The sequence below is a fragment of the Aeromonas sp. R6-2 genome, from assembly GCF_040908155.1.
GTDB lineage: Bacteria > Pseudomonadota > Gammaproteobacteria > Enterobacterales > Aeromonadaceae > Aeromonas > Aeromonas schubertii.
On record NZ_JBFODE010000055.1, the window covers coordinates 110,643 to 166,706 of the forward strand.

Genomic DNA, 56,064 nt, shown 5'->3' on the forward strand with positions numbered 1-56,064 from the left:
AACCTGGTCACCGTCGATGCCTGCATCACCCGTCTGCGTCTGACCCTGAAGGATCGCAGCATCGTTGACGAGCGCAAGCTCAAGGCCCTCGGCGCCGCCGGTGTGGTCAAGCTGGGTGAGCAAAACCTGCAGGTGATTCTGGGCCCCCTGGCCGAGATCATCGCGGGCGAGATGAAAGCCCTGCGTTAAGCCTAAGTCCATTGTTGACATCAATAAGCGCCCCGCCTTCGGGCGGGGCCGCACAAAACAAAAATACGCCAAGAACAACCTTTACTTCCAAACCAAGAGCAGCAGCTATGAACCTGAAACTACCCCTCCTGGCAGTGGCTATGTCCGCCGCCCTGGCCGGTTGTGCCGGTCAAAACCAGCCCGCTTCCAACCAGGCCGTGGTCGATGCCCTGGCCGGTAACCTGGTCGTGAAATACGAAGTGGTCACCAACGACGGTCCCGGTGCCGGCGTCGATTGCCAGGCCCTGGGCTCCGAATGGGCGAGCTGTGGCATCGCCAAGCTGCACCTGACCAATCAGGGTGCCGCCGTCGACAGCAAAAACTGGGAACTCTACATCCACTCCATCCGCCGCCTGCAGCGGGTCGACAGCGATCAGTTCAAGCTGACCTTCGTCACCGGCGATCTCTACAAGCTCGAACCGACCGAGAAGTTCCAGGGCTTCCCGCAGGGTGAGACGGTGGAGGTGCCGCTGGTAGCCGAATACTGGATGCTGTTTGAATCTGATGTGATGCCCAACTGGTATGTGGCCGCCGAGGGGGCACAGCCCAAGGTGCTCGCCAGCATGAGCAACATCGACGATGCCAGTACCTATGAGAAGCCGATGCCGGCCGACGGCTGGAAGCGTACCAAGGATGACAAGAACATCCTGATGAACGCCCAGACCCGTTATGAGGCCAACCTCACCAGCACCCTGCTGCCGGCAGCCAAGGTCGACGACCGCATCGTACCGACCCCCCTCAAGCAGGTGGTGAAAGGCGGTCCGCAGGTCGATCTCTCCAGCATCAGGCTCAATGCCCTGGATCTGCCGACCGATCGTGCCGATGCCATCAAGGCCGAATTGACCCGCCTGGGTGTCACCCTCTCCGACTCCGGCTACCCGGTCACCATCAAGGTGGGCGGCAGCAAGGTCAACGAGGCCGAAGGCTACGACATGAATATCGGCAAGCAGGGCGCCGTGATCCACGGGCGTGATGTGAACGGTGCCTTCTGGGGTGCCCAGTCCCTCATCTCCCTGCTCGGGGTGAATGACAAGCTGGTGAGCCCGATGAGCGTCGAGGATGCCCCGCGCTTCGAGTATCGCGGCATGCAGACCGACGTGGCCCGTCACTTCAGAAGTCTCGAGACCATGAAGAAGCTGGTCGATCAGATGTCTGCCATGAAGCTCAACAAGCTGCATCTGGGTCTGACCAACGATGAGGGGTGGCGCATCGAGATCCCCGGCCTGCCCGAGCTGACCGATGTGGGTAGCAAGCGTTGCCACGATCTCTCCGAGACCCAGTGTCTGTTACCGCAGCTCGGCTCCGGCCCGACCAGCGACAACATGGGGTCGGGTTTTTACAGCAAGTCCGACTACATCGACCTGGTGCGCTATGCCAAGGCGCGCGGCGTGACCGTGATCCCCGAGATCAACATGCCGGCTCACGCCCGTGCCGCCGTGGTCTCCATGGAGGCTCGCTACAAGCGTCTGATGGCCGAGGGTAAAGAGGCCGAGGCGAACCAGTTCCGCCTGACCGACCCGCAAGATACTTCCAACGTCACCTCGGTGCAGTTCTACGACAAGATGTCCTTCATCAACCCTTGCCAGCCGGGCGCGGCCACCTTCGTGGCCAAGGTGATGGATGAGGTGGCCAAGATGCACCAGGCCGCCGGCCAGCCCCTGACCGCCTGGCACTATGGTGGTGACGAGGCCAAAAACATCATGCTGGGTGGCGGCTATCAAGACCCGGCCGTCACCAAGCCCGAGGAGCTGGTGGGCTGGCGCGGTAACACCGACTGGAGCAAGCAGGACAAGCCCTTTGGCAAGTCCCCCATGTGCCAGAAGATGATCGACGACGGTCAGATCAAGGAAGTGGGTGAGCTGCCGGTTTACTTCGCCAAGGAAGTGAGCGAGATGGTCAAGGGCCATGGCTTCTCCACCCTGCAGGCGTGGGAAGATGGCCTGAAGTACGCCAAGAATGCCGGTGAGTTTGCCACCGACAAGACTCGCGTCAACTTCTGGGAGACCCTCTACTGGGGTGGCTTCAACGAGGCGATGAGATGGGCTCACAACGGTTACGAAGTGGTGCTCTCCAACCCGGACTACCTCTACTTCGACTTCCCGAACGAGGTGCATCCGGCCGAGCGTGGCTACTACTGGGCGACCCGTTTCAACGATACCCGCAAGGTGTTCGCCTTCGCCCCGGAGAACTTGCCGCAAAACGCCGAGACCTCGGTTGACCGCGACGGCAATGCCTTCGTGGCCAAGGGTGAGCATGACCCGGTCAAGTTCAAGGGGATCTCCGGCCAGCAGTGGAGTGAAACGGTCCGTACCGATGCCCAGTACGAGTACATGGTCTATCCGCGACTCTTCTCCGTGGCCGAGCGCGCCTGGCACAAGGGGGGCTTCGAGCTCGACTATGTGAAGGGCCGCGAGTTCTCCGGTGAGACCCGCTTTGTCAACAAGGCCACCCTGAGCAAGGAGTGGAACCAGTTTGCCAACGTACTGGGTCAGCGAGTGCTGCCCAAGCTGGACCAGGCCGGTGTCGAGTATCGTCTCTCGGTACCGGGGGCCAAGGTGGTCAAGGGTGTATTGGAAGCCAACGTCGACCTGCCGGGTCTGCCCATCGAGTTCAGCACCGATGGCCAGAGCTGGAGCCGCTATGACGCCGGCAACAAGCCGATGGTCTCCGGCACCGTCTACCTGCGCACCGTCAGCTTCGATGGCAAGCGGGTGAGCCGTGTTACCGAGGTGAACGGTTAATCGCGTTCCCGGGAGGGCCTTGGGCCCTCCCTCCTTGACCAAGGGTTCACCCGAGCCCTTGGCAAAGGGGGATAGGGAGTTATCCACCGACCGTGTGTGTTGTGCTTGTAATTTCTCCATTGGGTTGCCCCGCCATGTAGCGGGGCTTTTTTTCGGGTCGACCCGCTCAATCAGATGCCAAATAGCGGTTGAGCGCGAGCCGTGAATGGTGGATCATTATCGGCTTGATGTCGGGTATGCAGCTGGCCGTCGGCCACCATCCCGCGATGTACGACTTTTGAGGTGAGCCCCATGACTTCGGCTAGCAGCCCAACCAACTTTATCCGCCAAATCATCGACGAGGATCTGGCCAGCGGTAAGCATGACAGCGTGCATACCCGCTTCCCGCCGGAGCCCAACGGTTATCTCCATATCGGTCACGCCAAGTCCATCTGCCTGAACTTCGGCATTGCCCGCGACTATCAGGGCAAGTGCAACCTGCGTTTCGACGACACCAACCCGGTGAAAGAAGATATCGAGTATGTCGAGTCCATCAAGCGCGACGTGCAGTGGCTGGGGTTCGAGTGGGATGGCGAGGTGTGCTACTCCTCTGACTACTTCGATCAGCTGCACGTCTATGCCGTTGAGCTGATCGAGAAGGGGCTGGCCTATGTGGACGAGCTGACCCCCGAGCAGATGCGCGAGTATCGCGGCACCCTGACCGAGGCGGGCAAGAACAGCCCGTTCCGCGAGCGCTCCGTGGAGGAGAACCTGGCCCTGTTCGCCAAGATGAAGGAGGGTGGTTTTGCCGAAGGGGCCGCCTGCCTGCGCGCCAAGATCGACATGGCCTCTCCCTTCATGGTGATGCGCGATCCGGTGATCTATCGCATCAAGTTTGCCCATCACCACCAGACCGGTGACAAGTGGTGCATCTATCCCATGTACGACTTCACCCACTGCATCTCGGATGCCCTGGAGGGGATCACCCACTCCATCTGTACCCTGGAGTTCCAGGACAACCGTCGCCTGTATGACTGGGTGCTGGACAACATCACCATCCCCTGCCACCCGCGTCAGTACGAGTTCTCCCGTCTGAACCTCGAATACACCGTCATGTCCAAGCGCAAGCTGAACCTGCTGGTGACCGAGCAGCACGTGGACGGGTGGGACGATCCGCGCATGCTGACCGTCTCCGGTCTGCGTCGCCGTGGCTATACCCCGGCTTCCATTCGCGAGTTTTGCAAGCGTATCGGCGTGACCAAGCAGGATAACATCGTCGAGATGAGCATGCTGGAAGCCTGCATCCGTGACGATCTCAACGAGAACGCGCCGCGCGCGATGGCCGTGCTCAACCCGGTCAAGGTGGTGATCGAGAATCTGGATCACGATGAGACCCTGACTGCCCCGAGCCACCCGAACAAGCCGGAGATGGGCTCCCGCGAGCTGCACTTTGGCCGCGAGATCTTCATCGATCAGGCCGACTTCCGCGAAGAGGCCAACAAGCAGTTCAAGCGTCTGGTGCTGGGCAAGGAAGTGCGTCTGCGCAACGCCTACGTCATCAAGGCCGAGCGGGTCGAGAAGGATGCCGAGGGGAACGTCACCTGCATCTATTGCACCTATGACGCCGATACCCTGGGCAAGGATCCGGCCGATGGCCGCAAGGTGAAGGGGGTGATCCACTGGGTCAGCGCCACCACCTCCCTGCCGGCGGAGATCCGTCTTTACGATCGCCTGTTCAAGGTGCCGAATCCGGGTGCCGAGGATGACTTCGAGGCGACCCTCAACCCGGACTCACTGATCATCATCAGCGGTGCCCGCGTCGAGGCCTCCCTCAAGGACGCCCAGCCGGAGCAGGCCTTCCAGTTCGAGCGCGAAGGCTACTTCTGTGCCGACAACAAGCTCTCCACTCCGGAGCGTCTGGTGTTTAACCGCACCGTGGCCCTGCGCGACTCCTGGGGCAAGGTCGAAGGTTAAGTCAGCCTGAGCACAAAAAAGGCGGGGTCACCCGCCTTTTTGCTGCCTGTCGTTTGCCCATGAAAAAGCCAGCCCAAGGGCTGGCTTTTTCATGCAAGCGGAGGGGATCACTCGTCGCCGTGACCGCAGGTGCCGTCGGCACAGTGACCGTACAGATAGAGGCTGTGGTTGGTCAGGCGGATGTTGTGCTTCTTGGCGATCTCGGTTTGACGCTGCTCGATGACGTCGTCGGAGAACTCGATGACTTTGCCGCAGTCGAGGCAGACCAGGTGATCGTGGTGCTCCTGGCTGGCCAGCTCGAACACCGACTTGCCCCCCTCGAAGTGGTGGCGGGTGACGATACCGGCATCATCAAACTGGTTGAGAACGCGATACACGGTGGCAAGGCCAATCTCTTCACCCTGATCGATCAGGCGCTTGTAGAGATCTTCGGCACTGGTATGGTGGCACTCCGGCTGTTGCAGGATTTCCAGGATCTTGACGCGGGGCAAGGTGATCTTGAGCCCGGCTTTCTTCAACGCTTGGTTATTGTCAGCCATAGTACTAGTTATTCGCATTCTCTGTGGTGGGGATATTCTGATGGAGTGCCACCGGAATGGCAACCTCGAACTGGCGAGTGAGGTCATTATAGGATCGGGGATTGGGGAAAATAAACCCGATAATTCAATGGTTTTTTCTCAGCATCGAGCGACTCGATAGGGGTGATTGGCCCTTGTGAGGCAAAAAGATGTTGATATGATGTAACATCCAATCTAGTCGGATGAGATCTCATGAAGTGGCTGTTTACCCGGGCCTGGTGCGTGCGTTGGGCCCTTAACCTCTGGCCCCCTTTCCGGGGTGCCGGCATCAAGATTGAGACCCTGAGCGAGGACTATCGCTACTGCCGGGTCCTGCTCAGGTCGCGCTGGTCAACCCTGAACGCCAACCGTACCCAGTTTGGGGGCAGCATGTTTGCGATGACCGATCCCATCTATCCCCTGATGCTGATGGGCCATTTCAGGAACCACTACTTCGTGTGGGACAAGTCCGGGGATATCGATTACATCAAGCCGGGCAAGGGTCCCCTGGTGGCGGAGTTCCACCTGACTGACAGCAAGCTAGGCGAGATAGTCCAGAAAACGGCCGGAGGGGAGAAGTATTTCCCCGAGTTCACCGTCTCTATCCAGGATGGCAAGGGGGAGGTGGTCGCCAGGGTACGGCGCACCCTTTATGTGCGCAAGCGCCCCGAACATCGATAAGCTCCGAGTAACGAGAAGCCCCGCGCTGCGGGGCTTCTCCTTGGTGGGTCAGACCAGGCTGCCCCACAGGTCATATTCGTCAGCGTGCTCGATCTTGACCCGGACTATGTCCCCGGCCTTGAGCCCGGTCTCACCGTTGAGGTAGACCATGCCATCGATCTCGGGGGCGTCGGCAAAGGAGCGACCGGTGGCGCCCTCCTCGTCCACCTCGTCGATGATGATGCTCATCTCCTGACCGACCTTGCGAGCCAGCTTGCGGATGGAAACCTGCTGCTGCAGCTCCATGAAGCGCTGGAAGCGCTCCTCTTTGACCTCTTCCGGCACGGGGTCGGCCAGCTCGTTGGCCTTGGCCCCTTCCACCGGGCTGTACTTGAAGCAGCCAACCCGATCCAGCTCTGCGGCGGCGATAAAGTCGAGCAGCATCTGGAAATCCTCTTCCGTCTCACCCGGAAATCCGACGATAAAGGTGGAGCGCAGGGTGATCTCGGGGCAGATCTCACGCCACTTCTGGATCCGCTCCAGGGTACGCTCGACGCTCCCCGGACGCTTCATCAGCTTGAGGATACGCGGGCTGGCATGCTGCAGCGGGATGTCCAGGTAGGGCAGCACCTTGCCATCGCGCATCAGGGGGATGACGTCATCCACGTGCGGGTAGGGGTAGACATAGTGCAGGCGTACCCACATGCCGAGCTTGGCCAGCTCCTCGCACAGGGCAACCATGCTGGTCTTGACCGGCATGCCGTCGTAGAAACCGGTGCGATGTTTGACATCGACCCCGTAGGCGGAGGTGTCCTGGGAGATGACCAGTATCTCCTTGACGCCGGCCTCTTTGAGGCGCTTGGCCTCGGCCAGCACCTCACCGATGGGACGACTCACCAGATCCCCGCGCAGGGAGGGAATGATGCAGAAGGTGCAGCGATGGTTGCAGCCTTCGGAGATCTTCAGATAGGCGTAGTGACGCGGAGTGAGCTTGACCCCGTGTGCCGGCACCAGGCTGGTGAAGGGGTTGTGCTCGGGCTTGGCCACATACTTGTGAACGTGGCCCAGCACCTCTTCATAGGCGTGGGGACCGGTGATCTCCAGCACCTTGGGGTGGATCTCGCGGATCTGGTTCTCTTTGGCGCCCAGGCAACCGGTGACGATCACCTTGCCATTCTCGGAGAGGGCTTCACCGATGGCCTCGAGGGATTCCTGTACGGCGCTGTCGATAAAGCCGCAGGTGTTGACCACCACCAGTTCGGCATCGTCATAGCTGGGGACCACGTCGTACCCTTCGGTACGCAACTGGGTCAGGATACGCTCAGAATCGACCAGGTTCTTCGGGCAGCCGAGGCTGACGAAACCGATCCGCGGGTTGGACATGCTCACTCCAAAACTTGAATATTGTTTGTACAGGTCGCCGGAAAATGGCGCGTAAGTCTATATCAAAAGCGAGACGTGATCGAGCGTCCCATGACCCTGCTCTCGGCAGGGATAATCGGTGGGGAGGGGCGTGCGGGCGTGGTGTTCGAGAGAGAGCAGAACTTGGCACCGTGATTGCATAAACGCATCCAGCGTCAATCATTTGTCTGGGGATCATCATGGATATCAATGCCACCAACCTGCTGCAGGAGATGCAGTCGCTCAGGGTCGAGGCCGGCAACGGTCTGGTGACCCCGCCCAGTCAGAATGTCTCTTCCGATTTTGGTGTCATGCTGCGCCAGGCCCTCAACAACGTCAACGAGCTACAGGGGCAGGCCAACGATCTGCGCACCCGGTTCGACAGCGGTGACCGCTCAATCGACCTCTCGCAGGTGATGATTGCGGCCCAGAAGTCCTCTATCGCCTTCGACGCGACCGTGCAGGTGCGCAACAAGGTGGTGGAGGCTTACAAGACCATCATGAATATGCCGGTGTAAGGATTTAGAACGTGGCTAGCGAACAAAACGGTGATCTGCTGCTGGAAGGGGACGCCGGCACCCTGGACGAGAATGAGCAGAAGAGCTCTCCCATCGGCAGCATCCTCTCCAACAGCGATATCCTGCGTCAGATCACCCTGATCCTGGCGCTGGCCATCTGCCTGGCCATCGCTGTCTTTATCCTGCTGTGGGGCAAGGAGCCCGACATGCGTCCCCTCGGCACCTTCACCACGGAGCAACTGGTCAAGACCCTGGATTATCTGGATCAGCAGAAGATTCCCTATGAGGTGGAGGGCAAGTCTGTCCTGGTCAACGCCGAGAAATACCCGGAAATCCGTCTTCAGCTGACCCGTGCCGGGCTCACTTCACCGGAAGAGCTGGGAGGACGCGGTGAGGATATTCTGCTCAACGACTCCAGCTTCGGGATCAGCCAGCGGATGGAGGGGGAGCGTCTCAAACTCAGCCGCGAGCGTCAGCTGGCCAGTGCCATCGAACAGTTTCAGAGTGTGGCCAAGGCCCAGGTGCTGCTGGCCATTCCCAAGGACAACGTCTTTGCCCGCAATGAGCGCAAACCCAGCGCGACCGTGGTGGTGAACCTCAAGGGCGCCGCCCTCGATCAGGGCACCGTCGATGCCATCGTCGACATGGTGGCCTCCGCGGTACACGGGCTCGAGCCGACCCGGGTCACAGTGACCGACCAGAACGGTCGTCTGCTCAACTCCGGCTCTCAAGACCCGGTGGCCGCCCAGACCCGGCGCGAGTTTGCCATGCAGCAGAAGCAGGAGCTCGAGTACAAGCAGAAGATCGACGCCATCCTGATCCCCGTGCTTGGCGCCGACAACTACACCGCCGAGGTGGATCTCGCCCTCGACTTCACCCAGCAGGAGCAGACCCGCAAGACCTTCAACCCGGATCTGCCGGCTGTGCGCTCCGAGATGACCATGGAGGAGAGCAGTGCCAACGGTCAGAGCATGGGGGTGCCGGGGGCGCTGACCAATCAGCCTCCCAGCAATGCCACCATTCCCGAGAAGGCGACCGGTGAGGGGGCGAGCAATAGCGCCTCGGGCCGCTCGCGCAAAGAGGCGACCCGCAACTATGAACTCGATACTACGGTGAGCCACACCCGTCGCCAGATGGGAGGGATCCGCCGCATGACCGTCTCGGTGGCGGTGGATTTCAAGACGGCGACAGCTGCCGACGGCAAGGTGACCCGCGAGCCGCGCAACCAGGCCGAGCTCGATACCCTGCGTCGGGTACTCGGGGCGGGCCTCGGTTTTGATGTGACCCGTGGCGATACCCTGGAGGTGGTGACCATCCCCTTCAACCGTCCGGAACTCGAGAGTGTGGCCGAGCCTCCTCTCTATGAGCAGCCCTGGTTCTGGCGCGCGGTGCGCATTGCGGCCTCAGTGCTTATCATCATCGTCCTCATCGTGACCATAGTGAGGCCCATGCTCAAGCGCCTGCTCTACCCGGATGCCAAGCCCGAGCATGAGCTGGACTTCGATAACCATGCGGTACTGGGTGGCGACGACGAGCTGAGCCTGCTTGCCGCCCAGGCCGAGAGCGAGCCGGTGTTTGGCCTGCGCGATGGCCAGCTCAAGCTGCCGGACCTGCATCGTGATGAAGATTTGCTCAAGGCCGTGCGTGCCTTGGTGGCTAACGAACCCGACCTGGCTGCCCAGGTCATCAAGGAGTGGGTAACCAAAGATGCCTGATAGTAATAACCAGGTGACCGGTAACGACATCACCGAGGCCCAGCGTCAGATCCTTGACAGCATGAGTGGCATGGAGATGGCCGCCGTGCTGATGCTGAGCCTCAACGAGGAGGATGCCGCCCAGATCTTCCGTCACCTCGAGCCCAAGCAGGTGCAGCGTCTGGGTATGTCGATGGCCTCCATGTCCGACTTCAGCCACGATCGGGTGGCGGCGGTGCATCGCCAGTTTATCGATGACATTCAGAAGTACACCAACATCGGCATCGGCAGCGAAGACTTCGTGCGCAAGGCCTTGGTGGCGGCCCTGGGCGAGGACAAGGCGAGCAACCTGGTGGACCAGATCATTCTTGGCTCCGGTGCCCGCGGCCTCGACTCGCTCAAGTGGATGGATGCCCGCCAGGTGGCCAGCATCATCCAAAACGAGCACCCGCAGATCCAGACTATCGTGCTCTCCTACCTCGAGCCCGAGCAGTCGGCCGAGATCTTAAGCCAGTTCCCCGAGCAGGTGCGCCTCGATCTGGTGATGCGTATCGCCAACCTCGAGGAGGTACAACCGGCGGCACTGCAAGAGCTTAACGACATCATGGAGAAACAGTTCGCCGGAGCCGCCGGTGCTCAGGCGGCCAAGATGGGCGGCCTGAAGGCGGCGGCCAATATCATGAACTACCTCGACACCAACGTCGAAGGGCAGCTGATGGACTCCATCCGCGAGGCGGACGAGGAGATGAGTCAGCAGATCCAGGATCTGATGTTCGTGTTCGAGAACCTCATCGATGTGGACGATCGCGGCATTCAGACCCTGCTGCGGGAAGTGCCCGGCGATCTGCTGCAGCGCGCCCTCAAGGGGTCCGACGACCAGCTGCGCGACAAGATCTTCAAGAACATGTCCAAACGGGCGGCCGAGATGCTGGCCGATGATCTGGAGGCGATGGGGCCGATCCGCGTCTCCGAAGTCGAGACGGCGCAAAAAGAGATCCTCTCTATCGCCCGTCGTCTGGCCGATGCAGGCGAGCTGATGCTGGGCTCGGGTGGCGGCGACGAGTTCCTCTAATCCATGAGCGATCGCAAATTAAGGGGCTACCTGCGCCCGGAGCAGGATCCCGTCGAGATACAGGATTGGGGATGGCCCGAGATGGAGGTGGAGCACGCCGTCTCGAGCAATGCCCTGGGGTTGCCTCCCGACTGGTACCAGCAAGCGGAGCCGGAGCCTGATGTGGCTCCGGAGCCTGAGCCTGCCCCCACCCTCACCGCCGAGGAGCTCGAGGCGATCCGCCAGGCGGCCTGGGAGGAGGGGATGAGCGAGGGGCGCGAGGCCGGCTTTGCCCAGGGGCTGGAAGAGGGCAAGCTGGAGGGATTGCAAAAGGGACACGAGGCCGGCTTTGCCCAGGGGCGCGAAGAGGGGCTGGCCATGGGACGCGAGGTGATCGAGCAGGCCATTGCCCACTGGCAGCAGCTCGCCACACGCCTGGCCACCCCCCTCGCCGAGATGGACGAGAGGGTCGAAGAGCAGTTGGTGAGCCTGGCCATGCAACTGGCCAGGGCGCTTATCAAGCACGAGGCCGAGACCTCGCCGCGACTGCTGCTGGCCGCCCTCAAGGAGGGATTGGCCCACTTGCCGGCGGCCGAGAGCGGGGTCACCTTGCAGCTGCATCCGGATGACGTGACCCGTGTGCAGGAGGCCTTTGGCGCCGAGGAGTGCGACAAGCGCGGCTGGCGGCTGGCGGCGGATCCCACCCTCTCTCCCGGGGACGTACAACTGGCGACGACCTTGTCGAGCATCGACATGCAACTTGAGTCCCGTATCGCCCAGCTGCTGCGCAATTTTCTGCGCGACAACCAGGAGTCGTAAACCATGAGCGAGCTCTTGAATCGCCTGCAACGCTACCGGGTCGGTGAGATTGCGCCACGCACACCGGTTGCCGGAAAATTGACGCGGGTGGTGGGGCTCACCCTGGAGGCGGTGGGGTGCCGGGCCGCCATCGGTTCGCTCTGCCGGATAGATACCCTTGAGGGGATGCTCGAGGCCGAGGTGGTCGGCTTCTCGGGCGATCGTCTCTATCTGATGCCCAGTGAACAGCTCAAGGGGGTGATCCCCGGCGCCCGGGTCGTACCGCTTACCGAAGAGCAGGGGATCCCGGTCGGTATGGGCTTGCTCGGAAGAGTTATCGATGGCATTGGCCAGCCCCTGGATGGGCTGGGCCCCATCCTCAGTGCCCAGACGGCCCGTTTTGCCGCACGGGGCATCAACCCACTGGCCCGTCGCCCCATTCATCAGCCGATGGATGTGGGGGTGCGCGCCATCAACGCCATGTTGACGGTGGGACAGGGGCAGCGGATGGGACTGTTTGCCGGCTCCGGGGTCGGCAAGTCGGTGCTGCTTGGCATGATGACCCGGGGCTCGGTGGCTGATGTGGTGGTCGTCGGGCTCATCGGTGAACGGGGCCGCGAGGTCAAGGAGTTTATCGAGGAGATCCTCGGCGCCGAAGGGCGTGAGCGGGCCGTGGTGGTGGCAGCGCCGGCCGATGCCTCGCCCCTGATGCGTCTCAAGGGGTGTGAGACGGCCATCACCATCGCCGAATATTTCCGGGATCAGGGCATGAACGTGCTGCTGCTGATGGACTCGCTCACCCGTTACGCCCAGGCTCAGCGCGAGATCGCCCTGGCAGTTGGCGAGCCACCGGCGACCAAGGGCTATCCCCCCTCGGTGTTTGCCAAGTTGCCGGCGCTGGTCGAGCGGGCGGGCAACGGGGGGGAGGGGCAGGGCTCCATTACCGCCTTCTTTACTGTGCTGACCGAAGGGGACGATCTGCAGGATCCCATCGCCGATGCGGCGCGGGCGATCCTCGATGGTCACATAGTGCTGTCGCGGGAGCTGGCCGATGCCGGCCACTATCCGGCTATCGACATCGAAAAATCCATCAGCCGGGTCATGCCTCAGGTCACCTCGCTTGAGCACATGCAAATCGCCCGGCTCTTCAAACAGTTTTACTCCCTCTACCAGCAGAATCGGGATCTCATCAGTATCGGCGCCTACAGCCCGGGGGCCGATCCCCGCATCGATCGGGCCATCACCCAGAAACCCTACATGGACCACTTCTTGCAGCAGGGAATGAGAGAGGTGGTGGGGTACGATCAGGGTCTGACGGATCTGAAGATGGTCAGCGGTCCCTTGCAGATGGTCTAGGAGGTTGAATGAGCAAAGGGCTCGAGTTGTTGTCCGAACAGTTGGCTGAGGCGGAGCACCGCTGCGCCATGGCGCTGGCCAAGGCTCGCCAGGATCTCAAGCTCTTTATGGAGCAGTACGACGCCCTTGGCAACTATCGCCAGATCTACCTGCAACAGTGGACCGAACGCGGTCTGGAGGGGATGGCAGCGCAACAAAACGTGCAATATCAGGCGTTTATTAACAAGCTGCAACTCGCGGCCGAGCAGCAGTACGAAGGGGTGCTGCAGGTAAGGCAGGTGGTGGAGCAGCGCAAGCAGGAGTGGTTGGCCATGCAGCAGCGGCGCAAGGCCGTCGCACTGCTACTGGAGAAAAAAGCGCTGCGCGAGCGCCAGAAGGCCGAGCGGCAGGAGCAGAAGATGCTCGACGAGTTTGCGACCCGCAGCTTCTTGAGAAATTCTGGCCTGTAATTTGCTAATTTCCTGTTAACGCTCTTCTCACGGGATGCGTTGGACCCGACAAGACCGGACTTCGCCGTGGAGTCAAGGTACTGGCAACTGGAGTAATCGCCGATGATCTCTCAACCCACACTCAATCTCGTGCCTGCCAAGGCTGCCGCCGCCGGTGAGGGGGCGAGCACTTCGTCCAGGGGGAGCGATTTTGCCGTCCTGATGATGGAGGAGGGCGCCGATCGGGTGCCGACAGAGCGAGGTACCCTGGCCGCCGAAGAGAAGTCTGCTCCCACGGAGGAGGGCAAAGAGAAGGGGCAAGAGGGCGGCGAAGAGTTGCCGCAGGATCTGCTGGCCCGTCTGATGGCCTCCCAGCAAGCCAGCACTCAGTTGACCAGTGCACCGGCGGTGACCGGGCGCCTTCCCGAAGAGGCCAAAGAGGAGGCCACCGATGAGGTTGGCGCCGCCCTCTCGGCCAACGGGAAGGAGGGAGAGCGCGCCTCGCAGCAAGCGGGGACGGTCGCCTTGCAGCTGGCTAGCGGCGCAAAGGGCGTCGAGAACACCCATGATGAGAGTCAACTCGCCTCCGAGGTCAGGCGTGCACTCGCCGAGTCTCGCGCCGCCGCTTCCCAGGAAGCGCCTGTGTCACCAAACAGTGACCCTCTGGGGGCGGGGAATGGCAAGCCCGTGAGCGTGCAGGAGGCGGCTAGGGGCTCTGGCGATGGCCAGGGCAAGATCCCGCTCTCCACCCTGATCGAGGCAGGCATGCTTCCCGTCGACGAGCGTGACGAGGCGGTCGCAGAGAGCCCCTTGGTGCAAAACCGGCCCATGACCGCAGGCACGGCTCAGGAAGCGGGCACCAAAGAGAGTGCCTCTCGCCAGCTGGTGCATGCCGAGACCAAGTCGGCGACGCCGCTTTCCGAGATGGTCGCCGCCGTCAAATCAGAGGCTGCTGCGGGCGACAAGAGCGCCACTTCACGCACCGAGCCCTCCACTGTTACCCAACCTCCGGCGTCCCATCCGGTGAGTCGTCAGCCTCATGCTGACGCCGTGGCAACGAACCTGGTATCTACCCCGGCCTCATCATTGACCCCGGGGATGGTTGCCAACGCGGCTACCGCAGCCACTGCTCCCCCTGCCCATCCTGCCGAGAGTGCGGCGAAGGAGGGGGAGTCGAGGACAAGTGCACCGACAGTGGGGGCCACCCTCCAGGCCCAGGGCGCACCGGATAAAATGAGCCGGGCTGCTGCCGTCATCACCGCAGAGAGTCAGGCAGAGGGCGTCGTTGCCGAGCCTCGTCAGGCCAGTCTTGTCAGAGAGGCAGTCATGGCGGCCCGGGCTGAGCGTCGCGAAGAGAGCGGGGATGGCAAGCGTCAGCCTCTGAGTGGCGAGAGCGGTGCCGTGAGTGCCAGTGTACAGGCCACGCCGCCGGGCCAGGTACAGGAGAGCCGCCCGGCATCGATGCCGGAGGCGGCCCGCAGAGAGGGTGCGGCGACCTTCCCCGGGTCACAGCGTCTGAATCCCGAGACCGCGCCGGGTGAGTTGCAGCACAAGGTCAACGTGATGCTGGCCGACAAGTTGCAACAGGCGGAGCTACAGCTCGATCCCGTCGGGCTTGGCAAGATGAAGATTCACCTGCAGATGGGGCAGGATCAGCAGGTGAGCGTCCACTTCGTGGTACAGCATGGCCAGACCCGGGAGATGCTCGAGCAGAGCATGCCCAGGCTCAGGGAGATGTTGGCCGGCCAGGGCATCCAGTTGGGACAGACCCAGGTGCAGTATTCCCAGCAGGGGCAGCAACAGGGTCAGCAGATGGGTCAGTCGATGAATCAGGGGGGACGGGGTCACTCCTCTGACGGTTATACCGGTGGTGGCGACGAAGAGACACAGGTCACATCGGGTGGCACTCGGTTGATCAGGGAATCGGCAACCGAGCGTGGAATTGATTTCTATGCTTGAAGCGCCCCGCAGCAACTATATGATAATGAAACAGTTAGGTGACATGGTGGCGTGGCGATGGCAGATGACAGCGAATTAACCCTCAAGGATAAGGGAAGCGGCAAGAAAAAAATCATCATCATTGGTGCAATTGCGCTGGTGTTGCTGGCCGGTGGCGGTGGTGCCGCCTGGTTTTTGCTGGGTGGTTCGGGTGAGCCGTCAGCGCCTGCCGAGACGACCGAGAGTGCCGAGGCACCCGCCAAGGCGGACACCAAGGGACAGCCGCCCCTCTATGTGGGCATGCCTCGTCCCTTTGTCTTCAACGTGAGTGGACAGAGCCGGGATCGTCTGGTGCAGATCAAGGTCCAGTTGATGGTACGAGGTGCCGCCAACGATGGATTGGCAAGACAGCATATTCCGCTCATCGAGGGGACATTGCTGCGTGTCTTCAGTGCCGCCACCGCCGAGCAGCTCTCTACCTTCGAAGGCAAGGAGAAGCTGCGTACCGATGCGCTGGAGGAGAGTCAGCGGGTACTCAAGGAGCTGACCAAGGAGAACGTGGTGGAACAGGTACTCTTTACCGGCTTTGTGATGCAGTAGGTGAACCGTGAGTGATCTCTTAAGCCAGGACGAAATCGATGCCCTGCTCCACGGGGTGGATGAGGTCGAAGAGGAGGAGGTCGGCCCTTCGGGTGGACCCGGTGTTGCCTCGTTTGACTTCTCCTCCCAGGATCGCATCGTCCGGGGTCGTATGCCGACTCTGGAGTTGGTTAACGAGCGTTTTGCCCGCCACATGCGGATCAGCCTCTTCAACATGATGCGCCGCACTGCCGAGGTATCGATCAACGGGGTGCAGATGCTGAAGTTTGGCGAGTATGTGCACACCCTGTTTGTTCCGACCAGTCTCAACATGGTGCGTTTTCGCCCCCTGAAAGGGACCGCCCTCATCACCATGGAGGCGCGTCTGGTCTTCATCCTGGTGGAAAATTTCTTCGGTGGCGATGGTCGCTACCATGCCAAGATCGAGGGGCGTGAATTTACCCCTACCGAGCGGCGCATCATTCAGATGTTGCTCAAGCTGGTGTTCGAGGATTACAAGGACGCCTGGGCCCCTGTGATGGATGTGGGGTTTGAATACCTCGACTCCGAAGTCAACCCGGCCATGGCCAACATAGTGAGCCCGACCGAGGTGATCGTGATCAGCTCGTTTCACATCGAACTCGATGGTGGGGGCGGGGATTTCCATGTGGCCATGCCCTACTCCATGCTCGAGCCCATCCGCGAGCTGCTCGATGCCGGTGTCCAGAGTGACAAGGGCGATACCGATGTGCGCTGGAGCAAGGCGCTGCGCGATGAGATCATGGATGTCAAAGTGGGCCTGCGTGCCAAGTTGCTCGAGACCGACATCAGTTTGCGCGAGTTGATGGAGCTGCAACCCGGTGACATCATTCCGGTGGAGATGCCGGAGAACCTGCTCGTCTTTGTAGAAGATCTGCCCACATTCCACGCCAAGATGGGGCGTACTCGCGAGAGGGTTGCCCTCAAGATCACCGACAAACTCAAGCGTCCCGATTCAGTGAAGAATGAGATGCATCTGGTCACCCGGGGTGGGGTCAGGATCGACGGGGATGTGGAGCTCGAGGAGCTCGAGCGTGGCATCCAGGAACAGCAGTAAACCCGATTCAAGAACAAGGATTCGACAAACATGAGTGGAAACGACGAAGAGCAGGATCTGATGGCGGACGCCTGGGCGGCGGCACTGGAGGAGCAGGTGGCCTCCGAGACGGCCGAGGTCAAACCGGCCCCCCTGGAGGAGCTGCAGGAAGAGCCCCCCATCTCGGCCGAAGAGCGTCGCAAGCTCGACACCATACTCGATATTCCCGTGACCATCTCGATGGAAGTGGGGCGCAGCCAGATCAGCATCCGCAATCTGTTGCAGCTTAACCAGGGCTCGGTGGTGGAGCTGGATCGGGTGGCCGGCGAGCCTCTCGACGTACTGGTCAACGGCACCCTGATCGCCCACGGCGAGGTGGTGGTGGTGAATGACAAGTTCGGTATCCGCCTGACCGATGTCATCAGCCAGATCGAGCGGATCAAGAAACTCAAATGATGCGATATCTCTGGCTGTTATTGCCTCTTCCCCTGTGGGCCGAGCCCACCGGTGCCAGCACGCCCAACATGACCTCATGGCTACTTTCGAGTCTGCTGGTGATCGGTCTCATCGTGGTGCTCGGAGCGCTGCTCAAGAAATCCCGTCTCTCCCAGAGCCTCAATGGTGGCCAGATGAAGGTGGTTGCCACCCTGCCCCTTGGGGTCAAAGAGAAGCTGATGGTGGTCAGGGTGGGTGAGCAGCAATATCTGCTCGGTGTCACCCCGGCTCAGGTCAGTTTTCTCTCCCGCCTCGAGACGCCCCTCGATGAAACCCAGCCCTTTGCGCAGCAACTGGGCAAGCTGATGAAAAAGGATGATCATGCGTAGCCTGCTCTGGCTTGGCTTGCTGTTGGCGGCGCCGCTCTGTTTTGGCCAGGACGGGATGTCGGCGGTGACGGTCACCACCAACACCGACGGGAGTCAGGAGTACAGCCTGACCCTGCAGGTGTTGGCGCTGATGACGGCGCTCTCCTTCCTGCCGGCCATCGTCATCATGATGACCTCCTTTACCCGTATCGTGGTGGTACTCGGTATTTTGCGTCAGGCCATCGGTTTGCAGCAGAGTCCCTCCAATCAGGTACTGATCGGTATCGCGCTCTTCATGTCGTTCTTCATCATGTCGCCTGTGCTCGATCGCATCAATGATGAGGCGCTGCAACCCTATCTGGCCGAGACCATCACCTCAAAGGAAGCCCTGGCCAAGGCGCAGGTTCCCCTGCAGCAGTTCATGTTGTCCCAGACGCGCATCAAGGATCTCAACACCTTTATGGAGATCGCCAATGTGAAGGTGGATAAGCCGCAGGATGTGCCCATGCGCGTGCTGATCCCGGCCTTCGTGACCAGTGAGCTCAAGACGGCCTTCCAGATAGGATTTATGCTCTTCTTGCCGTTTCTGGTCATCGATCTGGTGGTGGCCAGTATACTGATGGCCATGGGCATGATGATGCTCTCGCCCATGATAGTGTCGCTTCCCTTCAAGCTGATGCTGTTTGTGATGGTCGATGGCTGGAACCTCATCATGGGCAGTCTGGCCACCAGTTTTGGCCTGGGCAGCGGCTAAGGAGTCGCCATGTCACCGGAAACCTTCGTCGATGTGTTTCGTGAGGCACTCTGGATTGTAAGCGTCATGGTGTGTGCCGTCATACTCCCCAGCCTGCTGGTGGGTCTGGTGGTCTCCATCTTCCAGGCGGCCACCTCTATCAACGAGCAGACCTTGAGTTTTCTGCCCCGTCTTATCGTCACCCTGCTGGCACTGGCCCTTGGAGCCCATTGGGGGATGCAGAGCCTGATGGATTTCTTCATTCTGATGGTGCAGCAGATCCCCGAGGTGGTGGGTTGACCGTCTCCACCGGCCTCATCATGGAGTGGTTGGCCTCCTTCATCTGGCCCCTCTGCCGGATTGGCGGCATGTTGATGGTGATGGTGGTCTTTGGCAGCCGTTTGGTGCCGATGCAGGTACGGCTGTTGCTCAGCCTCGCCATTACCATGGTGGTGGTGCCCGTTCTTCCTCCCATGCCGGCCGATCCCCTCTTCTCGGGGGCGGGCTTTCTCATCACGGTGCAGCAGATCCTGATCGGGGTTGCGATGGGGCAGTTGACCCTGTTTCTGACCGAGAGTTTCATCATGGGCGGCCAGGTGCTGGCGATGCAGACCAGCCTTGGCTTTGCCTCCTTGGTCGACCCCATGAACGGCCAGTCGGCCCCCGTGGTGGGGCAGTTTTATCTGATGCTGGCGACCTTGGTCTTTCTGGCCGTTGATGGCCATCTGCTGCTGTTACGGCTGGTGATCCTCAGCTTCGATACCTTGCCGGTCTCCCAGTCGGGCATACCGGCGGTCATGTACCGGGATCTGGCTGCCTTCCTCGGAGTCATGTTTCAGGCTGCCTTGGTGATGTCACTGTCGGCCATCATTGCCCTGCTGCTTATCAACTTCTCGTTTGGGGTGATGACCCGGGCTGCTCCCCAATTGAATATCTTCAGCATGGGATTTGCGGTCAGCATGATCGCCGGTCTCTTCATCATCTGGCTCACCATCGGCAACTTTACCGAACACTTCGATCATCTGTGGCTACGGGTACAGGAGTTGCTTTGCCTGACCATAGGCACCCGGTGTGAGGGAGGCATAGATGGCTGAGACCGATCAGGAACGATCGGAGTTACCCACCGGTAAACGACTTCAGGAAGCACGGGACAAGGGTCAGATCCCCCGTTCTCGCGAGTTGGGGACGGCCAGCGTCCTGCTGGCGGCCTGCTTTGCCCTGATGATGATTAAAGGGAGTCTTGCCTCCTCGCTGGTCTCCATCTTTCGACAGGGTTTCTCGCTGGAGCGCGAGCAGATCTTCGATCCCCATGCCATGGGGACTCTGCTGACCGAGTTGATCAAGGCCTTGATTGAACCGCTTGGCATTCTCTTCTTTCTGGTCATGGTGGCCTCGTTTGTCGGCAATATCCTGATGGGGGGATTTAACTTCTCCACCGAGGCGATGCTACCCAAGTTTAACAAGCTCAATCCCCTCAATGGCCTCAAGCGCATGTTTGGGGTCCAGTCGTTGGTCGAGTTGCTCAAGTCCATCGCCAAAGTGCTCTTTATCGCCCTCTTTGCCTGGTGGTTGCTGGCCAGTCAGTTCGATCACCTGATGCATCTCTCCGTCGAGGGGTTTCCTGGCGGGGTGATCGATGCCCTCGAACTCTTCCTGTGGATGATAGTGGTGCTTTGTTGCTCACTCTTGCCCATCGTCGCCATCGATGTGCCCTTCCAGCAGTGGAACCATATGCGCCAGCTCAAGATGACCAAGCAGGAGGTCAAGGACGAGTATCGGGATACCGAGGGCAAACCCGAGGTCAAGGGGAGGATCCGTCGCCTGCAGATGGAGATGGCGATGCGGCGTATGATGGGAGACGTCCCCAAGGCCGATGTTGTCATCACCAACCCGAGTCACTACTCGGTGGCCCTGCAGTATGATCCCAAGCGACCCGGTGCAGCGCCCAAGGTGCTGGCCAAAGGGGTCGACGAGGTGGCGATGAAGATCCGCGAGATTGCCCGTGAGTACGAGATCCCGATCCTGCCCTCACCGGCACTGACCCGTGCCATCTACCACAGTACCGAACTGGGTCACGAAATCCCGGAGGGGCTCTTCGCGGCGGTGGCGCAGGTGCTGGCTTATGTCTATCAACTCAAGCAGTTCCGTCGTGGGCGGGGACATCGTCCGAGACCCCTGGCTCAGGAGCTGCCTATCCCCGACGAGTATCGCAAGTGACGGTGTTCTGACGACACAGAGATAACCCATTGATAATCATTGTGATAGATAAATGGAACGGTTTTTGCTTTGTGGGGCTAGGTGTAGTCAGACGCGATACGAACGATGGAAATGACCCAGATGCTGACCCGGCTAAAAGGGTATAGAAGCCTCTTCTCCAAGGGATTGGGCACCCCCTTGTTGGTGTTGGCCGCCCTCGGCATGGTGGTGCTGCCCATGCCGGCCTTCCTGCTGGATATTCTCTTTTCGTTCAACATCGCCCTGGCCATGGTGGTGCTTCTGGTCGCCGTCTACACCCGGCGCCCGCTGGAGTTTGCCGCTTTTCCGACCGTATTGCTGATCGCTACCTTGTTGCGTCTGGCACTGAACGTGGCGTCAACCCGGGTGGTGCTGCTCGAGGGTCACAATGGTCCCGCGGCGGCGGGCCATGTCATCGAGGCGTTTGGCTCTGTGGTCATCGGCGGCAACTATGCGGTTGGTCTCATCGTCTTCTTGATCCTGATGATCATCAACTTCGTGGTGGTCACCAAGGGTGCCGGCCGTATTTCCGAGGTGAGCGCCCGTTTCACCCTCGATGCCATGCCCGGCAAACAGATGGCTATCGACGCCGACCTCAACGCCGGCCTCATCAACCAGGAAGAGGCGAAGAAGCGCCGTCAGGAGGTGACCTCTGAGGCGGATTTCTACGGCTCGATGGACGGTGCTTCCAAATTTGTAAAAGGGGATGCCATCGCCGGCATCATGGTGCTCTTTATCAACATCATCGGTGGTTTCATCATCGGCATGGTGCAGCATGGGCTGAGCTTTGGTGAAGCGACCCGCATCTATACCCTGCTCACCATCGGTGATGGTCTGGTGGCCCAGATCCCCTCCCTGATGCTCTCTATTGCCGCCGCCATCATAGTCACGCGTCAAAATACCGATCAGGACATGGGGCAGGCGGTGTTGGGTCAGCTCTTCAATAATCCGCGCTCTCTCATCATTACTGCCGCCATCTTGCTGATCATGGGGGTGGTACCGGGTATGCCCCATATGGCATTCCTCTCCCTTGGGGTGCTCTGTGCCGGTATCGCCTGGTGGCTGCTGCAGCGCGAGAAGCGGCTGGCGGCCCAGCCCAAGGAGGACAGTGCGCTGCAAGGGGAGCTGGAGACGCCGCACGAGCATCGTGACTTGAGCTGGGACGACGTGATGCCGGTGGATGTGATAGGCCTTGAGGTAGGCTATCAGTTGATTCCCCTGGTCGATCGTAGCCAGGGAGGGGAGCTGTTGACCCGGATCAAGGGAGTGCGCAAGAAGCTCTCTCAGGAGCTGGGCTTTCTGGTGCCTGCGGTACATATTCGCGACAACCTGGATCTGGCACCCAATCAGTACCGTATCACCCTGATGGGGGTGAGCACGGGTGAGGCGCAGATCTATCACGACAAGGAGATGGCCATCAACCCGGGCCAGGTCTTTGGCTCCATCAATGGGGTCCCGACACGGGATCCCGCGTTTGGCCTCGAGGCGCTCTGGATAGGCAAGGATCAGGTCTCCCATGCCCAGACTCTGGGTTATACGGTAGTGGATGCGGCGACCGTGGTGGCCACTCACCTCAGCCAGCTGCTCTCCAATCAGGCGGCACTGCTGCTGGGGCACGACGAGGTACAGCAACTGCTCGACATGGTGGCCAAGCATCAGGCCAAGTTGGTCGACGGTCTGGTTCCCGAGGTGATCTCCATGGGCAATCTGGTCAAGGTGCTGCAAAACCTGCTGGGTGAAGGGGTGCCGATCCGCGACATGCGCACCATACTGCAAACGTTGGTGGAGTATGCCCCCCGCAGCCAGGATCCTGAGGTGTTGACCGCCGCATGCCGTATCGCCCTGCGTCGCCTCATCGTGCAAGAGATCGCCGGGACCGAGGCCGAGTTGCCGGTGATTACTCTGGCGCCAGAGCTGGAACGTATATTGCATCAGTCGCTTCAGGCTGGTGGCAGTGAAGGGGCCGGTATTGAGCCGGGCCTGGCCGAGCGGATGCAGAGGTCACTGGCCGAGGCAACCCAGCAGCAGGAGTTGGAGGGTCAGCCTGCTGTATTGCTGACATCGGGAATTTTGCGCAACACCCTTGCCAAGTTTGTGAAGAATGCGATTCCGGGGTTGCGCGTCCTGTCCTACCAGGAAGTGCCTGACGACAAACAGATCCGTATCGTCAGCGCGGTGGGACAGAACTAGTGAGCGGAGATGACAGGTGAAGATTAAGCGGTTTTTTGCCAAGGACATGCGCACTGCGTTGGCAGAGGTCAAGGAGACGTTAGGCCCTGACGCTGTGATCATGTCCAATAAAAAGGTCACCGGAGGAGTCGAGATTGTCGCCGCTGTGGATTATCAGTCTCAAACGGTGTCAAGCAAGGAGCCTGCGCGTGCCTCTTTAGGGGATGAACGCGTCAATATTTCGACGGCTGGTCGTCAAATGACGACCGCTACAGCGTCAAAAGAGGAGCACTACGCCGATAGTTTGGCGGCGTTGCTCGCCCGCCAGCAGCAGGCGAAGGGGGGTGGACAACGGGTTGCCCCCTCTGTCGCCCCCGTTGCCGAGGGGGCCCCCCGTACCCTGGCCGAGCAGGCCCAATGGGAGGCACAGCCTCAGGCCAAGCCCAGAGCACGCAGTAATGGCGCGGCTCGGACTGCCAATACGGCTCGCGAGGGCGCCCCACGCGATCGGGAGCTTGAGGGGATGCGCCAGGAGATGGCCAGCATTCGTAAGCTGCTCGAGCATCAAATCTCCGGCCTGATGTGGCAAGAGGTGGAGCGGCGTGAACCCATGCGTGCCCTGCTTATCAAAGAGCTCAAGAAGATAGGCTTCGACGATGCCTATGCCGATCAGTTGGCGGGCATGGTGCCCGAGGACATGTCCGTGCACGAGGGCATGGCGCAGATCGCCGAGATCCTCACCTCCCAGCTCAGGGTGGGCGAGGATGAAATCTTGCGTCAGGGAGGAGCGGTGGCACTGCTTGGCCCCACCGGGGTGGGCAAGACCACGACCATCGCCAAGCTGGCCGCCCGTTTTGCCATGAAATATGGTGCCGATCAGGTGGCGCTCATCACCACGGACAATTATCGGATCGGGGCGCATGAGCAGTTGCAGACCTATGGCCGCATCATGGGGTGCCCGGTGCGTCAGGTGCGCGATGCCGAGGAGTTGGCCTCTGTGCTCTATCAGTTCCGTCACCGCCGCCTGGTGCTGATCGACACGGCCGGCATGGGCCAACGGGACGTCCGTCTGACCGAGCAACTCGACACCCTGGTCAAAAATTCCAAGGTCCGTATCCGCAGCTATCTGGTGATGTCGGCAACGTCTCAGCGCCGTGTCATGCAAGAGGCGGTCGACCATTTCAAGCGCATTCCGCTGAGCGGATGCATCCTGACCAAGCTCGACGAGAGCTTGAATCTCGGGGAAGTCATCAACGTTTGCATCCAGAACACCCTGCCCATCTCCTATGTGACCGATGGACAGCGAGTTCCGGAGGATATTCAGGTTGCCAACTCGGCACAACTGATCGGTTCGGCGTTAGGCTCGCTGGAGCGGCAGGTGGAGGAGCCCTATTTCTGGGGGGCCGGGTTTGGTGAGGCTGAAGATTCGGAGTTTTATGAGTAACGTATATATGGATCAGGCAAGTGGGCTGCGCAAAATGCGTCAAAATAACCGGGTTAAGGTGATTGCGGTTTCCGGTGGCAAGGGGGGGGTTGGCAAGACCAACGTCACCCTTAATGTGGCCGGGGCCATGGCGGCCCAGGGCAAGCGGGTCATGGTACTCGATGCTGACCTGGGGCTGGCAAACGTGGATGTGATGCTGGGTCTGCGGGTCCATCGCAACCTCTCCCACGTGCTTTCGGGAGAGTGCACACTCGATGACATCATCATCGAGGGACCCAACGGCATGATGATAGTGCCGGCTACCTCGGGTACTCAATCCATGGTGGAGCTGTCGCCGGCGCAACATGCCGGTCTTATCAGGGCCTTTAGCGAGATGAAGACCCAGATCGATGTCTTGATGGTGGACACGGCGGCCGGTATCTCCGACATGGTTCTGAGCTTCGCGCGTGCCGCTCAGGACATCATGGTCGTGGTGTGTGACGAGCCGACCTCCATCACGGATGCCTATGCCCTGATGAAGATCCTCTCCAAGGAGCATGGCGTCTATCGCTTCAAGGTAGTGGCCAACATGGTTCGCAGCCTGCGCGAAGGGCAGGAGCTGTTCGCCAAATTGACCCGAGTGACCGATCGTTTCCTTGAGACTTCGCTGGAATTGGTCGCCTGTATACCCTATGACACGAATCTGAGGCAGGCAGTGCGAAAGCAGAAGCTGATCGTGGATGCGTTCCCCAAGTCTCCTGCCTCACTGGCCTTCAGAGCGCTAGCCAACAAGGCAGCGAGCTGGCCTGTGCCCAGCCAGCCGGGGGGACACCTAGAGTTTTTCCTCGAGAGTCTGCTGCAAAATCCGGCCACCATGAAGGAAGGTTCGCGTGAATAAAGCCCAGGCATACTTACGCCATCAGGATTCCTATGCATTGGTCGAGCGCCACTCCCCTCTGGTCAAGCGCATCGCCCAGCATCTGCTGGCACGCCTGCCCAGCAGCGTGCTGCTCGATGACCTGATCCAGGCGGGTATGATTGGGCTCATTGAGGCCTCTCGCAACTTTGATGGCAGCAAAGGGGCCAGTTTTGAGACCTATGCGGGAATCCGAATTCGGGGAGCCATGCTCGACGAGATCCGTCGTGGTGACTGGGTACCCCGTTCGGTTCACCGTAACAGCCGCATGATAGCCGAGGCTATCGATCAGGTTGAGAAGCAGCACGGCAGGGATGCCCGTGACACCGAGGTTGCGGCACAACTCGGTGTGGGCATGGAGGAGTATCACTCCATGTTGCAAGATGTGTCGTGCGGCAAGATCATTGGCATCGAAGATCTCGGGGTCAGCGAGGATGTGCTGGGCGGGGAGGGGGCGAGCGTCACCCACGGCTATGAAGATGTGGCGGCCGAGCGCTTTCAGTCTGCCTTGGCCGATAACATCGCCAAGCTACCGGAGCGCGAGGCGCTGGTGCTCTCCCTCTATTACGACGAAGAGCTGAATTTGCGGGAGATCGGCGAGATTCTCAACGTCAGCGAGTCGCGCGTCAGTCAAATTCATAGCCAGGCAATGCACAGATTGCGTGCTAGGTTGCGTGATTGGCAAGCATAACTCTTTGTACTGTCTACACTAAAAAAACGGTGTAGGGCATAATAGTCACCACAAGTATCTGCATTCTGCATCATGAACGCCGGCCGTCTGCAGACGGCCGTTTAGGAGGGAATTTTGGACAAGAACATGAAAATCCTCATTGTTGATGACTTCTCGACAATGCGTCGGATTATCAAGAACTTGCTAAGAGATCTTGGCTTCAACAACACCCATGAAGCCGATGACGGCAACACAGCCCTGCCCATGCTCAAAAACGGTGATTTCCAGTTTGTCGTAACCGACTGGAACATGCCTGGCATGCAAGGGATCGACCTGCTCAAGGCCATTCGTGCCGATGACAAGCTCAAGCATCTTCCTGTCCTGATGGTGACGGCTGAAGCCAAGCGTGAACAGATCATTGAGGCGGCACAGGCCGGGGTGAACGGCTATATCGTCAAGCCTTTCACTGCAGCCACTCTCAAAGAGAAGCTCGACAAGATCTTCGAGCGCATTGGCTGAGAGGAGCCCCAAGGATGATGGTCAAGACGAGCGCAATCATTACGCTTGAGCAGGCACGGACGCTCGTCTCCCTTCTCGAGCAGGAGGAGTTTGGCAGAGCAGACGAATTGTTGGCCGAGGTATGCGTACCTAACGCCAGCTCCTTGTTTGAGAAGGTGGGTCAACTGACTCGCCAACTCCACACCTCTCTCAATGAGTTTCGATTGGATCCTCGCATTCCAACCCTTGCGACCCATGAGATCCCTGACGCCCGTGAGCACCTCAGCTATGTCATTGACATGACCGACAAGGCGGCCAATAGAACCATGGATGCCGTCGAGGCGAGTTTGCCCATCGCAGATCGTCTCAATGACGGGATCCAGTCCGTTCTACCCAATTGGCAGGCTCTGATGGGGCGCAGCCTCGATGTGGGCCAGTTCAAGGTTTTGTGTCATCAACTCGATGATTTTCTTAAGTCTTCTGAGGCGGACGCCGATACGTTAAGGCAACTGTTGACTGAAATTCTGATGGCTCAGGATTTTCAGGACCTCACCGGCCAGATGATTCGCAAAGTCATCAAGCTGGTTCAGGAGGTCGAGACTAAATTAGTAGAGATGTTGACGATGTTTGGTGATGTCGGAGCTGAACCCCCGAAACCCGTGCCTCGCAACGCGATCGAAGCAGAAGGTCCCATCATCAATGCCGAACATCGCGATGATGTGGTCAATGGCCAGGATGACGTGGATGACCTTCTCTCCAGTCTTGGATTCTAATGGAGTGACGAATGGGCTTTGAAGTTGATGAGGACATACTGCAGGACTTTCTGGTCGAGGCATCCGAAATCTTGGAGCAACTGTCAGAGCAGCTCGTAGATCTCGAGAAACGGCCCGATGACAGCAACCTGCTAAATGCCATCTTCCGCGGATTTCACACGGTTAAGGGTGGTGCCGGTTTTCTCTCTCTCACCGAGCTGGTTGATGCCTGTCACGGTGCGGAGAATGTTTTCGACATTCTTCGCAACGGGAAGCGACGGGTTACCCCCGAGCTGATGGATGTGATCCTGCAGGCGTTGGATGCCATCAACGAGATGTTCGCGCAGGTGCAAAATCGTGAGCAGCCGAGCCCGGCTCCGGACGATGTACTGCATGACCTGCATGAACTCTGCAAACCTGAGGGGGAAGAGCAGCTTCGCTCTACCGCTTCCGGAGGAAGTTCCTCCCCGGAACCAGAGGTCGCAGCAACGCCTGTCGCCGAGGTCGTAGAACCCATGCCGATGGATCCCGGTACTCAGGGGGGGATCGACGAAATCTCATCGGATGAGTTTGAGCGTCTGCTCGACGAACTGCACGGTGAGGGCAAGAGCCCGACCACAGTTACTGAAGCTGCCCCTGCGGCGGTTCAGTCCGAGAGCGGTGACATCACAGATGACGAGTTCGAGGCCCTGCTCGATCAGCTTCATGGCAAGGGGGCCCACAGCGGGGCTCCTGCGCCGAATCCATTAAAAGATGTCCAGCGGGAGGTCGATCAGCTCATCGGTGATGACGAGTTCGAACGCCTGTTGGATCAATTACATGGTTCGGGCCAGGGGCCCACGGCCAAAGATGCTCCCGAGCCTCCCAAACCGGTTGCACCTCCTGCGCCCAAACCGGCCGCTGCACAGCCCGAAGTGAAGCCGGCTCCTCAGCCTGCCGCTGCCAAGAGCGAGAGCAAGCCGGCTCCGGCAAAGGCTCCGGCTCCGGCCGAGGGCGCGAAAGAGAGTGCTGCTGCTCAGGCTGATACCACGGTTCGTGTCGACACCAAGACCCTGGATGTGATCATGAACATGGTTGGTGAGCTGGTGCTGGTGAGAAACCGCCTGGTGAGCCTGGGGATTGCCAGCAACGATGAAGACATGGCGAAGGCAGTTGCCAATCTGGACGTGGTCACTGCCGACCTGCAAGGGGCGGTGATGAAGACCCGCATGCAGCCCATCAAGAAGGTCTTCGGTCGTTTCCCCCGGGTCGTACGTGATCTGGCTCGTTCGCTGAAAAAAGAGATCGATCTGGTGCTGATCGGAGAGGATACCGATCTTGACAAGAACCTGGTCGAAGCCCTTGCCGATCCGTTGGTACACCTGGTGCGTAACTCCTGTGATCACGGTGTCGAGATGCCGGATGTTCGCGCCGCCGCCGGAAAACCCCGTCAGGGCACCATAACCCTGAGCGCCTCTCAGGAAGGGGATCATATTTTGCTCTGTATCGAGGACGATGGGGCGGGTATGGATCCCGAAAAGCTCAAGTCCATTGCCATCGAGCGTGGGGTGCTGGATGCGGATGCAGCAGCCAGGATGACGGATAACGAAGCGTATAACCTTATTTTTGCCGCCGGCTTCTCGACCAAGAAAGAGATCTCGGAGATTTCGGGTCGTGGTGTCGGGATGGATGTGGTCAAGACCAGCATCATCAGCCTGAACGGTTCCATCTTTATCGATTCAGAGAAGGGCAAAGGCACGCGCCTGGAGATCAAGGTGCCGTTGACGCTCGCTATTCTGCCGACTCTGATGGTTGAGGTGGGTGAGCAGACCTTCGCTCTTCCCCTTAGCTGTGTGAATGAAATTTTCCACCTGGACCTCAAGAAGGCCAACATGGTGGATGGTCAGCTCACTATCATAGTGCGTGAGAAGGCCATTCCCCTGTTTTATCTCCAGCAGTGGCTGGTTCGTGGTAATCGTCATTACAAGACTCGCCAGGACGCAGGGCATGTGGTGATCGTCCAGATCGGCACCCAGCAGATAGGGTTTGTGGTCGATAACCTGATCGGTCAGGAAGAGGTGGTGATCAAGCCTCTGGACAAGTTGCTGCAAGGAACCCCGGGGATGTCGGGGGCCACCATCACCAGCGATGGGGGTATTGCCTTGATCCTCGATGTACCTAGCCTGCTTAAGGCCTACGCTCGTCGGCACTGATGCCGGCGGCCCAAGGGAGTTATAAGAACAAGAATGGCTGTTAAAGTACTGGTAGTCGATGACTCGAGTTTCTTCAGGCGCCGCGTCAGCGAGATCATCAACCAAGACCCTGCGATGACAGTGGTCGATACGGCGCAGAATGGCCGTGAAGCCGTCGATAAGGCGATGGCCTTACGCCCTGATGTCATCACCATGGACATCGAGATGCCGGTGCTCGATGGGATCAGCGCCGTGCGCGAGATCATGGCGAAATGTCCAACCCCGATCCTGATGTTCTCTTCACTCACCCATGAGGGAGCCAAGGCGACCCTGGATGCTCTCGATGCCGGTGCCCTCGATTTCTTGCCCAAGAAGTTTGAGGACATTGCCCGTGACAAAGAAGAGGCTGTTAACCTGCTGCAGCAGCGAGTTAAGGAGATCTCACGCAAGCGATTCATGATGGGGGCGGCGCGCTCCCGGCCCTCTCCTGAGCCAGCCTCACCTGGTCTGCGTCCTACGCTGTCAACGCCCGTGCGTGCAGTGCCCGATCGCGTGGCCCCTGCAGCTCCGGTTAGCTTCAAGCGTTCCGGTAAAAGTTATCAACTGGTTGCGATTGGCACCTCTACCGGAGGCCCCGTGGCTCTGCAGGCGGTCTTGACCAAGTTGCCGGCCGATTTTCCCCATCCGATTTTGCTGATTCAGCATATGCCGGCCACCTTTACGGCCGCGTTTGCTGCCCGTCTCGACGGGCTATGCAAGATAGGAGTCAAAGAGGCCGCAGACGGCGATGTACTGAAGCCGGGTCAGGCCTATTTGGCGCCTGGCGGCAAGCAGATGCTCATCGATGGCCGTGGTAATGCCGCACGTCTGCGCATTATCGACGGGAATGACAAGGTCAACTACAAGCCATGTGTCGATATTACGTTTGCCTCTGCGGCCAAGTCTCACGGTGACAAGGTATTGGCTATCGTGTTGACCGGCATGGGGGCTGATGGCCGTGATGGGGCGCGTCTGCTGAAAGAGCAGGGCTCGACCATTTGGGCACAGGATGAGGCCAGCTGTGTGGTCTATGGCATGCCACAAGCGGTCGCAAAGGCGGGTATCGCCAGCGAGTCCCTGCCCCTTGACAAGGTTGCGCAGCGAATTCTGGTTGAGTTGGGACGCCAATGATCGGCTGGTTTGGCTTGCTACTGGCGCTGGGCTCGATCGCGTTGGCCCAGCAGTGGCATGGCGGCTCGCTCTGGAATCTGGTCGATGGGCCTGCCTTTGTGATCGTCGTCGGTGGTACCTTGGGGGCTGTGATTTTGCAGACCCCTTCTCTGTACCTCAGGCGGGCACTGCAACAATTCGGTTGGTTGTTTATGCCACCGGTACTCGAGCTTGAGGCTCAGGCCAGTCGGCTTGAATCGTGGGCTCAGCGTGGCCGTCAATATGGCTTGTTGGCACTGGAAGAGCAGTCCGATCAAGAGCGGGAGCCCTTTACCAAGGCCGGGTTGGGAATGCTGGTTGACGGGGTCGAGCTGGAGCGAATGAGGGATCTTCTCGAGGCCGAAATCATGGTCGAGCAGGAGCGCAACGAACACAGTGCCCGGGTGTTTGAATCCATGGGGGGCTACAGTCCGACCATCGGCATCATAGGGGCAGTGTTGGGCCTTATTCAGGCCATGGTTAAGCTGGAGCAGCCTGCCGAGCTGGGCGCCGGGATCGCCGTGGCCTTCGTGGCAACCATCTATGGCGTGGGCCTGGCCAATCTTCTTTATCTGCCTGTGGCCAATCGGCTGCGGGCTTTTCATTATCATCAACAGCTCTTTCAGGAGATGACCCTGGAGGGGCTGCTCGGCATCGCTCATGGAGAGAGTGCCCCTCAGCTGAGAAGGCGTTTGCAAATCTATCTGAAGGGAGAGTAGTGATGCCTCGCCGCCGCCGTTCGCCCCTTCACCTGCGTGGTCATGAGCATCTGGATCGATGGCTGGTCTCCTATGCCGATTATATGACGCTGATCTTTGCGCTCTTTGTCGTTCTCTATTCGGTGGCCATGGTCAACAAAGAGAAGTACAAGGAGGTACTCGAGGGTGTCACACAGGCGTTCACCATGACAGTTCCACAAGGGAAGGGGATATTGGAGGCGCCGGGTGATGCCGTTGTGCCCGGGGTGTCCGGCGAGGTGAGCCCAACCCTGTTACCCCAGACCGAATCGGCTGCCCCGGAGTCCATGATTAAATCGAAGCAAGATGGCGCAGCTCTTGCAGACATTGATGCTCAGTTAGGACAGGCGATGGGAGCTTTGGTGGATGCAGGCCTCGTCAAGCTCAATCGGGATGATGAGTGGCTGACCATTGAGCTCAATTCGGGCCTCTTGTTTGCCAGTGGCAGTGCCAGTCCGAGTCTTAATGCCGGGCCCGTGATCAATGCAGTCTCAAGAATTATCAAACCGGTCGATAACTATGTAAGAGTGCGGGGTTATACGGATAACCAGCAGATAAACAATGAAATTTTCCGCTCAAATTGGCAACTTTCGGCCGCCAGGGCAGGCGTGATTCTCGAGGCCATGGTCAGTGATGGCATCGACCCCCATCGCTTGGCCATGGAGGCGTATGGGGAGTTCTCCCCCTGGAGCGACAATGAGAGTGAATCGGGCAGAGCACAGAATCGCAAGGTGGTGATCGCGCTCTCCCGGTATGCCTGGAAGCCGCCGTCCCCGACGGCCAGACAGCCCCTCCAGGTTGAGGCACCACCCAAGGTGGAGCCGGCTCCGGTGGATAGCAATAACGTGAAGATCATTGAATTACCCGGCGGCGGTATACGCATAACGACAAGGCAGGAATGACGACGTGATAGTGTGGACGGTGGCGAATCAGAAGGGTGGGGTAGGCAAGACGACGACGGTCGTATCGCTGGCCGGTATTCTTGCCCAGCGAGGTAAGCGTGTACTGCTTATCGATACCGATCCTCATGCCTCTCTCACCTCATATCTGGACTACGATTCGGATGGTCTGGAGGCAACCCTTTATGAGTTGTTTCAGGCGGCACGCCCGACCGCCGAGCTTGTCGATAAATTGACGCTCAAGACCAAGTTCGACAACATCAATCTCTTGCCGGCCTCTATCACGCTGGCGACTCTGGACCGTGTCATGGGCAACCGGGAGGGGATGGGGCTTGTTCTCAAACGGGCCTTGCTTCAGGTGCAAGATCGTTACGATTACGCCATCATCGATTGCCCGCCCGTGTTGGGGGTGATGATGGTCAATGCGGTCGCAGCCTGTGATCGCATTTTGGTTCCGGTGCAAACTGAATTCCTGGCCCTCAAGGGGCTGGAGCGCATGATGAAGACCTTTGAGATCATGCAGCGCTCCAAGAAAGGGGGATTCAAATATACGGTCGTGCCGACCATGTTTGACAAGCGAACCCGTGCCTCCTTGATGACCCTCAAGTCTATCAAGGATCAATATGGCGATGCGGTCTGGCCCTCTGTCATCCCTATTGATACCAAGTTTCGTGATGCCAGTCTGCTGCATGTCCCCCCGTCTATCTATGCACCCGGTAGCCGTGGAACCTATGCCTATCAGACCTTGCTTCAATATCTCGATACCCTGGAGAAGCGTGTCCGGATGGAGGTTGCCCAGTGAGCCAGTCTACTCAAATCAGGGCCATGGATGATTACTTCCACTCCCTCTTGCTGGAGGAAGAGGAGGCCACTGCGCAAGGACACGAGCCACTCCCCGAGCCGAGGCGTTTGGTGGCCGTAGAGACGCGCGTTGCCCCCAGGCCCTATCTGGAGGAGCCGGAGCGACGCGAGCGTCTGGCAGAGCTTCTGTCCCAGGTCGGACAGGTGCAGGAGGAGATGGAGGCGATCACCCATCTGGAGGTAGAGTCACTGGCCATCGAGGCCGAGGAGGTGACTCCCGCCCCCGTCGAGGCTCCACCTGTCACTCATCTGGTGGAAGAGACGCTGGTTGCCGAGGAGAGTGCGCTGGCGCAACCCGAGCCGGACCTTGCCCAGTGGCAAAATATAGAGCCGGGTAGTGAATTTCAGGCCCTCTTCTTCGATGTGTCCGGTGTGACCTTCGCGGTACCCCTGAGTGAGCTGGGGGGAATCCATCGTATTTCCGAGGTCACCTCCATCTTTGGTCAGGCGCCCTGGTTTAGTGGCCTGATGACGATGCGAGAGGAGAAGCTCAAGGTGGTGGATACGGCCCTTTGGGTGATGCCGGATGACCCTCATACGGAGATGGCTCCCTACCACTATCTGATCACGCTCGGTAACTCCAGCTGGGGTCTCTCTTGCCATCACCTCAAAGGGACTGAACGACTGAAATACGATCAGGTCAAGTGGCGCCATCAGGAGGGCAAGCGCCCCTGGCTGGCAGGCATGGTCAAGGATAAGAAGTGTGCCCTGCTTCATGTTGATGAGCTCCTGCGTTTACTCGATCGGGGCGTCAATATCGAGGGGCGTTAAGAGCAGTCTGGCTTTTTTATTGCTAGTTTTACCTAAGACGTATTCATACAAGGAACACGACGATGAGCGAAAAGCGCAATGTTGCACAGAACCTGGCCGAAGATGAGGTGCTTCAGTGGGTGACCTTCCAGCTGGAAAATGAGACCTATGGCATCAATGTGATGCAGGTTCAGGAGGTGCTCCGCTATACCGAGATTGCGCCGGTTCCTGGGGCTCCCGATTATGTACTGGGGATCATCAACCTGCGTGGTAATGTCGTGACCGTTATCGACACACGTTCCCGTTTTGGTCTGCCGCCGGCGGAAGTGAGTGAGAACTCCCGAATCGTCATCATTGAGGCCGAGAAACAGGTCATAGGCATCATGGTCGACAGCGTGGCTGAGGTGGTCTATCTGCGCTCCTCCGAGATCGACGTGGCTCCGGCGGTGGGCACCGAAGAGAGCGCCAAGTTTATTCAGGGCGTCAGCAACCGGGATGGTCAGTTACTCATTCTGGTCGATCTCAACAAGCTGCTGACCGATGAAGAGTGGGAAGACATTGGTTCGCTTTGAGGATAAACCTTGCAATCGTTGATCATTTGGCTGGCGTTGGGCGCCTCCCTGTTGTCGTGGGGGGCGTGTTTGGCATTATGGGTGATGTTTCGTCGTCACAGTGAACAGGCCCAGGCAGAGCGTGACAGCCTGCTGGGCAAGATTGACAGTCTGCGCAAGCAGCTGACAGAGCTTCATTCAGGAACCATTGGCATGGGGCGTCGCCTGCAGGGTGTGGAGGGCGAGATCCACAAGCTTCAGGAGCATCAGCAAGAGCTGACCTTGCAGGATCCGGACCGGCGTCTCTATAGCCGTGCGGCCAAAATGGTTGAGCTGGGGGCGGATATCGACGAGCTGATGAGCGAGTGCGAGCTCCCCAAGGCTGAGGCCGAGTTATTGATTTCATTGCGAAAAGGACGTTAGTGTCCAGAGTGAGGGGAGGCCGGTGCCTCCCCTCTTTTATTGTTCATTCCAGATCACACTTTTTGCTATTGCCCAACGGCAGTTTGAAAATCTTGGCAGGCTTCTTGTGGTACACTGCGCAGGCCTATACCCATTGACCCAGAGATCATGCTGCAAGCTCATCAACTGACCTGTGTTCGCGAAGACCGGACACTCTTCGAGTCTCTCTCCTTTTCGGTCGAGCCGGGTGAGGTGGTACAGGTCGAGGGGCCAAACGGTGTTGGCAAGACCAGTTTGCTGCGCCTCCTGACCGGTCTCTCCCTGCCGTTTGGGGGGTATGTGAGCTGGTGTGGCGAGGATATTCGCGAATGCCGTGATGAGTATCACGCCAGCCTGCTCTATCTGGGCCATCATCCTGGGACCAAGGCGAACCTGACCGCCTTTGAGAACCTCTCTTTCTATCAGCGCATCCATCATCCCGGCGAAGAGATCGATCTGTGGGAAGTGTTGGCGCGAGTCGGATTGGCCGGTTTTGAAGATTCTCCCTGCGGCCAACTCTCGGCCGGTCAGCAGCGGCGGGTGGCTCTGGCCAGACTCTGGCTCAGCAGCAAGCCCTCACTGTGGATCCTGGATGAGCCCTTCACCGCCATCGACAAGCAGGGGGTGAAGGTGCTCGAGCGACTCTTCCTGGGCCATGCGGACCGGGGGGGGATGGTGGTGCTCACTACCCATCAGGAGATGAGTCTGGCCCGTGAGCGGCTGCGCACCATCGCCCTGAGCCACCAATTGCAAGGAGTCGCATGATGTTTTCCCCCTTGCTGCATGTGATCCGTCGTGAGCTGCTGATGGCCATGCGCCAGCGCTCGGAGATCCTCAATCCGCTCTGGTTTTTTCTCATCGTCATCACCCTTTTTCCCTTGGGGATTGGCCCTGAGCCGGCGCTGCTGGCCCGCATTGCCCCCGGGATCATCTGGGTGGCGGCCCTGCTCTCGGCCATGCTCTCCCTGGAGCGGCTGTTTCGTGATGACTTCGCCGACGGGGCCCTCGAGCAGATGATGTTGATGCCTGCTCCTCTTGGCGTGCTGGCACTCGGGAAAGTCGTGGCCCACTGGCTCTTGACCGGCTTGCCCCTCTTGCTGCTCTCTCCCCTGATTGCCCTGTTGCTGTCGCTGGATCTGCGCACCTGGCAGGCGGTCGCATTGACCCTCTTGCTGGGGACACCTGTGCTGAGTCTGCTTGGCGCCGTCGGGGTAGCGCTGACGGTGGGTCTGCGACGTGGTGGTGTATTGCTGAGCCTGCTCATCTTGCCGCTCTATATTCCCGTGCTCATCTTTGCCACCTCGGCCATCGATGCGGCTGGAATGGGTCTGCCCTATGGAGGGCAGTTGGCGATACTGGGGGCCATGTTGTTGGGGGCCCTGACCCTGACACCGTTGGCCATTTCGGCGGCGCTGCGGGTGAGCATGAATTAATGCGGGTTTGCGGTGGATCAAGGAGTCTGCCGCTTAATCCGATAGAGGTATTTTTTATACTGTTTTAGCCGGTAAGGTTAGCCCCTGAACCGGACATTTAATTACTCTAAGGTACTGTGAGCTATGTGGAAATGGTTGCATCCTTATGCCAAGCCCGAGCGTGCCTACGCCCTGGCTGGTCTGCTCTTGCCCTGGTTTGCGGTGATCAGTGTGATCGCCTTTGTCGTCGGTCTGGTGTGGGGATTGGCCTTCGCGCCGGCCGACTATCAGCAGGGTGACTCTTTTCGCATCATTTATATCCATGTCCCCTCCGCCATCCTCTCCATGGGCGCCTACTCGACCATGGCCATTGCGGCCGGGATCGGACTGGTGTGGCAGCTGCGCATGGCCGATATGACGGTGGCGGCCATCGCCCCGGTTGGTGCCGTCTTCACCTTTATCGCCCTGGTGACCGGCGCGGCCTGGGGTAAGCCTATGTGGGGCACCTGGTGGGTATGGGATGCCCGTCTCACCTCCGAGCTCATCCTGCTGTTTTTCTATCTGGGGGTGATCGCTCTCTACAATGCCTTCAGCGACAAGGTGTTGGCGGGACGAGCGGCCAGTATTCTGGCATTGGTGGGGGTCGTTAATCTGCCGATCATCCACTATTCGGTAGAGTGGTGGAACACCCTGCATCAGGGGGCCTCTATCACCAAGTTTGCCAAGCCCTCCATCTCTGCCGAGATGCTCTGGCCCTTGCTTGTCATGATTCTGGCCTTCGCGACGTTTCTCGGCGCCGTCACCCTGATGCGTTTTCGCAACGAGTTGCTGATGCGCGAATGGAATCGCCCCTGGGTGAAGGCCATCGCCCAGCAGGAGAAGTAACCATGCACTTTGCCTCTTTTGCCGATTTCCTCGCCATGGGAGGGTATGCCTTCTACGTTTGGCTCTCCTTTGGTATCACGCTGGCATCCCTTGCCGGCATCGTCATCACCACTCGCCTCAAGCGCAAGCAGCTCCTCGATGAGTTGCACCGTAAAGAGGCGCGGGAGGCCCGTCGTCAGGCAGCCCAGTCCATGGAGAACACCTTATGAATCCGAGACGCAAGAAGCGCCTCTCCATTCTGCTTGTCATCGTGTTGGGACTGGGGGGGGTCATCGGTCTGGTGCTCTATGCCCTGAGCCAGAATATCGACCTCTTCTACACGCCGACCGAGTTGGTGCAGGGAAAGGGGCCTGAGAAGATCAAACCCGAAGCCGGGCAGCGTCTGCGGATTGGTGGCCTGGTGGTGCCCGGTTCGGTCAAGCGGGCCAGTGACAGCCTCAAGGTCAACTTCCAGCTGGTGGACGCCGGCGGGGGGTTAGTCACCGTTCACTTCGATGGCATCTTGCCGGATCTGTTCCGGGAGGGACAGGGCATCGTCGCTCAGGGTACCCTGCGCGACGCCACCACGGTTGATGCCTTTGAGGTGCTGGCCAAGCACGACGAAAACTACATGCCGCCCGAGGTAGCCGATGCCCTCAAGGGGATGCAGCACTACAAGCCCGAGTACACCGAAGCCCAGCTGAAAGGTACCCATCAATGATCCCTGAGTTGGGCCAGTTTGCCCTCATTCTCTCCTTCGCCGTCGCCCTGCTGCTCGGCACATACCCCTTGTTCGGCGCCCACTTCGGGCGCCTGGGCATGATGAAGGCGGCGCGGCCGCTCGCTTATGCCCAGTTTCTTGCCTTGCTGGTCTCCTTTGCCTGCCTGACCTGGTCCTTCATCGAGAATGACTTTACGGTGCAGTATGTGGCCACCAACTCCAACAGCCTGTTGCCGCTTGCCTACCGCATCTCGGCGGTGTGGGGGGCCCATGAGGGCTCTCTGCTGCTCTGGGTGCTGACTCTGGGCGGCTGGACCGCGGCCGTGGCCCGCTTCAGTCGTGGCCTTCCCCTCGATGCGGTGGCCCGGGTGCTCGGTGTGCTGGGTCTGATCGCGGTAGGCTTTACGGCGTTTGTATTGTTCACCTCCAACCCCTTCACCCGTACTCTGCCCTTCTATCCGGTGGACGGGCGTGACCTCAATCCGCTGTTGCAAGACCCGGGGCTCATCTTCCACCCGCCTATGCTCTACATGGGCTATGTGGGCTTTGCGGTGGCCTTTGCATTTGCCATTGCGGCCCTGCTGACCGGCCGCCTCGACGCCACCTGGGCACGCTGGTCGCGTCCCTGGACCATGGCCGCCTGGATCTTCCTGACCTTGGGGATAGCCCTGGGCTCCTGGTGGGCCTATTACGAGCTCGGTTGGGGTGGCTGGTGGTTTTGGGACCCGGTAGAGAATGCCTCCTTCATGCCCTGGCTGGCGGGTACGGCACTGCTGCACTCCCTCGCGGTGAGTGAGAAGCGTGCCACCTTCAAGGCCTGGACCGTACTGCTGGCCCTCTCGGCATTTTCCCTCAGCCTGCTTGGCACCTTCCTGGTGCGCTCGGGTGTGCTGGTGTCGGTGCATGCCTTTGCCTCTGACCCGACTCGCGGTCTCTTTATCCTCGGCTTCCTGCTGGCGGTGATCGGCTCCTCCCTGCTGCTCTATGCCTTCAAGGGGGGCCAGGTGCGCAGCCACGGTAAATATGAGTTGTTTAGCCGTGAGACCCTGCTGCTGGGCAACAACATCCTGCTGATGGCGGGCCTGCTCACCGTGCTGATCGGCACCTTGTTGCCCCTGGTGCACAAGGAGCTGGGGCTTGGCAGCATCTCCATCGGCACCCCCTTCTTCAACCAGATCTACAGCTGGCTCATCATCCCCTTTGCCCTGCTGCTCGGGGTGGGTCCCCTGTTCCGCTGGCGTCGCCAGGAGCTGGCCGATATCCGCGGCAAGGTCGTGGTGGCCCTGATCCTCAGTCTGATCGCCGCCATTGGCCTGCCCCTGCTGTTTGCCGAGAGCTTCAAGCCCTGGGCTGCGCTGGGGATTGGACTCGGTGTCTGGATCATGGTCACCAGTGCCCAGGAGACCTGGGCCCGGGCCACCCATCGTCACTCCTTTGGTGAGGGGGTTCGTCGCCTCGGTAACAGCCACTGGGCCATGATCCTCGGCCATGTGGGGTTGGCGGTCACCATCATTGGCATCGCCTGTACCCAAAACTACAGCATCGAGAAGGACTTGCGCATGCAGGCGGGGGATCGCGCCACCTTTGCCGACTATGAGTTCGTCTTCACCGGTATCCGCCAGAAGGATGGCCCCAATTACCACGGCTTCAAGGGGGTGATCGAGGTTCATCAGAATGGCCGTCAGGTCGCCCTGCTCAAACCCGAGAAGCGCAACTACATCGTCACCCGCATGCCGATGACAGAGGCCGCTATCGACGCCGGTTTCACCCGGGATCTCTACGCCGCCCTCGGCGAGCCGCTCGATGACAATGCCTGGGCCGTGCGCCTCTACTACAAGCCATTCGTGCGCTGGATCTGGGTTGGTGGACTCATCATGGCCATTGGTGGTCTGCTCGCCATGCTCGATGGCCGCTATCGTTTCAATCGTCGTGAGGAGGAGGCCAAGGTATGAGTCGCAAGACCTGGCTGTTTCTAATCCCCTTTGTGGTCTTCTTGCTGGGGGCTGTCTTCCTGTTTCGTGGCCTCTACTCCGATCCCCGCAAGCTGGAATCCGTGTTGGTGGGGCAAGAGGTGCCCGTCTTTACCCTGCAGGACATCTTCGATCTCAATAAGCAGCACGATCGCTCCCTGTTGACCGGTCGCCCCATGCTGCTCAATGTATGGGCCACCTGGTGTCCGACCTGCTACTCGGAGCATGAGTACCTCAAGCAACTGGCCGGCCAAGGGATCGCCATCATCGGCATGAACTACAAAGATGATCGGGATAAGGCGATTGGCTGGCTCAAGGAGCTGGGCAACCCCTATCAGGTAACCCTCTACGATCCGGATGGCATGCTGGGGCTGGATCTGGGGGTTTACGGTGCCCCCGAGACTTTCTTCATCGACAGTAAGGGGATCATCCGCTATCGCCACGTGGGGGATATCAATTCCCAGGTGTGGGAGAGCTCCCTGAAGGCCATCTATGAGGGGATGAAGTGATGAGAGCCGCCCTCTTTGCCATTGCATTTGTTCTGTTGGGGATGAGCGGCGCGGCCCGCGCCGATATCGATGTCTATAACTTCGACAGCGATGCCCAGGAGCAGGCGTTTCGTGAGTTGACCAAGGAGCTGCGTTGCCCCAAGTGTCAAAACCAGGATATCGCCGACTCCAATGCCGGCCTTGCCAAGGATCTGCGCGACAAAACCTACCAGATGGTGCGCGCCGGTAAGAGCAAGGAAGAGGTGGTCGACTACATGGTCGCCCGCTACGGCAACTTCATCCTCTATGACCCCCCCCTGATGGCCTCGACCCTGATCCTTTGGGTTGGCCCCTTCGCCGTCATCCTGATAGGCGCTCTGGTGGTGGTACGGCGCAGCCGCCGTGGTCCGCCGGGGAACAACACGGATTTGAGCGAGGCGGAGCAGAACCGTCTCAAGCGTCTGCTCGATGAGGACAAACAAGCATGATCGGATTTTGGATTGCCGCCCTGGCGCTGGTGGCCTTGGCCGCCACCGCCCTGATCCTGCCCCTGTGGCAGGGGGGAGGAGAGCAGGGGTTGACGCGTACCGAGCTCAACAAACGCCTCTATCGACGTCGTCTGACGGAGCTTGGGGAGGAGCGCGAGCAGGGGCTGCTCGGCGAGGAGCCCGAGACCGAACTGGAGCTCAAGCGCAGCCTGCTCGACGATATTCCCGATGTGGAGCAGGGGGCCCGTAATGGCCGCAGCCTGCTTTGGCTGCCGGGAGTGCTGGTACTGCTGGTGGTGAGCATCGGCCTCTACCTGCAGTTGGGCGCCTGGCGCGAGGTCAAGGTGTGGCAAGAGAGTGCGGCTCGTCTTGGGGAGCTGAGTAACCGCATCCTGGTTGAACGTGATGCCAATGTGACCGAGCAGGATCTGCAGACCTTCATCCTGGCACTGCGCACCAAGCTGCAGAGCGACGGGGAAGATTATCGTGGCTGGTTGCTGCTCGGGCGCCTGCTGCTCGACGGGCAGGATCCCGAGTCGGCGTTGCAGGCGCTGGACAAGGCCCACCGCCTGTCACCGGATCCCGCACTGGTGGTGGTCCCCTATGCCCAGGCTCTGATGATGAACGGAGACGAGGCTCGGGCCGAGACCTTGCTCAAGGAGGCGATAGCGCACGACCCCAAAAACCTCGAGGCCCTCTCCGTCTACGCCTTCATGGCTTTGCAAGAAGAGGACTACCCCACCGCCTTGCAGCGTTGGCAGTCCATGCTTCCCCTGATGGAGCCCGGTTCACCCCGCTATCAGATGATCGAGCGCTCCATCGACTTTGCCCGCCAGAAGATGACTCTGCGTGGCCAGAGTGAGGTGATGCATGGCACCTCGCAGCAGGAGGTGGCCACCGGCCTGCGTTTCCCGGTGACCGTCACCCTGGCAGAGGGGGTCACAGTGCCCCCGCAGGGATTCCTGTTCGTGTTTGCCGTGGTACCCAATGGTCCACCCATGCCGATTGCGGTGCAGCGTATCGCCAACCCCGGCTTCCCGCTTAAGGTGACCCTGAGCGATAGCGACGCCATGATGCAGGGGGGCAAGCTGGCCGACTATCCCGCTCTCCAGTTCAAGGCTCGTCTGTCGCCCAGCGGCAACGTCATGGAGAAGTCGGGAGCCTTCGAGGGGCTTTCCGAACCGGTCAATACTCAGGCACCACTACCGGCATCGATTGACATTCGCATCGCCAACCCTCTTTAATACCTCTTTTGCGCAGCCCCCCACGGGGCTGCGCTCACTCCATATACAATAAATAGAGACCAGCTACAGTCATGGTGTCAGCAATGCAACTGAGAGTGGCGGCATTATTGCCTTTTCTTCTGATGGCCGGTTGTGCCGGTGGCCCTCCCAAGGAGGCCCCCGCCAGCCTGCCCGATCCCATGGGGCCTCCCCCCAATGCCAAGGCGGTGAGCACCGCCAGCGATCCCAAGGACCCGTTTGAGGGGGCCAACCGGGCCATGTGGGCGGTTAACTATGATGTGCTCGAGCCCTATGTGGCGCGTCCGGTGATCCATGCCTACGCCAACTATGTGCCCGCATCGGTCAAGACAGGCATCGAAAACCTGGTCGAGAACTTCAACGAGCCAAGCAGCATGGTCAATCATCTGATCAGCGGTGACGTGAAGGGGGCCGGAACCAATCTGGGCCGCTTCACCCTCAATACCACTATCGGCCTGCTCGGTATCTTCGATGTGGCCAAGCACGTGGGGATGGAGCGCAACAAGCTCGAGCTCTCCACCGTGCTCGGGCGGATGCGCATCGGGGAGGGGGCTTATGTGATGGTGCCGGTCTACGGGCCTACCACGACCCGGGAGATAGTCGGTGATACCATCGACGTGCTCTACTTCCCCTATACCCTGCTCACCTTCCCCCTCAAGGTCGTGCATTGGGCCCTGGATGGGGTGGGCACCCGCTCCAAGCTCATCGATCAAGAGCAGATTATCGACAATGCCCTCGATCCCTACAGCCTCACCAAGGGCTTCTACCTGCAGTACAATCAGTCCAAGGTGGATGGCAAGAGCTTTAACCCCGATGCCAAACCTCAGGGAAGCAAGGATGAGGTCAACCTCGACGACTATATGGACGAGATCGACGAGTGACGCAAAGGGGCGCAGTGGCGCCCCTTCACTTGGTCTCTTGCCATAAAAAAACGCCCCGCAGTAGCGGGGCGTTTCTATTGGGGCAATCAGGCAGCCAGGTTTTTGGCAGCGAAATCCCAGTTGACCAGAGACCAGAAGGCCTCCATGTATTTCGGACGCAGGTTGCGAAAATCGATGTAGTAGGCATGCTCCCACAGGTCGACGGTCAGCAGCGGGGTCACACCGGCCTCGGTCAGCGGGCAACCGGCGTTGGAAGTGTTGACGATGGCCAGGGTGCCGTCAGCTTTCTTCACCAGCCAGGTCCAGCTGGAGCCGAAGTTGGCGATGGCAGACTTGGTGAAGGCATCCTTGAACTCGGCGAAGGAGCCGAAGGCCTGGTTGATGGCATCGGCCAGGGCTCCGGTCGGCTCGCCACCACCGTTCGGAGAGAGGCAGTGCCAGTAGAAGGTGTGGTTCCAGATTTGGGCGGCGTTGTTGAAGATGCCGCCGGCAGAGGTCTTGATGATCTCTTCCAGAGACTTGCCTTCAAACTCGGTACCCGGAACCAGGTTGTTCAGGTTGACCACATAGGTGTTGTGGTGCTTGCCGTGGTGGTATTCCAGGGTTTCCTGAGAGATGTGCGGCTCCAGAGCATTGATTGCGTAGGGCAGAGCGGGAAGTTCGAATGCCATTGTCTACTCTCCATTGGCGATCGCCGAGGCGATGGTTGCACGACATTGCGGTTTCTTTTCACGATGGAAAAGAAATCTTATTAAAAAGATAGGGATATTGCCTTATCGAGATGGCTGGATTGTAACAGCATAGGGGTTGCGGCCACAACCGGCGGCAAGTGCCATGATCCTGGTCAATTTATGCTCCTGCTGATGGGGAAAGGCGCAAAACCCCTCGTATTGTACGTTTATGGTTATCGAGCCTTGGGGTAGAATGGCCCGCAACAAAGTGCAATGTGAGGCATTCATGGAAACCATCGACAAGATCAAGCAGCAGTTGGCCGAGAACCCCATCATCATCTACATGAAGGGCTCTCCCAAGCTGCCGAGCTGCGGCTTCTCCGCCCAGGCCTCCCAGGCCCTGATGGCGTGCGGTGAGCCGTTCGCCTATGTAGACATACTGCAAAATCCCGATATCCGCGCCGAGCTGCCCAAGTTCGCCAACTGGCCGACCTTCCCGCAGCTGTGGATTGAAGGGGAGCTGATCGGTGGTTGCGACATCATGCTGGAGATGTACCAGGCCGGTGAGCTGCAGACCCTGATCAAGGAAACGTCTGCCAAGCACAAGCAAGATGAAGCCTGAGCGAAGCGTCAAGCAAAAAAAGGAGCCGAAAGGCTCCTTTTTTTATGGGCGTTTTTGATGGGCGTTGATCGTCAGGCGATCCGCTCGAGACGGGCCAGATAGAAGCCGTCGAAGCCGCTGTCGGCCGGGCTGATGTGGTCGTCCTCGATGAGGCGGAAGCGGTCGTTCTTGGCCAAGAAGGCGTCGATCTGGCCGCGGTTTTCCATCGGCAGGATGGAGCAGGTGGCGTAAACCAGGATACCGCCCACCTTCACCATGCGGCTGTAGCTCTCCAGGATCTCCGCCTGCAGGGCCACCAGGGGAGCCAGGCGTTCGGCGGTGTCTTTCCACTTGGTATCCGGATTGCGCTTTAGCACACCCAGTCCGGAGCAGGGGACATCCAGCAGTACCCGATCCGCGCTCTCCTTGAGGCGCTTGATGGTCTTGCTGTCTTCGATGAGGCGGGTCTCCACGTTGTGTGCCCCGGCGCGACGGGCGCGCTCTTTCAGGTTATCGAGTTTCCACTGCTCGACATCCATGGCGATGAGGCGTCCTTTCCCCTTCATGGCAGCGGCGATATGCAGGGTCTTGCCGCCAGCCCCGGCGCAGGCATCGATGACGCGCATGCCCGGCTCAACGGCCAGGGCCGCAGCCACTTTCTGGGAACCGGCGTCCTGCTGCTCAAACAGTCCGCTCTGGAACGCCTTGGTCTTGAACAGGGCGGCATCCGAGGTGATCTCGAGGGCCGTCTCAACACCCTCTACCTCACGGGCCTCAACCCCCTCTTTCTTGAGCTGGGCCTGCAGAGCCGCCTTGTCGCCCTTGAGCGTATTAACGCGCACGAAGCGCTTGGGGGCCTCGGCCAGGGCGGCGCGCTCGCGCGGCCAGGCGTCACCGAGTTGCTCGCTGCCGAGCTTGTCGAGCCAGCTGGGGCAGCCATCCATCAGGGTCGGATTCTTCTTGGCATCCTGCAGGCGGAAGCGGAAGGTCTCCTCCTTGAAGCGATCCAGGCTGCGGTGATTGGGCATGGGGATGCGGTGGAAGGCATGCCAGGCCAGCAGCAGGGGCCAACCCATCTTGCCCGCCTGACGCACCTGTACCCCCGCCAGGGTGCAGTAGAGGTTGAGGCGGCGCAGCAGATCGCCGGTCACCAGGGCGACCCGGGCCTGTTCGAACGGCTTGAGGCTCAGCCCCGAGAAACGGCGGGAGTAGGCGCGATCGAGGGGCATGCCCTGATTGAGCACGTCATCGAGCAGGTCGGCAACCAGATCACCGAGGCGCGGATGCAGAGGGGACTTGAGCATGAGAATTAACCTTGGCCAATGAAAACCGCGCAATGATAGGGACTAGACTCTTGAGGCGCAACCTTCACCCAATCGGGGTAGCCTGGGGTGGGAGTACTGGACGTTGTGCTGTGCGGGGGAGATGATGGAGATCCCCTTTGATAACAATAAGTTGTGAAGGATAACCCCATGAGACCAAAAATCAGCAGGCTTGCAGGGTGGGTTGCCGCCACCCTCCTTTTCTCGACACAGCCACTCCAGGCTGCCCAGTGGCACACGGTGTCGGCGCGGGGCAGCGCCGAGGCGAGCGGTGAGGTGCGGGCCAGTCAGTACCGGGTCGTGATGCCCGCAGATGACTACCTGTCCGGTCTCTATGAGGGAAACCTGCGCCTTGAACTGCCGCTTCCCGAGGGGGGATTCGTGCACTTCACACTGGAGCCCTATGATGTGATGCCGCCTGATCTGGCGGCCCGTTATCCCTCAATCCGTACCTTCAGGGCGCAGGGGACTGTGGATACAAGCCAGAGTGGTCGCGTGGATATCGGCCCCAACGGTTTTCATGCGGTCTTTACCCACCAGGGGCGCCTCATCTATGTGGATCCCCTTTCAGGCGGTCGCTATGCCGTCTATGACCAGCGTGATGCCCAGAGCCGCCTTAGCGAAGAGGCCGATCGGGTACTCGGCTTGCCAAAGGCGCGGGTTGCCCGTCAGGTAGTCAGCCAGGGCAATGAGCTGCGCACCTATACCATTGCCATGTCGGCCGCCGGCGAATATACCCGGTACTTTGGTGGCTCCAAGCTCCTGGCCATGACCGCCATCGCTACCCTGATCAACCGGGTCAACGAGGTTTATCGACGCGATCTCGGTATCGAGTTTCAATTGGTCAGCGGGAACGACAACCTTATCTATACAGACCCGACTTCCGACCCGTTTAATAACAGCGATCAGGATCTCGAGACCAATATTGTGGTGCAGCGCAATGCCCGGAGCAGCAGCCAGATCGGTACCTATGACATCGGCCATGTGGTGAACACAGGGGGAGGGGGGCTAGCCTCACTCGGTGTACTCTGCACCGGTGACGACAGTGCCGGTGGCATGACCGGCTCTGACACTCCGGTGGGAGATGCCTTCTTTATCGACTATGTGGCCCACGAGATAGGTCACCAGCTCGGTGCCGAGCATACCTTCAATGGCACCACCGGCAGTTGTGGTGGTGGAAATCGGGCTGCAACCCAGGCCTGGGAGCCGGGCAGTGGCAGCACCATCATGGCCTATGCAGGGATCTGCTCTAACGGCAGTATCGATGAGAACCTGCAGACCAACAGCGATCCCTACTTTCACAGTAAATCCATCGAGCAGATGAAGGCCCACATCGCCACCGTACCCGGCTGTGGTACGGCAGTGGCCTCCGGTAATCGGCCACCGGTGGTCGATGGGGGGGCCGATTACACTATCCCGGCGCACACCCCCTTCGTGCTCAAAGGCAGTGGTAGCGATCCGGACGGCGACGATCTCGTCTACACCTGGGAGCAGGTCGATCTGGGCGCAGCCTCAAGCAGTGCCGATACCATGGTCGATGACGGTACCCGTCCCCTGTTTCGCTTCCTGCCACCCACTAAGTTGCCGGAGCGTACCCTGCCGGCGTTTGACTCGCTGCTCTCCGGCACCCTGGCCAAGGGGGAGGCCTGGCCGACCACCGACCGCACACTCCACTTTCGCCTGACGGCCCGGGATGGCAAGGGGGGGGTCACCAGTGACGAGAAGGCGGTCAATGTGAGGGTCACTTCGTCACCCTTTGCGGTGACCTCTTCGGGGACCCTCAGCCGTGGCGTCGCCAATACCGTCACCTGGCAGGTGGGAGAGACGGATCTTCCCCCCATCAACTGCGCCAAGGTGGATATCTCCCTCACGGCCGATGAGGGGACGAGCTGGAGTGCCCTGGCATCCGGGGTGCCCAACAGCGGCTCGGCCAGCGTCACGCTTCCGGCCGGCAGTTACACTCAGGCCCGAGTCAAGGTTGCCTGTAGTGACAACATCTTCTTCGCCCTCTCGTCACGCCTGCCGGCCGTGGATGGTGCGGGAAGCAGTGGAGGTGGCTCTTCCGGTGGGGGCGGTGGTGGCTCCCTGGGCATCCTGGGTCTGTTGCTGGCAGGAGGTGCCCTGTGGCGTCGGCGCGGCTCCTGATCCTGTTGGCGCTGCTGAGCGGTTGCCAGGCTCAGGCCGATGTTCCTTCGCGGGATGTCGAGGCCAGAGCGGGGGCCGGCGATACCCGGCTTATCGTGCGTGCCGGGCGTGGCCAGGTGGCACCCGGTATTCCGGCCGAGCAACAGGCAGAGGCCAAGGCGCGGTGCGGTATTCGCTATCTCGATGGTCTGGGGGATGTGATCCGGCCAGAGGAGCGGGAGCAACACGAGCGGCTCAGTGCCTATGCCTCGGAATATAACCGTCTGATGCTCTCCCATTGCCCACCGTCCAGGTAGGCGAATGATGACGGGGAGGCATGGGCCTCCCCGTTTTTTCAAGGTTGTCTCATCGCCCCATCCGGCGCACAATGCCTGCTGTTTTCTCCTCTTTGCCGTAGGAAATCAAGATGATGGATGTCGCCGATCTGCGCCGTGAATACACCAAGGGAGGGCTTCGCCGGGCCGATCTGCCGGCCGAGCCCCTCGCCCTATTCGAGAAGTGGTTGGGGCAGGCCTGCGAGGCTCGCCTCACCGATCCCACTGCCATGGTGGTGGCGACCGTGGACGCCGACGGTCAGCCCTGGCAGCGCACCGTGCTGCTCAAGCACTACGATGCAGCCGGCATGCTCTTTTACACCAATATGGGGAGCCGCAAGGCGCTCCAGTTGGAGGGCAATCCCCGCATCAGCCTGCTCTTCCCCTGGCATATGCTCGACAGACAGGTTCATGTCACCGGCAGGGTCGAGAGGCTCGGCCCGGTCGAGGTGATGAAGTACTTTCACAGCCGCCCGAAAGACAGCCAGATTGCCGCCTGGGTTTCCCAGCAGTCCTCGCGTATCTCGGCACGCGGGGTGCTTGAGGCCAAGTTCCTCGAGCTCAGGCAGAAGTTCGCCAAAGGGGAAGTACCCCTGCCGAGCTTCTGGGGGGGCTACCGGGTGGTGATCGAGACGGTCGAGTTCTGGCAGGGGGGCGAGCACCGACTGCACGATCGTTTCTACTACACCCGGGATGGGGAGGGGTGGCAGATCGAGCGACTCGCCCCCTGATGAATATCGCCAGGCTCAAGAACTTCACCGAGGTGGTGAGAAACGGCTTCAACATCTCGGCGACGGCGGAGCGGCTCTACACCTCCCAACCCACCCTCAGCAAGCAGATGAAGATGCTGGAAGACGAGCTGGGACTGGCCCTCTTCACCCGCAGAGGAAAGAATCTGGTCGGCCTCACCCCGGCGGGGGAGCGGGTGATGGAGCTGGCCAAGGGGGTTGTGGCTCAAGTGGAGCAGATCAGCCAGCTCTCTCTGGGTGAGCAGCTCGCGACCAGCGGTGTGCTGCGCATCGCCACCACCCATACCCAGGCTCGCTACACGTTGCCCTCTGTCATCACCGCATTCCACCATCGCTACCCCGAGGTGGCCATCCATATTCACCAGGGAGCGCCGGCCCAGCTGGCCCAGATGGTGCAAAGCGGTGATGTGGAGATGGCGATCGCCACCGAGTCCATGTACCTGTTCGACGAGTTGGCCGCCATCCCCTGTCATCGCTGGGGGCGCAGCGTGGTGGTGCCTCACGGTCACCCGCTGCTGGAGTGTCAGCCCTTGTCCATGGCCGATCTGGCCCGTTACCCTCTCATCACCTATGTGTTCGGTTTCACCGGTCGCTTCAAGATGGACAAGGCCTTTGGTCGCCACGGCCTCTCCCCGAAAACGGTGCTGACCGCCACCGATACCGACGTCATCAAGCACTATGTCCGACTCGGCATGGGGGTCGGCGTGATAGCCAGCGTGGCCTTTGACGAGGGGGACCGGGAGAGTCTGGTTTGTCTCAATATCGATCATCTGATTGCCTCGAGCGCCACCCATGTCTGCCTGAGAAGGCATCAGCACCTGCGCGATTACATCTACGACTTTATCCACCTCTATGCACCCCATATCAGCCGGGAGACGGTGCAGCAGCATCTGATCAATCAGGCACCCGTCGCCAATATGGTTGAGCTGCCCTGGTTGTAGTCTCGTGGCAGGCATCGCAGAAACAACAAGAGAGGCCACGGCCTCTCTTGTTGTTTCATCGGGATGGGGCTTTAAGGGCGACGGGTCGCCAGATTGATAAAAATCTGGGCCCCGATCAGCAGGCAATCGTCATCCAGATAGTAGGGATTTGCGTGCAGGTAGTTGCAAATCCCCTTGGCCTGGCAGCCGCTGCCGAGGAAGAACATGGCGCCCTTGCGGCCACGGCAGGCGTTGACCATGTAGCTGAAATCTTCGCTGCCGGTCATCGGCTGACCCTGGGCGTTGATCCCCTCGCCGGGCAGCACATCGGCGGCGGCCTGCAGCAGGCGCTTGCACGCCTCCTGGTGGTTCTCCACCGCCGGATAACCGGCATAGACCATGCTGGTCTTGAAGCCGCGCAGCTCGCTCTGGGCCACTATCTCCCTGAAGCTGTTTTTCAGGATCTGGTCGGTGTCGGCGTCCATGGCGCGGATGGTGCCGCGCGCCTGCACATGGTCGGCGATGGCGTTGGGAATGGTGCCACCGTTGATCATGCCGCAGCCGAACACCGCCGGACTGAACGGACTGGTGCGCTTGGCGACGATATAGTCCATGTCCTCTATGATGCGCACCGCCTCGCGGATGGCGTCCAGCCCCTTGTGAGGGGTGGAGCCGTGGGCCGAGATCCCGTGCACCTCCAGGGTCCAGGCCGAACCCCAGGAGGACATGACGCCGCTGTTGAACTTGATGGTGCCCGTCTCCATGGCGCCGTCGTTGTGCAGGGCATAGATCTCGTCCACCCCCGCCATGCAGCCCAGCTCCACCATCTTCTCGGCCCCCGGCACCCGCATGTCTTCCTCCGCCATCTGGAAGATGATGCGCACATTGTGGGTCAGCCGCTCTTTGTGCTCTGCGAGAAATTTCGCCGTGGTCAGGGCGATCGCCATGTGGGAGTCGTGGCCGCAGTTGTGGGCCATCCCCTCGTGGGTCGATTTGAACGCCACCTCGCTCGTGTCGTGCATCTCGAGGCCGTCCATGTCGGCCCGAAAGGCGATGGTGGGCAGGCTCGGGTCTATCACCAGATCCCCGTGAAAGCCGGTGAAGCCCGGGTAGTCGGTGAGGCGGTAGCCAAGGCCTTGCATCAGCTCGCGGCAGTAGGCAGAGGTCTTGTACTCGACGCCGGAGGCCTCGGGGATGGTGTGCAGATGGTGGCGTACTTGCTGGCTGAAATCGCGCAGGGCCAGCAGGGCCGACTCAATATGGACAGTGTTCATCAGATGATCCCTTGAATGGAGAAGCCGAGCTGGGCCACCAGCGATGCGCCGAAGAAGCAGCAGGTGGAGACGATCATAAAAATGAGGATCACCTTCCAGGACATCTTCTTGAGCTCTTCCAGTTGTCCGCCCACCGAGAGGCCGGCGAAGGCCAGCAGGGGCACGCAGCAGGAGAGGAAGGATACCTTGCCCACGGCATCGATAAAGAGGCCGCGCACCGGAGTCTCCGGCAGGCAGATGAGGATGCCGATGATGGTGGCATAGGCAAAGGCCGGCAGGGAGGAGGGGAGATAGTGTTTGGCCACCAGAGAGGCAAACACCACCAGCGCCATGGCCACGAAGCTGTCACCCATCTGCCAGATGGGCAGGCCCGTGGTCAGGGTCTGGGTAAACATGGCCAGCAGGATCGCCAGAAAGACGAAGCGCATATCCATCACGATGCTTTTCATGCCTTCTCTCCTTTTTCGGTCAGGGCATAGATCTTCTCGGCAAGGGGCAGTCCCAGGTAGGTGAGGGAGAGGGCGCCCAGCGCCGACGAGAGCAGGTTCGAGGCGGCGGCAATGCTCAGCACCTGCTGGGCCAGCGCCTCGTCGAGGCCGTTGATGAGTGCCCCGGAGGCGGCGCTCAGCATGGAGCCCGAGCCCACGCCGGAGCCGGCGGCCAGCGCCAACGGATGTAGGCCGGTGAGCGGCGCTATGCTGCCGAGCACACTGAACCAGAGGGTGCCGATGACGGAGCCACACAGGTAGATGGCGAGCACGCCAATGTACTCCTGGGAGCCGGTGCCAAACTTGCCCTGAATGACGGCGACCGAGGGCTCACGGCTGATGGAGGAGCAGGCCCCGATGGCGCGGCGGCCAAAGCCGAACTTCACCGCCAGCGGAATGGCGATGAGGATGGGCAGCAGGTTGCCAATCTCCTGCAAGAAGAGCTGTACGCCGACGCTCAAGATCATCTTCAGGTTGGGAATGATCATCCCCGCATACTGGGTACCCAGGATGAGCAGACTAAAGCCCACCATCTTGCCGCAGAACCCCTCCTCCTTTTCGGTGAAGAGTTTCTTCCAGAGCGGGATGCGCATCTTGACCGGCTTGGCCGAGATCGTCATGCCGATGATGACGGCAAAGAGCATGGGCAGGACCGGGATGGTGGCGATACCGAGCTGGATCTCCTGCTTGCCGATAAGAGATTGGGCCACGAAGATCAGCAGGGCGGTTGCCCTGTACCGACCATGAGCGGCTTGAGTGAACGGGTTGAGTCCATGATTTCCTCACAATGGATGCCAAGAGGGGCCAGGCCCCGGACCCGGCAGATAGTAGGGAAGGGCGCGTTGGGATGATGTGAGGTGGGTCATACTGACCCTATGGCATTTTTTCATGGCCTATGCCATTTAACCTGCCTGTGCCAGCGGCTAACAATTCGTTGTGAAATGGATAACAGACGCGCTTTAATAGCCCGGATTCAACCATGACAAGGAGTCACAATGCGATTGTATGGCGATCTGCGTTCGGGAAACTGCTACAAGGTGTGGCTGCTCGCCCGTTATCTTGCTATTCCCCTCGAGTGGGTGCATGTGGACATCGCCGCCGGCGAGACCCGCACCCCGGCCTTTCTGGCGATGAATCCCAACGGCAAGATCCCGGTGTTACAGCTCGAGGATGGGACCCTGTTGTGCGAGTCCAACGCCATTCTCTATCTGCTGGCCCAGGGGTCGCCGCTCTGGCCGAGCGACCCACTGGCCCAGGCCCGGGTGCTGCAGTGGCTCTTCTTCGAGCAGTACAGCCATGAGCCCTATGTGGCCGTCTCTCGTTTTATCGTGCTCTATCTGGGTCGCCCGGCAGATCAGGAGGCCCGTCTCCTGAGTCTTCGTGAACCGGCCCGGAAGGCACTGGCGGTCATGGAGTGTCAGCTGGCCGGTCACGAATGGCTCAGCGGCGATACGATGACCATCGCCGATATCGCCTTGTATGCCTATACCCATGTGGCCGAAGAGGGAGAGCTGAGCCTGGACCCCTTCCCGGCCGTGCGTGGCTGGCTGGCGCGTATGGGGCAGCAACCACTGCACCGTACCCTGAACCAGGCCCTGGCCGGTGAACACCCTACGGGTCAGGCCCGATCAGCCCCGCATTTTTGACCACCCGGGCTCAGCAAACGAACGGGGATGTGGAATAATGCGCGGCGACTACCGTAACGAGAGAGACGCTCATGCTGAGAACCGAACGCCCGGGCGACATGCTGCCGGTTCAGGAATTGATCGAAGCCGCCTTTGGCCGTAGTGATGAGGCCGAGTTGGTCAACCGCCTGCGCGAATGTGGCGCCGCCGTGGTGACCATGGTGGAGGAGGAAGAGTTCGAGTTTATGGGCCACCTCCTGATGAGTCCGGTGACTATCGCCGGTCAGGAAGGGCCCTGGCTCGGCCTGGCGCCGCTGGCGGTGCATCCGGATTGGCAGGGGCAGGGCATTGGCTCGGATCTGGTGCGCGAGGGGCTCGATACGGCGCTGGAGATGGACTGGAAGGCCGTCGTGGTGCTGGGGGATCCCCTCTACTACCAACGCTTCGGTTTTCGCCCTGCCAGCGACTTTGGCCTGCACTGCATCTACGAGGTGCCCGCCGAGTGCTTCATGGTCATGGAGCTCGAGCCCGGCTCGCTGGCCGGCGTGGCCGGTGAGGTACTCTATCACCCGCTCTTTGACGAGGCCTGAGGGGCTTCCCGGAGGCAGTAACAAAAACGCCAGTCTTTCGACTGGCGTTTTGCTATCCGAAGCGCTTAGCGCAGGATCATCTCTTCGCGACCCGGGCCGACGGAGACCATGTTGACCGGTACCCCGAGCAGCTCCTCGATGCGCAGCACATACTGCTGGGCGGCCTTGGGCAGGCTCTCGAAGGTGCGGCAGCCGCTGATGTCCTCGCTCCAGCTCTCCATCTTCTCGTAGACAGGTTTCAGGGCGGCGGTTTGCGGCCAAATCGGGTTTTCGGTGTGATCCCCTTCGTAGGCCACGCAGATCTTCAGATCCGGCAGACCGGTCAGGCAGTCCAGCTTGGTCAGGGCCACTTCGGTGGCGGCCTGCAGCTCGACCCCGTTTTTGGTCGCCACGGCGTCGAAGTAGCCGACGTCACGGGGACGGCCGGTGGTGGCGCCGAACTCGTTGGTGATCTTGCGAAACTCGTCCTGGTTCTCCATGGCGGTCAGCAGGGTGCCGGTACCGACGGAGGAGCTGAAGGCCTTGGCCACGGCGATGACGCGTTCCGGGCGCAGACCCGGCAGACCGCCACCGATGCCGGCATAGGCACCGGAGACATGGGAGGAGGTGACCCAGGGGTACTCACCGTAGATCAGGTCGCGGCCGGCGCCCAGCTGGGCTTCGAACAGCAGGGTCTTGCCTTCGGCCTGCAGGCCCTTGAGGGGAACGCTGACGTTGCAGACGGCGTCGATCCAGGGCGCAGAGACTTCCAGCAGCCAGTCGGCCATCTCCTGGGCGGTCTGGGCGAACTCGAAGCTCGGGTAGAGGGCCTTGAGTTGGGGCAGTTTCCAGTCGAGGAAGAACTGGATGCGCTCGACCAGCACTTCCGGCTGCTTCAGCCAGCCGACCAGGATCGCTTTTTTCATGACGCGGTCACCGTAGGCCGGGGCAATGCCCTGACGGGTGGATCCGTAGGCGCCATCACCCAGACGCTGCTCTTCCAGGGTGTCTTCAAGGGCGTGCAGGGGCAGGCAGAGGGTGGCGCGATCGGAGATGGCCAGCTTGGGGGTGATGCCGGAAGCCTTCACCTCGTCGAGTTCGACGGTGAGCTTCTCGGGGCTGATCACCATGCCCGGGCCGAGTACGACCAGGCAGTCGGGGTTGAACACGCCGCTCGGTACCTGGTGCAGCTTGAAGGTACCCAGATCGTTGACCACGGTATGGCCGGCATTGTTGCCGCCCTGGAAACGGATGCTGGCGCCGGCTTGGCCTGCCAGATAATCCACGATGCGGCCCTTGCCCTCATCACCCCAGTTGGCACCTACCACGACGATAGACGACATGTTCTTCTCCTCAAAATGGAAGTAGCAAAACGCGAAGTCCTCATCCTAGGAGGGGATGGGAAATATGAAAAATTAATTATCTTTATCTGTCTGATAAGAAATTCATATAATTGAGACTGATTCACCCCGGGAGGGCTTATGCTCGATCTCCACTGGCTCAATACCTTCGTGACCCTGGCCCGTCTGCAGCACTTCGGTCAGACGGCGGCCGAGCTGCACATGACCCAGCCCAACGTCAGTTTGCACCTCAAGCGCCTCGAGGAGGTGACCCACACCCGCCTCATCGAGCGTAACCCCTTCCGCCTGACACAGGCGGGGGAGCGGCTGCTGGTGAGCGCCCAGCGCGCCCTGAGCGAGCTGCAGCTCTGTCAGTCCGATCTCAACGCCCTGGGGGATCTGGCCCAGGGCACCATCACCATAGCGGCGAGCGACATCATCTCGCGCCTCTTGCTGATCCGCCCCTTCCAGCGTTTCAAGCAGGCCTATCCCGGCCTGGATCTGGCCCTCTTCAACACCACCTCGGATCGCGCCGCCGAGCAGGTCAGGAGCGGGCGCGCCGATCTCGGTTTCGTGCTGGCCCAGCGACCGAGCGATACGCTCCACTTCACCGCCCTGCGGGAGGTGGGCTGGTGCGCCCTGGGGGAGGGGATGGAGGGGGAAGAGAAGCGCCTCATCCTGTTGGGCCACGATACCCGCACCCGTGCCCTGCTCGATCCCGCCTTGCCGAGCCTTGGCAGGCACAGGGTGATGGAGGTGGGGAGTGTGGATGCCCAGCTGGATTGGGCCGAGGCGGGGTTCGGTGTTGCCATCGTGCCCGATTTTGCCCTGCTCAGGCGGCGCGACGAGGGGGTGCCGGTACAACGGCTGACGGGATTTCCCACCACCCATCTCGGCTATATCGTGCGCCAGAACCAGATCCTGTCACGGGGGATCAAGGCTCTGCTGGGCTGGGTGGAAGAGGAGATCGCCCGTCGCATGCCCCCGGCCGGGGGCTAGGGGGTCTGGCCTGTCTGGGCCTCGCCGGGGACCGTACCCGGGGCGGTGTCACCGTCGCCAGCGGGGAGCTCGGGAGCCGAGGCCGCCTCGGCGGGAGGCGGAGCTCCCTCCAGATAGGCCTGGCTGCCCGGGTGCAGGGGCAGCACGGCAGAGAGCATCTGCTCCTTTTTGAGGGAGAGAAAGGCGG

At 60.2% G+C, this 56,064-nt stretch carries 60 protein-coding genes (2 of these 60 running past the window's edge); 51 read left to right on the forward strand and 9 right to left on the reverse strand.

Annotated elements, in window-relative coordinates; all coding sequences use genetic code 11:
- The 3 genes from nagE to glnS form a co-directional block, all read left to right on the forward strand.
- On the forward strand, positions 1-189 hold the end of the coding sequence (nagE, locus tag AB5Y48_RS14315; RefSeq protein ID WP_368164891.1) for an N-acetylglucosamine-specific PTS transporter subunit IIBC. 1,269 nt of this gene lie to the left of the window's left edge; the window shows 189 of its 1,458 coding nt (coding positions 1,270-1,458); its start codon lies off the left edge, out of view; the stop codon is at positions 187-189.
- Positions 190-296: 107 nt separating this feature from the next.
- The gene (locus tag AB5Y48_RS14320) at positions 297-2,969 is read left to right on the forward strand and encodes a beta-N-acetylhexosaminidase (RefSeq protein ID WP_050667110.1); all 2,673 of its coding nucleotides are present in this window, start codon (positions 297-299) and stop codon (positions 2,967-2,969) included.
- A gap of 291 nt (positions 2,970-3,260) precedes the next feature.
- The gene (glnS, locus tag AB5Y48_RS14325; protein WP_368164893.1) at positions 3,261-4,922 is read left to right on the forward strand and encodes a glutamine--tRNA ligase; all 1,662 of its coding nucleotides are present in this window, start codon (positions 3,261-3,263) and stop codon (positions 4,920-4,922) included.
- Positions 4,923-5,029: 107 nt separating this feature from the next.
- On the opposite strand, the gene fur is transcribed toward glnS, so the two are convergent.
- Positions 5,030-5,461 (reverse strand): ferric iron uptake transcriptional regulator, encoded by a 432-nt coding sequence (fur, locus tag AB5Y48_RS14330; protein ID WP_050667112.1) that lies wholly within the window; start codon positions 5,459-5,461, stop codon positions 5,030-5,032.
- Positions 5,462-5,692: 231 nt separating this feature from the next.
- Here fur and AB5Y48_RS14335 point away from each other — a divergent pair, with 231 nt between their 5' ends.
- Entirely contained in the window at positions 5,693-6,160 is a 468-nt protein-coding gene (locus AB5Y48_RS14335) for a DUF4442 domain-containing protein (RefSeq protein ID WP_050667113.1), read from the forward strand.
- A gap of 48 nt (positions 6,161-6,208) precedes the next feature.
- Here AB5Y48_RS14335 and rimO read toward each other — a convergent pair whose 3' ends face one another.
- Positions 6,209-7,522, reverse strand: a complete 1,314-nt coding sequence (gene rimO / locus AB5Y48_RS14340; RefSeq protein ID WP_050667114.1) for a 30S ribosomal protein S12 methylthiotransferase RimO — start codon at positions 7,520-7,522, stop codon at positions 6,209-6,211.
- Positions 7,523-7,740: 218 nt separating this feature from the next.
- Between rimO and fliE the strand changes: the two genes are divergently transcribed.
- The 39 genes from fliE (at position 7,741) to AB5Y48_RS14535 (ending at position 42,860) form a co-directional block, all read left to right on the forward strand.
- A complete protein-coding gene (gene fliE, locus AB5Y48_RS14345; protein WP_050667115.1) occupies positions 7,741-8,058 on the forward strand; it encodes a flagellar hook-basal body complex protein FliE in 318 nt (105 codons plus the stop codon).
- 11 nt (positions 8,059-8,069) lie between these two features.
- Positions 8,070-9,773 carry a flagellar basal-body MS-ring/collar protein FliF gene (gene fliF, locus AB5Y48_RS14350; RefSeq protein ID WP_050667116.1) on the forward strand — a complete coding sequence of 568 codons (1,704 nt, stop codon included), beginning with the start codon at positions 8,070-8,072 and terminating at the stop codon, positions 9,771-9,773.
- Complete coding sequence (gene fliG / locus AB5Y48_RS14355; protein ID WP_050667117.1) at positions 9,766-10,824, forward strand: flagellar motor switch protein FliG; 1,059 nt, start codon at positions 9,766-9,768, stop codon at positions 10,822-10,824. Before fliF ends, fliG begins: the two co-directional genes overlap by 8 nt.
- Positions 10,825-10,827: 3 nt before the next feature.
- On the forward strand, positions 10,828-11,622 hold the full coding sequence (fliH, locus tag AB5Y48_RS14360) for a flagellar assembly protein FliH (RefSeq protein WP_368164894.1): 795 nt from the start codon (positions 10,828-10,830) through the stop codon (positions 11,620-11,622).
- Positions 11,623-11,625: 3 nt separating this feature from the next.
- Positions 11,626-12,957 (forward strand): flagellar protein export ATPase FliI, encoded by a 1,332-nt coding sequence (gene fliI, locus AB5Y48_RS14365; RefSeq protein WP_050667119.1) that lies wholly within the window; start codon positions 11,626-11,628, stop codon positions 12,955-12,957.
- Positions 12,958-12,965: 8 nt separating this feature from the next.
- Positions 12,966-13,406: a flagellar export protein FliJ gene (gene fliJ, locus AB5Y48_RS14370; RefSeq protein ID WP_050667120.1), complete on the forward strand. Its 441-nt coding sequence runs from the start codon at positions 12,966-12,968 to the stop codon at positions 13,404-13,406.
- 102 nt (positions 13,407-13,508) lie between these two features.
- Positions 13,509-15,344 (forward strand): flagellar hook-length control protein FliK, encoded by a 1,836-nt coding sequence (locus AB5Y48_RS14375; protein WP_368164896.1) that lies wholly within the window; start codon positions 13,509-13,511, stop codon positions 15,342-15,344.
- A 57-nt stretch (positions 15,345-15,401) separates the two neighbouring features.
- On the forward strand, positions 15,402-15,923 hold the full coding sequence (gene fliL / locus AB5Y48_RS14380; protein ID WP_050667122.1) for a flagellar basal body-associated protein FliL: 522 nt from the start codon (positions 15,402-15,404) through the stop codon (positions 15,921-15,923).
- 7 nt (positions 15,924-15,930) lie between these two features.
- Complete coding sequence (fliM, locus tag AB5Y48_RS14385; RefSeq protein WP_050667123.1) at positions 15,931-16,998, forward strand: flagellar motor switch protein FliM; 1,068 nt, start codon at positions 15,931-15,933, stop codon at positions 16,996-16,998.
- 30 nt (positions 16,999-17,028) lie between these two features.
- Entirely contained in the window at positions 17,029-17,433 is a 405-nt protein-coding gene (gene fliN, locus AB5Y48_RS14390) for a flagellar motor switch protein FliN (RefSeq protein ID WP_050667124.1), read from the forward strand.
- Positions 17,430-17,801 carry a flagellar biosynthetic protein FliO gene (gene fliO, locus AB5Y48_RS14395; protein WP_050667125.1) on the forward strand — a complete coding sequence of 124 codons (372 nt, stop codon included), beginning with the start codon at positions 17,430-17,432 and terminating at the stop codon, positions 17,799-17,801. The genes fliN and fliO overlap by 4 nt, the downstream gene beginning before the upstream one ends.
- A complete protein-coding gene (gene fliP / locus AB5Y48_RS14400) occupies positions 17,794-18,534 on the forward strand; it encodes a flagellar type III secretion system pore protein FliP (RefSeq protein WP_050667126.1) in 741 nt (246 codons plus the stop codon). Before fliO ends, fliP begins: the two co-directional genes overlap by 8 nt.
- 9 nt (positions 18,535-18,543) lie before the next feature.
- Positions 18,544-18,813, forward strand: coding sequence for a flagellar biosynthesis protein FliQ (fliQ, locus tag AB5Y48_RS14405; RefSeq protein ID WP_005356543.1), 270 nt, complete (start codon positions 18,544-18,546; stop codon positions 18,811-18,813).
- Positions 18,810-19,607 (forward strand): flagellar biosynthetic protein FliR, encoded by a 798-nt coding sequence (fliR, locus tag AB5Y48_RS14410; protein WP_082178014.1) that lies wholly within the window; start codon positions 18,810-18,812, stop codon positions 19,605-19,607. Before fliQ ends, fliR begins: the two co-directional genes overlap by 4 nt.
- Positions 19,600-20,730, forward strand: a complete 1,131-nt coding sequence (gene flhB, locus AB5Y48_RS14415) for a flagellar biosynthesis protein FlhB (protein WP_050667127.1) — start codon at positions 19,600-19,602, stop codon at positions 20,728-20,730. Before fliR ends, flhB begins: the two co-directional genes overlap by 8 nt.
- 105 nt (positions 20,731-20,835) lie before the next feature.
- On the forward strand, positions 20,836-22,938 hold the full coding sequence (gene flhA, locus AB5Y48_RS14420; RefSeq protein WP_050667128.1) for a flagellar biosynthesis protein FlhA: 2,103 nt from the start codon (positions 20,836-20,838) through the stop codon (positions 22,936-22,938).
- A 16-nt stretch (positions 22,939-22,954) separates the two neighbouring features.
- Positions 22,955-24,361 (forward strand): flagellar biosynthesis protein FlhF, encoded by a 1,407-nt coding sequence (gene flhF, locus AB5Y48_RS14425; RefSeq protein ID WP_050667129.1) that lies wholly within the window; start codon positions 22,955-22,957, stop codon positions 24,359-24,361.
- Positions 24,354-25,238, forward strand: a complete 885-nt coding sequence (locus AB5Y48_RS14430) for a MinD/ParA family protein (protein WP_050667130.1) — start codon at positions 24,354-24,356, stop codon at positions 25,236-25,238. Before flhF ends, AB5Y48_RS14430 begins: the two co-directional genes overlap by 8 nt.
- Complete coding sequence (locus AB5Y48_RS14435; RefSeq protein ID WP_050667131.1) at positions 25,231-25,947, forward strand: RNA polymerase sigma factor FliA; 717 nt, start codon at positions 25,231-25,233, stop codon at positions 25,945-25,947. The genes AB5Y48_RS14430 and AB5Y48_RS14435 overlap by 8 nt, the downstream gene beginning before the upstream one ends.
- Positions 25,948-26,061: 114 nt before the next feature.
- Positions 26,062-26,445, forward strand: a complete 384-nt coding sequence (gene cheY / locus AB5Y48_RS14440) for a chemotaxis response regulator CheY (RefSeq protein WP_005357654.1) — start codon at positions 26,062-26,064, stop codon at positions 26,443-26,445.
- A gap of 14 nt (positions 26,446-26,459) precedes the next feature.
- A complete protein-coding gene (locus AB5Y48_RS14445; protein ID WP_050667132.1) occupies positions 26,460-27,197 on the forward strand; it encodes a protein phosphatase CheZ in 738 nt (245 codons plus the stop codon).
- Between the two features lie 11 nt (positions 27,198-27,208).
- Positions 27,209-29,368, forward strand: a complete 2,160-nt coding sequence (locus tag AB5Y48_RS14450) for a chemotaxis protein CheA (protein WP_368164899.1) — start codon at positions 27,209-27,211, stop codon at positions 29,366-29,368.
- 33 nt (positions 29,369-29,401) lie between these two features.
- Entirely contained in the window at positions 29,402-30,517 is a 1,116-nt protein-coding gene (locus AB5Y48_RS14455; protein WP_050667134.1) for a chemotaxis response regulator protein-glutamate methylesterase, read from the forward strand.
- Positions 30,517-31,254 (forward strand): flagellar motor protein, encoded by a 738-nt coding sequence (locus AB5Y48_RS14460; RefSeq protein WP_050667165.1) that lies wholly within the window; start codon positions 30,517-30,519, stop codon positions 31,252-31,254. Before AB5Y48_RS14455 ends, AB5Y48_RS14460 begins: the two co-directional genes overlap by 1 nt.
- Before the next feature lie 2 nt (positions 31,255-31,256).
- Complete coding sequence (locus tag AB5Y48_RS14465; protein ID WP_368164901.1) at positions 31,257-32,174, forward strand: flagellar motor protein MotB; 918 nt, start codon at positions 31,257-31,259, stop codon at positions 32,172-32,174.
- 4 nt (positions 32,175-32,178) lie between these two features.
- Positions 32,179-32,973 carry a ParA family protein gene (locus AB5Y48_RS14470; RefSeq protein ID WP_050667136.1) on the forward strand — a complete coding sequence of 265 codons (795 nt, stop codon included), beginning with the start codon at positions 32,179-32,181 and terminating at the stop codon, positions 32,971-32,973.
- Complete coding sequence (locus AB5Y48_RS14475) at positions 32,970-33,803, forward strand: chemotaxis protein CheW (RefSeq protein WP_153006723.1); 834 nt, start codon at positions 32,970-32,972, stop codon at positions 33,801-33,803. The genes AB5Y48_RS14470 and AB5Y48_RS14475 overlap by 4 nt, the downstream gene beginning before the upstream one ends.
- A 62-nt stretch (positions 33,804-33,865) precedes the next feature.
- Positions 33,866-34,354: a chemotaxis protein CheW gene (locus AB5Y48_RS14480; RefSeq protein WP_005357667.1), complete on the forward strand. Its 489-nt coding sequence runs from the start codon at positions 33,866-33,868 to the stop codon at positions 34,352-34,354.
- 84 nt (positions 34,355-34,438) lie between these two features.
- On the forward strand, positions 34,439-34,756 hold the full coding sequence (locus AB5Y48_RS14485) for a DUF2802 domain-containing protein (protein WP_224159718.1): 318 nt from the start codon (positions 34,439-34,441) through the stop codon (positions 34,754-34,756).
- Between the two features lie 144 nt (positions 34,757-34,900).
- Complete coding sequence (gene ccmA, locus AB5Y48_RS14490) at positions 34,901-35,539, forward strand: cytochrome c biogenesis heme-transporting ATPase CcmA (RefSeq protein ID WP_368164942.1); 639 nt, start codon at positions 34,901-34,903, stop codon at positions 35,537-35,539.
- On the forward strand, positions 35,539-36,207 hold the full coding sequence (gene ccmB, locus AB5Y48_RS14495; RefSeq protein WP_050667138.1) for a heme exporter protein CcmB: 669 nt from the start codon (positions 35,539-35,541) through the stop codon (positions 36,205-36,207). Before ccmA ends, ccmB begins: the two co-directional genes overlap by 1 nt.
- A 123-nt stretch (positions 36,208-36,330) precedes the next feature.
- A complete protein-coding gene (locus AB5Y48_RS14500) occupies positions 36,331-37,071 on the forward strand; it encodes a heme ABC transporter permease (RefSeq protein WP_368164904.1) in 741 nt (246 codons plus the stop codon).
- A 2-nt stretch (positions 37,072-37,073) separates the two neighbouring features.
- Entirely contained in the window at positions 37,074-37,280 is a 207-nt protein-coding gene (ccmD, locus tag AB5Y48_RS14505; protein ID WP_050667140.1) for a heme exporter protein CcmD, read from the forward strand.
- Positions 37,277-37,771 (forward strand): cytochrome c maturation protein CcmE, encoded by a 495-nt coding sequence (ccmE, locus tag AB5Y48_RS14510; protein ID WP_060585015.1) that lies wholly within the window; start codon positions 37,277-37,279, stop codon positions 37,769-37,771. Before ccmD ends, ccmE begins: the two co-directional genes overlap by 4 nt.
- Complete coding sequence (locus AB5Y48_RS14515; RefSeq protein ID WP_224159722.1) at positions 37,768-39,723, forward strand: heme lyase CcmF/NrfE family subunit; 1,956 nt, start codon at positions 37,768-37,770, stop codon at positions 39,721-39,723. The genes ccmE and AB5Y48_RS14515 overlap by 4 nt, the downstream gene beginning before the upstream one ends.
- Positions 39,720-40,250, forward strand: a complete 531-nt coding sequence (locus AB5Y48_RS14520) for a DsbE family thiol:disulfide interchange protein (protein WP_050667143.1) — start codon at positions 39,720-39,722, stop codon at positions 40,248-40,250. Before AB5Y48_RS14515 ends, AB5Y48_RS14520 begins: the two co-directional genes overlap by 4 nt.
- A 41-nt stretch (positions 40,251-40,291) precedes the next feature.
- Complete coding sequence (locus AB5Y48_RS14525; protein WP_224159762.1) at positions 40,292-40,717, forward strand: cytochrome c-type biogenesis protein; 426 nt, start codon at positions 40,292-40,294, stop codon at positions 40,715-40,717.
- Positions 40,714-41,961: a c-type cytochrome biogenesis protein CcmI gene (gene ccmI, locus AB5Y48_RS14530; protein WP_368164907.1), complete on the forward strand. Its 1,248-nt coding sequence runs from the start codon at positions 40,714-40,716 to the stop codon at positions 41,959-41,961. Before AB5Y48_RS14525 ends, ccmI begins: the two co-directional genes overlap by 4 nt.
- Positions 41,962-42,044: 83 nt before the next feature.
- Positions 42,045-42,860, forward strand: a complete 816-nt coding sequence (locus tag AB5Y48_RS14535) for a VacJ family lipoprotein (RefSeq protein ID WP_368164908.1) — start codon at positions 42,045-42,047, stop codon at positions 42,858-42,860.
- Between the two features lie 86 nt (positions 42,861-42,946).
- Here AB5Y48_RS14535 and sodB read toward each other — a convergent pair whose 3' ends face one another.
- On the reverse strand, positions 42,947-43,531 hold the full coding sequence (gene sodB, locus AB5Y48_RS14540) for a superoxide dismutase [Fe] (RefSeq protein ID WP_050667147.1): 585 nt from the start codon (positions 43,529-43,531) through the stop codon (positions 42,947-42,949).
- Positions 43,532-43,817: 286 nt separating this feature from the next.
- Here sodB and AB5Y48_RS14545 point away from each other — a divergent pair, with 286 nt between their 5' ends.
- The gene (locus tag AB5Y48_RS14545; protein WP_050667168.1) at positions 43,818-44,153 is read left to right on the forward strand and encodes a Grx4 family monothiol glutaredoxin; all 336 of its coding nucleotides are present in this window, start codon (positions 43,818-43,820) and stop codon (positions 44,151-44,153) included.
- A 71-nt stretch (positions 44,154-44,224) separates the two neighbouring features.
- Here the strand turns inward: AB5Y48_RS14545 and AB5Y48_RS14550 are convergent, their stop codons facing one another.
- Complete coding sequence (locus AB5Y48_RS14550; RefSeq protein ID WP_050667148.1) at positions 44,225-45,436, reverse strand: RsmB/NOP family class I SAM-dependent RNA methyltransferase; 1,212 nt, start codon at positions 45,434-45,436, stop codon at positions 44,225-44,227.
- 168 nt (positions 45,437-45,604) lie between these two features.
- On the opposite strand from AB5Y48_RS14550, the gene AB5Y48_RS14555 reads away from it, so the two are divergent.
- The 4 genes from AB5Y48_RS14555 (at position 45,605) to AB5Y48_RS14570 (ending at position 49,603) form a co-directional block, all read left to right on the forward strand.
- On the forward strand, positions 45,605-47,599 hold the full coding sequence (locus AB5Y48_RS14555) for a reprolysin-like metallopeptidase (RefSeq protein ID WP_368164910.1): 1,995 nt from the start codon (positions 45,605-45,607) through the stop codon (positions 47,597-47,599).
- Positions 47,578-47,895 carry a hypothetical protein gene (locus tag AB5Y48_RS14560; protein ID WP_060585035.1) on the forward strand — a complete coding sequence of 106 codons (318 nt, stop codon included), beginning with the start codon at positions 47,578-47,580 and terminating at the stop codon, positions 47,893-47,895. Before AB5Y48_RS14555 ends, AB5Y48_RS14560 begins: the two co-directional genes overlap by 22 nt.
- A gap of 110 nt (positions 47,896-48,005) precedes the next feature.
- A complete protein-coding gene (gene pdxH / locus AB5Y48_RS14565) occupies positions 48,006-48,644 on the forward strand; it encodes a pyridoxamine 5'-phosphate oxidase (RefSeq protein ID WP_050667151.1) in 639 nt (212 codons plus the stop codon).
- Positions 48,617-49,603, forward strand: coding sequence for a LysR substrate-binding domain-containing protein (locus tag AB5Y48_RS14570; RefSeq protein ID WP_368164911.1), 987 nt, complete (start codon positions 48,617-48,619; stop codon positions 49,601-49,603). The genes pdxH and AB5Y48_RS14570 overlap by 28 nt, the downstream gene beginning before the upstream one ends.
- Positions 49,604-49,674: 71 nt before the next feature.
- Here AB5Y48_RS14570 and AB5Y48_RS14575 read toward each other — a convergent pair whose 3' ends face one another.
- Genes AB5Y48_RS14575 through AB5Y48_RS14585 form a run of 3 tightly spaced genes read right to left on the reverse strand, consistent with a single transcriptional unit; the run spans position 49,675 to position 52,054 of the window.
- Positions 49,675-50,856: a M20 family metallopeptidase gene (locus AB5Y48_RS14575; protein ID WP_368164912.1), complete on the reverse strand. Its 1,182-nt coding sequence runs from the start codon at positions 50,854-50,856 to the stop codon at positions 49,675-49,677.
- Positions 50,856-51,305 (reverse strand): hypothetical protein, encoded by a 450-nt coding sequence (locus AB5Y48_RS14580; RefSeq protein ID WP_050667154.1) that lies wholly within the window; start codon positions 51,303-51,305, stop codon positions 50,856-50,858. Before AB5Y48_RS14580 ends, AB5Y48_RS14575 begins: the two co-directional genes overlap by 1 nt.
- Positions 51,302-52,054: a DUF3100 domain-containing protein gene (locus AB5Y48_RS14585; protein WP_368164913.1), complete on the reverse strand. Its 753-nt coding sequence runs from the start codon at positions 52,052-52,054 to the stop codon at positions 51,302-51,304. The genes AB5Y48_RS14580 and AB5Y48_RS14585 overlap by 4 nt, the downstream gene beginning before the upstream one ends.
- Before the next feature lie 285 nt (positions 52,055-52,339).
- Here AB5Y48_RS14585 and AB5Y48_RS14590 point away from each other — a divergent pair, with 285 nt between their 5' ends.
- Both AB5Y48_RS14590 and AB5Y48_RS14595 read left to right on the forward strand, forming a co-directional pair.
- On the forward strand, positions 52,340-52,990 hold the full coding sequence (locus AB5Y48_RS14590) for a glutathione S-transferase family protein (protein WP_050667156.1): 651 nt from the start codon (positions 52,340-52,342) through the stop codon (positions 52,988-52,990).
- 71 nt (positions 52,991-53,061) lie between these two features.
- Positions 53,062-53,559, forward strand: coding sequence for a GNAT family N-acetyltransferase (locus AB5Y48_RS14595; RefSeq protein WP_050667157.1), 498 nt, complete (start codon positions 53,062-53,064; stop codon positions 53,557-53,559).
- Positions 53,560-53,624: 65 nt separating this feature from the next.
- Here the strand turns inward: AB5Y48_RS14595 and AB5Y48_RS14600 are convergent, their stop codons facing one another.
- On the reverse strand, positions 53,625-54,881 hold the full coding sequence (locus AB5Y48_RS14600; protein WP_050667158.1) for an adenylosuccinate synthetase: 1,257 nt from the start codon (positions 54,879-54,881) through the stop codon (positions 53,625-53,627).
- Positions 54,882-55,019: 138 nt separating this feature from the next.
- Between AB5Y48_RS14600 and AB5Y48_RS14605 the strand changes: the two genes are divergently transcribed.
- Complete coding sequence (locus tag AB5Y48_RS14605) at positions 55,020-55,877, forward strand: LysR family transcriptional regulator (protein ID WP_058628269.1); 858 nt, start codon at positions 55,020-55,022, stop codon at positions 55,875-55,877.
- Here AB5Y48_RS14605 and AB5Y48_RS14610 read toward each other — a convergent pair.
- Positions 55,874-56,064 carry the 3' portion of a TAXI family TRAP transporter solute-binding subunit gene (locus tag AB5Y48_RS14610; RefSeq protein WP_368164916.1) on the reverse strand. It continues 814 nt past the right edge of the window, so only the last 191 of its 1,005 coding nucleotides appear in the window; its start codon lies beyond the right edge, outside the window — the gene reads right to left on this strand; its stop codon occupies positions 55,874-55,876. The two genes, AB5Y48_RS14605 and AB5Y48_RS14610, sit on opposite strands and share 4 nt — an antisense overlap.

Bases quoted from the DNA above. Each gene is read 5' to 3' on its own strand.
- AB5Y48_RS14320 (WP_050667110.1), top strand. From the start codon at position 297: ATGAACCTGAAACTACCCCTCCTGGCAGTGGCTATGTCCGCCGCCCTG.
- glnS (WP_368164893.1), top strand. From the start codon at position 3,261: ATGACTTCGGCTAGCAGCCCAACCAACTTTATCCGCCAAATCATCGAC.
- fur (WP_050667112.1), bottom strand. From the start codon at position 5,461: ATGGCTGACAATAACCAAGCGTTGAAGAAAGCCGGGCTCAAGATCACC.
- AB5Y48_RS14335 (WP_050667113.1), top strand. From the start codon at position 5,693: ATGAAGTGGCTGTTTACCCGGGCCTGGTGCGTGCGTTGGGCCCTTAAC.
- rimO (WP_050667114.1), bottom strand. From the start codon at position 7,522: ATGTCCAACCCGCGGATCGGTTTCGTCAGCCTCGGCTGCCCGAAGAAC.
- fliE (WP_050667115.1), top strand. From the start codon at position 7,741: ATGGATATCAATGCCACCAACCTGCTGCAGGAGATGCAGTCGCTCAGG.
- fliG (WP_050667117.1), top strand. From the start codon at position 9,766: ATGCCTGATAGTAATAACCAGGTGACCGGTAACGACATCACCGAGGCC.
- fliH (WP_368164894.1), top strand. From the start codon at position 10,828: ATGAGCGATCGCAAATTAAGGGGCTACCTGCGCCCGGAGCAGGATCCC.
- fliI (WP_050667119.1), top strand. From the start codon at position 11,626: ATGAGCGAGCTCTTGAATCGCCTGCAACGCTACCGGGTCGGTGAGATT.
- fliJ (WP_050667120.1), top strand. From the start codon at position 12,966: ATGAGCAAAGGGCTCGAGTTGTTGTCCGAACAGTTGGCTGAGGCGGAG.
- AB5Y48_RS14375 (WP_368164896.1), top strand. From the start codon at position 13,509: ATGATCTCTCAACCCACACTCAATCTCGTGCCTGCCAAGGCTGCCGCC.
- fliL (WP_050667122.1), top strand. From the start codon at position 15,402: ATGGCAGATGACAGCGAATTAACCCTCAAGGATAAGGGAAGCGGCAAG.
- fliN (WP_050667124.1), top strand. From the start codon at position 17,029: ATGAGTGGAAACGACGAAGAGCAGGATCTGATGGCGGACGCCTGGGCG.
- fliO (WP_050667125.1), top strand. From the start codon at position 17,430: ATGATGCGATATCTCTGGCTGTTATTGCCTCTTCCCCTGTGGGCCGAG.
- fliP (WP_050667126.1), top strand. From the start codon at position 17,794: ATGCGTAGCCTGCTCTGGCTTGGCTTGCTGTTGGCGGCGCCGCTCTGT.
- fliQ (WP_005356543.1), top strand. From the start codon at position 18,544: ATGTCACCGGAAACCTTCGTCGATGTGTTTCGTGAGGCACTCTGGATT.
- flhB (WP_050667127.1), top strand. From the start codon at position 19,600: ATGGCTGAGACCGATCAGGAACGATCGGAGTTACCCACCGGTAAACGA.
- flhA (WP_050667128.1), top strand. From the start codon at position 20,836: ATGGAAATGACCCAGATGCTGACCCGGCTAAAAGGGTATAGAAGCCTC.
- AB5Y48_RS14430 (WP_050667130.1), top strand. From the start codon at position 24,354: ATGAGTAACGTATATATGGATCAGGCAAGTGGGCTGCGCAAAATGCGT.
- AB5Y48_RS14445 (WP_050667132.1), top strand. From the start codon at position 26,460: ATGATGGTCAAGACGAGCGCAATCATTACGCTTGAGCAGGCACGGACG.
- AB5Y48_RS14450 (WP_368164899.1), top strand. From the start codon at position 27,209: ATGGGCTTTGAAGTTGATGAGGACATACTGCAGGACTTTCTGGTCGAG.
- AB5Y48_RS14455 (WP_050667134.1), top strand. From the start codon at position 29,402: ATGGCTGTTAAAGTACTGGTAGTCGATGACTCGAGTTTCTTCAGGCGC.
- AB5Y48_RS14465 (WP_368164901.1), top strand. From the start codon at position 31,257: ATGCCTCGCCGCCGCCGTTCGCCCCTTCACCTGCGTGGTCATGAGCAT.
- AB5Y48_RS14480 (WP_005357667.1), top strand. From the start codon at position 33,866: ATGAGCGAAAAGCGCAATGTTGCACAGAACCTGGCCGAAGATGAGGTG.
- AB5Y48_RS14485 (WP_224159718.1), top strand. From the start codon at position 34,439: ATGTTTCGTCGTCACAGTGAACAGGCCCAGGCAGAGCGTGACAGCCTG.
- ccmB (WP_050667138.1), top strand. From the start codon at position 35,539: ATGTTTTCCCCCTTGCTGCATGTGATCCGTCGTGAGCTGCTGATGGCC.
- AB5Y48_RS14500 (WP_368164904.1), top strand. From the start codon at position 36,331: ATGTGGAAATGGTTGCATCCTTATGCCAAGCCCGAGCGTGCCTACGCC.
- ccmD (WP_050667140.1), top strand. From the start codon at position 37,074: ATGCACTTTGCCTCTTTTGCCGATTTCCTCGCCATGGGAGGGTATGCC.
- ccmE (WP_060585015.1), top strand. From the start codon at position 37,277: ATGAATCCGAGACGCAAGAAGCGCCTCTCCATTCTGCTTGTCATCGTG.
- AB5Y48_RS14515 (WP_224159722.1), top strand. From the start codon at position 37,768: ATGATCCCTGAGTTGGGCCAGTTTGCCCTCATTCTCTCCTTCGCCGTC.
- AB5Y48_RS14520 (WP_050667143.1), top strand. From the start codon at position 39,720: ATGAGTCGCAAGACCTGGCTGTTTCTAATCCCCTTTGTGGTCTTCTTG.
- AB5Y48_RS14525 (WP_224159762.1), top strand. From the start codon at position 40,292: ATGAGCGGCGCGGCCCGCGCCGATATCGATGTCTATAACTTCGACAGC.
- ccmI (WP_368164907.1), top strand. From the start codon at position 40,714: ATGATCGGATTTTGGATTGCCGCCCTGGCGCTGGTGGCCTTGGCCGCC.
- AB5Y48_RS14535 (WP_368164908.1), top strand. From the start codon at position 42,045: ATGCAACTGAGAGTGGCGGCATTATTGCCTTTTCTTCTGATGGCCGGT.
- sodB (WP_050667147.1), bottom strand. From the start codon at position 43,531: ATGGCATTCGAACTTCCCGCTCTGCCCTACGCAATCAATGCTCTGGAG.
- AB5Y48_RS14545 (WP_050667168.1), top strand. From the start codon at position 43,818: ATGGAAACCATCGACAAGATCAAGCAGCAGTTGGCCGAGAACCCCATC.
- AB5Y48_RS14550 (WP_050667148.1), bottom strand. From the start codon at position 45,436: ATGCTCAAGTCCCCTCTGCATCCGCGCCTCGGTGATCTGGTTGCCGAC.
- AB5Y48_RS14555 (WP_368164910.1), top strand. From the start codon at position 45,605: ATGAGACCAAAAATCAGCAGGCTTGCAGGGTGGGTTGCCGCCACCCTC.
- pdxH (WP_050667151.1), top strand. From the start codon at position 48,006: ATGATGGATGTCGCCGATCTGCGCCGTGAATACACCAAGGGAGGGCTT.
- AB5Y48_RS14575 (WP_368164912.1), bottom strand. From the start codon at position 50,856: ATGAACACTGTCCATATTGAGTCGGCCCTGCTGGCCCTGCGCGATTTC.
- AB5Y48_RS14580 (WP_050667154.1), bottom strand. From the start codon at position 51,305: ATGAAAAGCATCGTGATGGATATGCGCTTCGTCTTTCTGGCGATCCTG.
- AB5Y48_RS14590 (WP_050667156.1), top strand. From the start codon at position 52,340: ATGCGATTGTATGGCGATCTGCGTTCGGGAAACTGCTACAAGGTGTGG.
- AB5Y48_RS14595 (WP_050667157.1), top strand. From the start codon at position 53,062: ATGCTGAGAACCGAACGCCCGGGCGACATGCTGCCGGTTCAGGAATTG.
- AB5Y48_RS14600 (WP_050667158.1), bottom strand. From the start codon at position 54,881: ATGTCGTCTATCGTCGTGGTAGGTGCCAACTGGGGTGATGAGGGCAAG.
- AB5Y48_RS14605 (WP_058628269.1), top strand. From the start codon at position 55,020: ATGCTCGATCTCCACTGGCTCAATACCTTCGTGACCCTGGCCCGTCTG.